Annotated in this window: 42 protein-coding genes and 2 pseudogenes; 30 read left to right on the forward strand and 14 right to left on the reverse strand. The window is 70.4% G+C overall.

Features of this window, described 5'->3' with window-relative positions; translation table 11 throughout:
* Positions 1–258: 258 nt before the first annotated feature.
* The 3 genes from Raf01_RS28225 to Raf01_RS28235 all read right to left on the reverse strand — a co-directional run bounded on the left by Raf01_RS28225 (position 259) and on the right by Raf01_RS28235 (position 6,834).
* Entirely contained in the window at positions 259–3,174 is a 2,916-nt protein-coding gene (locus Raf01_RS28225; RefSeq protein WP_203921057.1) for a fascin domain-containing protein, read from the reverse strand.
* A gap of 482 nt (positions 3,175–3,656) precedes the next feature.
* Positions 3,657–6,086, reverse strand: a complete 2,430-nt coding sequence (locus tag Raf01_RS28230; protein WP_203921058.1) for an ABC transporter permease — start codon at positions 6,084–6,086, stop codon at positions 3,657–3,659.
* Between the two features lie 301 nt (positions 6,087–6,387).
* Complete coding sequence (locus tag Raf01_RS28235) at positions 6,388–6,834, reverse strand: hypothetical protein (RefSeq protein WP_203921059.1); 447 nt, start codon at positions 6,832–6,834, stop codon at positions 6,388–6,390.
* Between the two features lie 416 nt (positions 6,835–7,250).
* On the opposite strand from Raf01_RS28235, the gene Raf01_RS28240 reads away from it, so the two are divergent.
* A complete protein-coding gene (locus tag Raf01_RS28240) occupies positions 7,251–8,303 on the forward strand; it encodes a LacI family DNA-binding transcriptional regulator (protein WP_203921060.1) in 1,053 nt (350 codons plus the stop codon).
* Positions 8,304–8,390: 87 nt separating this feature from the next.
* Here the strand turns inward: Raf01_RS28240 and Raf01_RS28245 are convergent, their stop codons facing one another.
* The 4 genes from Raf01_RS28245 to Raf01_RS28260 form a co-directional block, all read right to left on the reverse strand.
* Entirely contained in the window at positions 8,391–9,773 is a 1,383-nt protein-coding gene (locus Raf01_RS28245) for a pectate lyase family protein (RefSeq protein WP_203921061.1), read from the reverse strand.
* A gap of 56 nt (positions 9,774–9,829) precedes the next feature.
* On the reverse strand, positions 9,830–10,162 hold the full coding sequence (locus tag Raf01_RS28250) for a cupin domain-containing protein (protein WP_203921062.1): 333 nt from the start codon (positions 10,160–10,162) through the stop codon (positions 9,830–9,832).
* Entirely contained in the window at positions 10,143–11,354 is a 1,212-nt protein-coding gene (locus tag Raf01_RS28255; protein WP_203921063.1) for a Gfo/Idh/MocA family protein, read from the reverse strand. The genes Raf01_RS28250 and Raf01_RS28255 overlap by 20 nt, the downstream gene beginning before the upstream one ends.
* A gap of 164 nt (positions 11,355–11,518) precedes the next feature.
* Complete coding sequence (locus Raf01_RS28260) at positions 11,519–12,862, reverse strand: Gfo/Idh/MocA family protein (RefSeq protein WP_239133981.1); 1,344 nt, start codon at positions 12,860–12,862, stop codon at positions 11,519–11,521.
* 413 nt (positions 12,863–13,275) lie between these two features.
* On the opposite strand from Raf01_RS28260, the pseudogene Raf01_RS28265 reads away from it, so the two are divergent.
* The 7 genes and pseudogenes from Raf01_RS28265 to Raf01_RS28295 all read left to right on the forward strand — a co-directional run.
* Positions 13,276–14,256: pseudogene (locus Raf01_RS28265) on the forward strand (LacI family DNA-binding transcriptional regulator); the annotation flags it as partial.
* A gap of 309 nt (positions 14,257–14,565) precedes the next feature.
* Positions 14,566–15,681: pseudogene (locus tag Raf01_RS28270) on the forward strand (ABC transporter substrate-binding protein); the annotation flags it as partial.
* Positions 15,682–15,727: 46 nt separating this feature from the next.
* The gene (locus tag Raf01_RS28275; protein WP_203921065.1) at positions 15,728–16,702 is read left to right on the forward strand and encodes a carbohydrate ABC transporter permease; all 975 of its coding nucleotides are present in this window, start codon (positions 15,728–15,730) and stop codon (positions 16,700–16,702) included.
* Between the two features lie 2 nt (positions 16,703–16,704).
* Complete coding sequence (locus Raf01_RS28280) at positions 16,705–17,598, forward strand: carbohydrate ABC transporter permease (RefSeq protein WP_373319589.1); 894 nt, start codon at positions 16,705–16,707, stop codon at positions 17,596–17,598.
* Positions 17,599–17,600: 2 nt separating this feature from the next.
* Entirely contained in the window at positions 17,601–18,206 is a 606-nt protein-coding gene (locus Raf01_RS28285) for a hypothetical protein (protein ID WP_203921066.1), read from the forward strand.
* A gap of 78 nt (positions 18,207–18,284) precedes the next feature.
* Positions 18,285–18,986, forward strand: a complete 702-nt coding sequence (locus Raf01_RS28290) for a haloacid dehalogenase-like hydrolase (protein ID WP_203921067.1) — start codon at positions 18,285–18,287, stop codon at positions 18,984–18,986.
* Positions 18,983–19,339: an MgtC/SapB family protein gene (locus Raf01_RS28295; protein ID WP_239133982.1), complete on the forward strand. Its 357-nt coding sequence runs from the start codon at positions 18,983–18,985 to the stop codon at positions 19,337–19,339. Before Raf01_RS28290 ends, Raf01_RS28295 begins: the two co-directional genes overlap by 4 nt.
* A 78-nt stretch (positions 19,340–19,417) precedes the next feature.
* Here Raf01_RS28295 and Raf01_RS28300 read toward each other — a convergent pair whose 3' ends face one another.
* Together Raf01_RS28300 and Raf01_RS28305 are read right to left on the reverse strand one after the other, a co-directional pair.
* Positions 19,418–20,134: a YoaK family protein gene (locus Raf01_RS28300; RefSeq protein ID WP_203921068.1), complete on the reverse strand. Its 717-nt coding sequence runs from the start codon at positions 20,132–20,134 to the stop codon at positions 19,418–19,420.
* 22 nt (positions 20,135–20,156) lie between these two features.
* On the reverse strand, positions 20,157–20,588 hold the full coding sequence (locus Raf01_RS28305) for a PPC domain-containing DNA-binding protein (RefSeq protein WP_203921069.1): 432 nt from the start codon (positions 20,586–20,588) through the stop codon (positions 20,157–20,159).
* A 153-nt stretch (positions 20,589–20,741) separates the two neighbouring features.
* Here Raf01_RS28305 and Raf01_RS28310 point away from each other — a divergent pair, with 153 nt between their 5' ends.
* Positions 20,742–22,859: a xanthine dehydrogenase family protein molybdopterin-binding subunit gene (locus tag Raf01_RS28310; RefSeq protein WP_203921070.1), complete on the forward strand. Its 2,118-nt coding sequence runs from the start codon at positions 20,742–20,744 to the stop codon at positions 22,857–22,859.
* Positions 22,860–22,952: 93 nt separating this feature from the next.
* Here Raf01_RS28310 and Raf01_RS28315 read toward each other — a convergent pair whose 3' ends face one another.
* From Raf01_RS28315 to Raf01_RS28330, 4 genes are read right to left on the reverse strand one after another with little or no spacing between them, the layout of a single operon-like run.
* Positions 22,953–24,083 (reverse strand): ABC transporter ATP-binding protein, encoded by a 1,131-nt coding sequence (locus Raf01_RS28315; protein ID WP_239133983.1) that lies wholly within the window; start codon positions 24,081–24,083, stop codon positions 22,953–22,955.
* A complete protein-coding gene (locus Raf01_RS28320) occupies positions 24,080–24,910 on the reverse strand; it encodes an ABC transporter permease (protein WP_203921071.1) in 831 nt (276 codons plus the stop codon). The genes Raf01_RS28315 and Raf01_RS28320 overlap by 4 nt, the downstream gene beginning before the upstream one ends.
* Entirely contained in the window at positions 24,898–25,833 is a 936-nt protein-coding gene (locus Raf01_RS28325) for an ABC transporter permease (protein ID WP_203921072.1), read from the reverse strand. The genes Raf01_RS28320 and Raf01_RS28325 overlap by 13 nt, the downstream gene beginning before the upstream one ends.
* Before the next feature lie 7 nt (positions 25,834–25,840).
* The gene (locus Raf01_RS28330) at positions 25,841–26,974 is read right to left on the reverse strand and encodes an ABC transporter substrate-binding protein (protein WP_239133984.1); all 1,134 of its coding nucleotides are present in this window, start codon (positions 26,972–26,974) and stop codon (positions 25,841–25,843) included.
* A gap of 261 nt (positions 26,975–27,235) precedes the next feature.
* Here Raf01_RS28330 and Raf01_RS28335 point away from each other — a divergent pair, with 261 nt between their 5' ends.
* The 5 genes from Raf01_RS28335 to Raf01_RS28355 all read left to right on the forward strand — a co-directional run bounded on the left by Raf01_RS28335 (position 27,236) and on the right by Raf01_RS28355 (position 31,395).
* The gene (locus tag Raf01_RS28335) at positions 27,236–27,565 is read left to right on the forward strand and encodes a DMT family transporter (RefSeq protein ID WP_203921073.1); all 330 of its coding nucleotides are present in this window, start codon (positions 27,236–27,238) and stop codon (positions 27,563–27,565) included.
* Positions 27,562–28,233: a TetR/AcrR family transcriptional regulator gene (locus Raf01_RS28340; protein WP_203921074.1), complete on the forward strand. Its 672-nt coding sequence runs from the start codon at positions 27,562–27,564 to the stop codon at positions 28,231–28,233. The genes Raf01_RS28335 and Raf01_RS28340 overlap by 4 nt, the downstream gene beginning before the upstream one ends.
* An 86-nt stretch (positions 28,234–28,319) precedes the next feature.
* Positions 28,320–28,634: a bifunctional 3-phenylpropionate/cinnamic acid dioxygenase ferredoxin subunit gene (locus Raf01_RS28345; protein WP_203921075.1), complete on the forward strand. Its 315-nt coding sequence runs from the start codon at positions 28,320–28,322 to the stop codon at positions 28,632–28,634.
* Positions 28,631–30,094, forward strand: a complete 1,464-nt coding sequence (locus tag Raf01_RS28350) for an NAD(P)/FAD-dependent oxidoreductase (RefSeq protein ID WP_203921076.1) — start codon at positions 28,631–28,633, stop codon at positions 30,092–30,094. The genes Raf01_RS28345 and Raf01_RS28350 overlap by 4 nt, the downstream gene beginning before the upstream one ends.
* Positions 30,094–31,395: an aromatic ring-hydroxylating oxygenase subunit alpha gene (locus Raf01_RS28355; RefSeq protein ID WP_203921077.1), complete on the forward strand. Its 1,302-nt coding sequence runs from the start codon at positions 30,094–30,096 to the stop codon at positions 31,393–31,395. The genes Raf01_RS28350 and Raf01_RS28355 overlap by 1 nt, the downstream gene beginning before the upstream one ends.
* Here the strand turns inward: Raf01_RS28355 and Raf01_RS28360 are convergent.
* A complete protein-coding gene (locus tag Raf01_RS28360; RefSeq protein WP_203921078.1) occupies positions 31,367–32,344 on the reverse strand; it encodes an IclR family transcriptional regulator in 978 nt (325 codons plus the stop codon). The genes Raf01_RS28355 and Raf01_RS28360 overlap by 29 nt on opposite strands.
* 47 nt (positions 32,345–32,391) lie before the next feature.
* On the opposite strand from Raf01_RS28360, the gene betA reads away from it, so the two are divergent.
* From betA to Raf01_RS28440, 16 genes are all read left to right on the forward strand, one after another.
* Positions 32,392–34,059, forward strand: coding sequence for a choline dehydrogenase (gene betA, locus Raf01_RS28365; protein WP_239133985.1), 1,668 nt, complete (start codon positions 32,392–32,394; stop codon positions 34,057–34,059).
* A 341-nt stretch (positions 34,060–34,400) separates the two neighbouring features.
* Positions 34,401–36,833 carry a sensor histidine kinase gene (locus Raf01_RS28370; RefSeq protein ID WP_239133986.1) on the forward strand — a complete coding sequence of 811 codons (2,433 nt, stop codon included), beginning with the start codon at positions 34,401–34,403 and terminating at the stop codon, positions 36,831–36,833.
* Positions 36,830–37,255: a roadblock/LC7 domain-containing protein gene (locus tag Raf01_RS28375; protein ID WP_203921081.1), complete on the forward strand. Its 426-nt coding sequence runs from the start codon at positions 36,830–36,832 to the stop codon at positions 37,253–37,255. Before Raf01_RS28370 ends, Raf01_RS28375 begins: the two co-directional genes overlap by 4 nt.
* Positions 37,256–37,342: 87 nt before the next feature.
* Entirely contained in the window at positions 37,343–37,750 is a 408-nt protein-coding gene (locus Raf01_RS28380; protein ID WP_239133987.1) for a DUF742 domain-containing protein, read from the forward strand.
* Positions 37,734–38,324: a GTP-binding protein gene (locus Raf01_RS28385; RefSeq protein WP_203921083.1), complete on the forward strand. Its 591-nt coding sequence runs from the start codon at positions 37,734–37,736 to the stop codon at positions 38,322–38,324. The genes Raf01_RS28380 and Raf01_RS28385 overlap by 17 nt, the downstream gene beginning before the upstream one ends.
* Before the next feature lie 235 nt (positions 38,325–38,559).
* The gene (locus tag Raf01_RS28390) at positions 38,560–40,029 is read left to right on the forward strand and encodes an aldehyde dehydrogenase family protein (RefSeq protein WP_203921084.1); all 1,470 of its coding nucleotides are present in this window, start codon (positions 38,560–38,562) and stop codon (positions 40,027–40,029) included.
* 61 nt (positions 40,030–40,090) lie between these two features.
* Complete coding sequence (locus Raf01_RS28395) at positions 40,091–41,215, forward strand: quaternary amine ABC transporter ATP-binding protein (protein WP_203921085.1); 1,125 nt, start codon at positions 40,091–40,093, stop codon at positions 41,213–41,215.
* A gap of 9 nt (positions 41,216–41,224) precedes the next feature.
* Positions 41,225–43,285: an ABC transporter permease gene (locus tag Raf01_RS28400; RefSeq protein ID WP_203921086.1), complete on the forward strand. Its 2,061-nt coding sequence runs from the start codon at positions 41,225–41,227 to the stop codon at positions 43,283–43,285.
* Between the two features lie 27 nt (positions 43,286–43,312).
* On the forward strand, positions 43,313–44,278 hold the full coding sequence (locus Raf01_RS28405) for an ABC transporter substrate-binding protein (RefSeq protein WP_203921111.1): 966 nt from the start codon (positions 43,313–43,315) through the stop codon (positions 44,276–44,278).
* Positions 44,279–44,450: 172 nt separating this feature from the next.
* Positions 44,451–46,907 (forward strand): GcvT family protein, encoded by a 2,457-nt coding sequence (locus Raf01_RS28410; protein WP_239133988.1) that lies wholly within the window; start codon positions 44,451–44,453, stop codon positions 46,905–46,907.
* A 40-nt stretch (positions 46,908–46,947) separates the two neighbouring features.
* Positions 46,948–48,165 (forward strand): sarcosine oxidase subunit beta family protein, encoded by a 1,218-nt coding sequence (locus tag Raf01_RS28415; protein ID WP_203921087.1) that lies wholly within the window; start codon positions 46,948–46,950, stop codon positions 48,163–48,165.
* Between the two features lie 69 nt (positions 48,166–48,234).
* A complete protein-coding gene (locus Raf01_RS28420; RefSeq protein ID WP_203921088.1) occupies positions 48,235–48,501 on the forward strand; it encodes a sarcosine oxidase subunit delta in 267 nt (88 codons plus the stop codon).
* Positions 48,498–51,341: a 2Fe-2S iron-sulfur cluster-binding protein gene (locus Raf01_RS49835; protein ID WP_239133989.1), complete on the forward strand. Its 2,844-nt coding sequence runs from the start codon at positions 48,498–48,500 to the stop codon at positions 51,339–51,341. Before Raf01_RS28420 ends, Raf01_RS49835 begins: the two co-directional genes overlap by 4 nt.
* Complete coding sequence (locus Raf01_RS28430; protein ID WP_203921089.1) at positions 51,334–51,915, forward strand: sarcosine oxidase subunit gamma; 582 nt, start codon at positions 51,334–51,336, stop codon at positions 51,913–51,915. The genes Raf01_RS49835 and Raf01_RS28430 overlap by 8 nt, the downstream gene beginning before the upstream one ends.
* Positions 51,916–52,012: 97 nt before the next feature.
* Positions 52,013–52,687, forward strand: coding sequence for an aminoacyl-tRNA hydrolase (locus Raf01_RS28435; RefSeq protein ID WP_203921090.1), 675 nt, complete (start codon positions 52,013–52,015; stop codon positions 52,685–52,687).
* 133 nt (positions 52,688–52,820) lie between these two features.
* Positions 52,821–53,043: hypothetical protein (locus tag Raf01_RS28440; protein ID WP_203921091.1), on the forward strand; the 223-nt coding region annotated here is incomplete at its 3' end.

Below are 53,043 nucleotides of genomic sequence, written 5' to 3' on the forward strand. Positions count from 1 at the left end.
TCATCACCCCGATGGGCTGTAACTGATCTCGATCGTTCGCCGGACGGTCAGATCCGCTCGACGAGCGGCGTGTTCTCGGCCGAGTGTTCGCAGAGCGGTCGGGTGCAGCGTTGCGGGACGTCAACGCTGCACCCCGTCCGCTCAGGCAGTGCCGGTGTGGACTGTGCTCGCCTCCGCCACAGTTCGGCTCCGGCTGCGCTCAGTCGGCGCCGGTGTGGACTTGTGCTCGCCTCCGCCACAGTTCGGCTCCGGCTGCGCTCAGTCGGCTACGAGGTCGAACTCTTCCCAGGGCCCGATGGCGGTGCGGTTGGCGATCAGCGGTTGGGCGCCGGCATTCTCGGCGGTGACGTAGTCGTTGTTGACGAGTGCCTTGAGGCTGACGCTGCCGTCGGTGTTGTGGATGAGTTGGAACGTTTCCCAGCCGCCGATGGCGGTGCGGTTGGCGATCAGCGGTGAGGCTCCGGCGTTGTCGGCGGTGACGATGTCGCTGTTGGCGTGGGCGCGGAGGGCGATGTTGCCGTTGCCGGCGTCGAGGACGTCGAATTGCTCCCAGGGGCCGATGGCGGTGCGGTTGGCGATCAGCGGTGAGGCTCCGGCGTTGTCCGCGGTCACGTAGTTGTTGTTGGCGTGCGCCCGGAGGCTGATGACCGACGACGAGTGCGTTCTGGTGTCCAGCCCGATGCTGGCGCTGCTGCCGGTCAGGTGCCGGGCGGCGGTGGCCGGGCTGCCGCCGACCGCGGCGAAGGGCAGGGCGGTGGTGGGGGACGCTGTGCGTTCCACGAGGTACGTCTTGCCCGACTGAGCGGAAATCGTGAACGTCGGGTTGCTCTGCGCGCCGACAACCGTCGCACCGCTGCCGTCCACGACCGTGACGCTCTGGCCCGGCCACGGGCTGCGCACAGCGATCGGGGCGGTCGAGCCGGACGCGATCGCGACAGTGCTCACGGTGCCGCCGGACACCTGCACCGACACCTTGGAGTTGTGCTGGATGGAGACCGTGCCCTCACCGGTCCAGTCGCTCGGCCACGCCGGTGCGATGCGTACCAGGCCGTCGTAGTCCTGAACCAGCGCCTCGGACACCGTCGCCGCCAGCACGCCGGCCTGCTCGAGGTACGGCTCGCTGGCCGGGGTACCGGTGAAGCTCGCCAGTCCCGACGGGTACGCCTGGTACGACCTGATCGACGCGAGCAGGTCCGGCTTCACCTCGGCGCCCAGTCCCAGCCGTGCCGCCTGCAGAGAGTCGAAACTCCAGTCGTTGCCGTTGACGTAGCTGCGTGCGGTGTAGGTCCGCCTGGCCAGTGCGGTCAGCGAACCGTTGTCACCCACCACGTTGTACGGCCAGACCGCCTCCAGCCCAAGATTCTCGTCATTGTGCGTAGGCGCGGTCGGCTCGCTGGACATGCCGATCATGTCCGCCCCCGCGGCGTCGGCCGCCGCCGTCAGCAGTTGAGTCTTCGTCGCCGTGTCCGTGCGCGGCAGCGGCGGAATCTTCGGGATCGCCGCGTTGAGCTGGCTCACCAGGGCCGAGTCGACGCCGAGCGTCTGGGCCGCCTGTGCCGTCGCCGGGAACAGCGCCTGCATGGCCAGGATGTCGGTCACCGGGTCGGTGACATTCCACTGTGTCTCGTGCGCGTTGGCCCGGGTGTGCAGGAGGCCGTCCGAGCCCTGGGTGGCGTACGCCAGCAGGAATCTGGCCGCCCCGCTCATCAGCGGGTAGTTGGTCGAAAGGAATGACCGGTCATCCGTCATCAGGTACCGCTGCCAGACCCATAGTCCGATCTCGGCTCCGGTGGTGACCGTCAACGAGTTATAGCTGGGCGTGATGTTCTGGTCGCACGAGGCGTTGCTGGTACCGCCCTGGTAGGTGCCGTTGCCGTTGAAGCGCATGGTCTCCGGTACGCACAAGCCCGTGCGGCCGCCCATGTTGGCGCTCGTCCACGCCGTGATGTTCGAGATGTTGCTCTGGTACAGGCGGAAGACCGGATCGTCGAGACTCGGCTCACCCGCCGACAGGTTTGCCTGCACCAGCATGCGCAGGTTCCAGAACCAGTAACCCGCGGGGAACCAGTCCTGGTGGTCCTGGGAGAAGTTGAACAGGTCGGCGACACCGGCCTGGGATCCCGGGAGCGTGCCGCGGCTGGACGCTCCCGCGTCGTAGAGGTACAGCGTGCGCAGGTTTTCGACGTAGTCGCCGGTACCGTCGCTGGAGGAGATCTTGATCAAGCCGGCCGATCCCCAGTAGCCGTGCCACCAGGACAGGTGCGACGCCGAGAGGGAGGACGCCGATGCCGTGGCGTCGCTGCCGAGTACCGAGGTCGCGGCCGCCACCGCGTCGCCGCCGCTGTAGGCAGGCGAGGCGACGACCACCCGGTACGAGCCGTCGGTGTTGGGTTGGAAGCCGACCCGCGCGGTGGTCGAGTTCGGTGCCGAGGCGGCGACGTTGCGCCCGCCCGCGGTGATCGCGGCCAGCGTGCCGAACGTCTGCCCGGACGCGCCACTGCCGCTGTTGTCCGCAAAGGTCTCCGCGAGCGTCGCGACCGCGCCGGACGTCCGGGTCGCGGGCGACCGGCCGCTCCACAGCGCCACTTGCGCGGTCTGGGTGCTGTTCGGGTCCGCGCCGGTGACGTTGACGACCAACTCCGCCTTGTCCGCGCGCAGGTACGCGGTCAGCGTCATCCCGCCGCCCGACTCGTGCAGCGTGCCGTCGTACAGGTCGAGGTACCCGGAGAAGTCCGCGGCACCCGTCATCGCGGCGAGACCGGGAATCGTCACCTGGCCCGGCGACTTGCGGTCCGGGAACGTGTCGGTGCGGTTGAGCTGAGCGGTGAAGCCGCCCGCCGACCACACCGCGGCGCCCAACGTGCCGTTGCCCAGCGGGACGAACTGGGTCGGGCTGGCGTTGGGTTGGCCGAGCACGATGTCGGCACGCCGGACGACGTTGGGAGCGTCCACGACGAATGTGCCGTTCTGCCAGGCCGTGGTTCCGAGCGCCGCTGCTGCTCCGGGGGCTGCTGTGGTTCCGGGGGTCGCGGTTCCGGGGGTCGTTGCGGTTCCCGGCGCCGCCGCGGCGGGTGGGATCACGGCGAGGGTGAGTCCGGCCGTTGTCAGCGTTACGGCGGCGGCCATCGCGGTGGCCATGGCGAATGATCGGTGGAACCGGCGCTGTCGGTCCATGAGGTCTCCTCGGCGGTTCGTCTCGGAGGTGCCCGGTTCGTGCCGGAGTTGCCCGGCTCTTCTCGGAGTTCGCCGCCCGGCTCGTCTGGGGGTTCCCCTCGGCGAGCAGGCGCGGGGAGTGACAGGCGCGGGGAGCGACAGGCGCGTGGGACGGAAGTTCGCTACATAGTTCAACGACTGAACGAATCGACGAAGTTGAAACTAGGTCGTGCGCGGTCGCGGTGTCAAGACATCCGGCCGCCGATTTCCTCCGAGGTATGCCGTCCGGCGGTGATGTCGAAGCGCTTCGGTCCTCTCCTGTCCGGATCTGTTGACCCGAGTGCGGATTCTGGCGCCGGACCAGGTAAATTCCGTCGGTTTGAGTGCCGTCCGGCAGCGGGCGGCAGGCTCCCTGAAGTGACGCTTCGGTGATCGGATCGGGCCGGAACCTCGGATGTCTGCCGGCTCCGCTGTCTCTGCCGGTTTGCGGCTGCGGCCTCGCGCTATTCGGTACGCAGGCCCTCCGGGCGCAGCAGCCGCCACAGCAGGGGCAGGCTGATCGCGGTGACCGCGAGCACCACGACCGCTGCCGCGCCCGACATCGCGGCCACGGCCGGCCAGTTGAACCGCATCGGTTCACCGACCACCGCGAGCAGTGCCGAGCCCAGTCCGGTACCGGTGATGCCGGCCAGTATCAGGCCCAGGAACACGGGTACCGCCGTCTGCCACAGCACCGACCAGCTCAGCGTGCTGCGCCGGGTGCCGAACGCGACCAGTACCGCCAGCGTGCGGCGCTGCTCGCGCAACTGCTCCAGGATGCCCACCAGGAGGCTCGCCCCGATCAGCAACAGCGCCGCCACGACGCCGATCAGCAGTCCACGGCGTACCTCGGCGAGCCGGTCGTCCTGCTCCATTGCCCGCAGCGAGTCGACCGTCGCGAGCGGGCTCACCGCCGCGGCCGTGTTGCGAATGTACTCCAGCGTGTCGGGCTTGCCGTCGGTGCTCAGGTAGATCTCGATGGTTGGATCGCGGAGTTGCGCGGCCGCGATCGCCGCCGGAGTGGCCATGACCCCGCTGAACGACACGCCATTCGGGTCCTGGGTCGGTGTGACGGACCGAGCCGCGCGCGGTACCGTCCACTGTGGACCCGCGCCGCTCGACGGGGACACCAGCGTCACCCGTTGTCCCGGTGCGGGCAGTGGCCCTTCGCCCATCCGGACGTCCTGCTGGTGCGCGATGAACACGTCGCCGTCGGTGCACCGGTCGATGCCGGCGAGAGCGGTCAGCGACTGGCAGTTCCCGAGGATGAGTGTGCCGGCCGGTTCGTTGGCGTCGTCGGTCGTCTGGCCGCTGTTCTGGGTGCCGCTGTTCTGGGTGTTGTTGTCTTGGGTGCCGTTGTCTTGGGTCCCGCCGGACCGCGTCGAGGATCCGGCCCAGCCGATGCTGGCTTCCAGGAGGGAGTACACCCGATCGACGCCCCGCGTCGAACCGAACTTCGTCGCGGCCTGGCTCGCCGTCGCCGGATCTACGCCCTGAGTCAGTACGACAATCACCTGGGCGCGCGTCGGGTCCTGCCCGGTCGATTTGGTGTAGTCGCCCTGGACGCCGCCGAACATCATCTGCAACGCGATCCCGCCGGCCACGGCTACCGCGACGCCGCCGGCCGCGCGGGTGGACGTACCGCTGTTGAGTTGCAGCCGGCGCACGGCCAGCTGCCAGGAGACCGTGGCGGCGCCGGCATGGCGTAGCGCCGCTTCGATCAGCCACGGCAGCAGTGCGGCGACCCCGATGAGCAGCAGTGCCGTACCCACGACGAGTTGGTACTCGTTGGGCCTCGCTCCGGTGTGGTGCACCGAATTCAGCATCGGCAACAGCAGCGCCAGCCCGATCACCGGTAGCGCCAGCCGCCACCAGACCCGTCGCCGCGCGCTGCCCGAGCGGCGTACCACACCGAGAGGCTCGATGACCACGTGCCGCAGCGCGAAGATGCTGACCGCGACGGCCGACACCGGTACCGCCAGCAGAATGAGTGCCCCCAGCGCCAGGCCGGGCCGTACGTCCGGAGCGAACACACTGACGCCCCACAGCGTGAATCGCGGTATGACGAACTGGCGTGTGGCGAACAGCAACAGCACGCCGATGGCGACTCCGAACAGCGAGCCGAGCAGCGCCTCGCCCGCGGCGACCCGAACGGCCGTCTGCCGGTCCGCGCCGACCAGCCGCAGCGCGGCCAGGCGCCGGTCGCGGCGCTCTCCGCCGAACCGTACCGCCGCCGCGATGAACACCGCGACGGGCAGCAGCAGCACCACGAGGATGATGGCGACGAGCATCATGAGTACGGGGTCGAGCTTGTCGCTCGTCCACTTGTCTCCGAAGTGGTCGATGCGGTCGAGAGTGCCGGACTGGATCTGGTCGGCGCCGAGTCGGTCGCTGCCAAGATAGAACCTGTACTCGTTGGGTCCGGACAGGCCCGCGTCGCCGATGGTGCCGACGATCGGATAGTCGAGCCGGGGTCGCAGCAGTGCGCCACGGGGTGAGGCGAGCAGCCGGGCCAGGGCCGGTGAGGCGACCAGTTGGCCGGGGGCGGGAAGTGCGGTCAGGCCCGGCGGGACGGGGGCATGCGGGCCTTCGGGCTGGAGTATCAGGCCGGTGATCGACAGGTCCCGGAACCTGGTGTCGAACGGGCTGACCAGCTCAGTGTTGGCCGCGCGGGGAAGGGGCGCCTCGCCCGAGACGGCGTAGTCGCGGCCCGAGTCCCGATCGTGCCGGCTCTGAATCACGTGTGGCAGGGCGGCGGCCACGAGCAGCAGGGCCACTCCGAGCCCGACACCGAGGGCGGCCAGCAGGGCTCTCGTCCAGCCCTCTCGACCGCCGGTCAGGGTGAGGCGGGCGCCGAGGGCGAGGTCGGCTGTCCAGCGCCGTGGGCCGGTCATGCGACTGTCACGCGTCGGCGGTCGGCGACGCGGTGGTCGCGCCGCGGACAAGGCTCGACGAGCCCGGACGAGGTCTTCCCGTGTGGCATGCCGGCGACTCTACACCACGAGGTATACCAAGTGTGTATAGGCCCCGAAGTGCGGTTCTGTGGCCGGAGCTCCGGCGTCGGCTGTCCGACCGGATGCCGATGAGCGGATGTCGCTCATCTGAGAGACCTGGCAGAGCGAAGACTGCCGACGATGCGTGGGTTCGCCGGGGCGCCCCGAGGGGCGCCGCCCGAACTCCCGGGGGTGGCCCGTCCTACGAACTGCCGGGAGAACCGCACGGCACGCCGACACCAAGACGCACCTGGGTCTCCTGCCCCTGCGACCGGACGATCAACGGCAGGCACGCGGGCTGCGCGACCAAGGTGCCACCGGCAAAGACCAACCAGGCGGAGCTGGACGGTGCCGGACAGGCCGGTACCTGAACCGCCGTCGCGGACACGGCCGCGCCACCCCAGCTAAGGCGAGCCCGGTCCTCCCAGCCCGGTCCCACCCGAAGGTCGACCGCTGCGCCGGCCCGCACGAGAAGGCCCCACTTGGCGAACAGCCGTGCCGCGGGATCGGCCCCGCCCTGGTCGATCACCTGTAAGACCGACGCGATCGGCACCGCAACGTTTCGCGCGACCACCCGGTAGTCGTCGGGCGGATCCGGCAGCCCCGCGATCGACGATGCACAGGACACCAGCCCAACGTCCGGTGCCAAGGAGGGCTCCGCGCTTGCTCCCGCCGGAGTCGAGGCCGCGACGGCCACCGGATTCGACGCAGTGACACCCTGACCGGAGTGCGCGGGGGACGTGCACCCGGCCAGAAGCACCACGGCGGCACCGGTCGCCGCTCGCACCCGACTCGACCATGGTCGGCCTCGCACCCACTCATCTTCGCAAGATTCACGCTACGAGGGCGAGCCCCGTGTTCGTAACGAAACGGTGCGGGTGGGCGCGGTACCGAGTCGCGATTGAAGCGCTTCGACGGGTCCCCGTCCGTGCCGTCGCCACGGTACCTTAGGAAAGCGGATTCCTGACCGTCGTCGACCATGTCGCGGGGCAGGAGACCGCCGATACAAGAAGAGTCCCGGTACTCTGCGGACCATAGAATCCCGACGGATCAGGGTGGGCGAGCATGGCTGATGAGCCTTCCGGCGTCGTACGGCTCGCTGACGTCGCGCGCCGGGCGCGGGTCTCCCCGTCCACCGCCTCCCGCGTCATCAACGGCAACGCCAAACATGTGACGGAGGCGCTGCGTACTCGGGTGATGAAGGCGGTGGAGGAGCTGCGCTACGTACCCAACGCGCACGCCCAACTGCTCGCCCGCCCGCAGCGCACCGCGGTCGGCGTGATCGTGCACGACGTGTCCGACCCGTACTTCGCCGAACTCACCCGAGGGCTGCAACGGGTTGCGGCCGATCACGGCCGGCTGCTCGTCATCTGCAACAGCTACCGGGATCCGGTGCGGGAACTGGAGTATGTCGAGTTGCTCCGGGCCCAGCAGGTCGCGGCGATCGTTCCGGCTGGTTCGGGGTACCACGACAGCAAGTTCACCCGGGAGTTCAACGCGGAACTGCGTGCGTACCAACAGGCCGGCGGTCGCGTCGCGGTCATCGGCCGGCACGAGATCGTGGGCGATGCCGTGGTACCGGGGAACGAAAGCGGCGCGTACCTCCTCGGAAAGGAACTGTTCGAGCTGGGGCACCAGCGGGTCGGGGTCATCGCGGGCCCCCGGGTGCTCACCACGACCACGGACCGGTTGGCTGGCCTCAAGCGGGCCGCTCGCGAGTTCGGGCGCCAGTTGCCGGCGAAACGGATCCGGTACGACGACTTCAGCCGGGACGGCGGCGCGAGCGCGGCTGTGGACCTGCTGGACAGGGAACCGGGGCTGACGGCCATCATCGCGCTCAACGACACGATGGCGGTCGGGGCGCTGGCCGCCTTGCGTGAGCGTGGCGTGGCGGTACCGGATCAGATGTCGGTGGTGGGGTTCGACGACGTACCGATCGCACGGGACGTGACGCCGGCGCTGACGACGATCCGGCTACCGCTCGTGGAGATGGGGGTGCGGGCGATGAGCCTCGCGCTCGACACTCCGGATCCGGCGCGCGAACCGCGCGCCCCACGGGTACAGCATGTGGCTGGGGAGATCGTCCGCCGAGCCAGTGCCGCCCCTCCGCCGGAGTAGTCGTTTCGGGCCGGCCTCGCACCAGAGGCAGAGCGTCCGGGCCGTTCTGACGAACGACCCGGACGCTCTGAACGCCAGGCGGATGGCTCAGCCAACCGGAAGGCGGGTACCGGCGGTCAGCCGCACCACTACGGGCACCACCACGGTCGGTAGTACGAGCGTGCGCAGTGTCGGGGTCCAGCCGGCATCGGTGCCGATGGTGGCGGTGTTCACCGCGTTGAAGTCGGCCAGCACACTGGCCGGCGCGAATCTGCCGTTCTGCCCGATCCAGGTGCCCTTCTCGGTCATCGCGGTGCCGCCCCAGTTGTAGACGATGTCCGCCGGGTCCACAGTGGAGCCCAACACGATGGCGTTGTTCTCGGCGTAGATCGCGGACAGGTGCCCGACACCCCACGAGTAGGAGTACCCGTCGGCGGCGAACGGTCCGGTGGCCTGCGGGATGTCGTACAGGTTGTTGTAGATGTCCACCTGACCGAACCGTACCCGCGGGCCCCGCTGTCCCAGATTGGCGAACCGGTTGTCGTGCAGGGTGACCCGCAGCTTGCCCACGTCGTAGGTCGGGCTGTCGGTGGATCCGATGAGCATCGACTTGTCGTGGTCGTGCAGGTAGTTGCCGGAGACTGTGACCAGGTCGGCGGCCTTGGTGATGTCGAGCAGGCCGTCGTGCACCTGGTACGGCCGGCCGAGATACTGCGGCTGCTGGGAATCGGGGTTGTTGCCGTCGCTGAAGTCGCAGTGGTCGACCCAGACGTGGGTGGCGCCGATGACGGACAGGGTGTCGTAGGCGGAGTTCCAGTTGCCGGCGGAGCCGTCCGTCGGGTCCCACACCGGGAAGCAGTCGTGTGCGTCCTGCAGGGTGAGGTTGCGGACGATGACGTTGTCGACTTTCTGGATCATCAGGTTCGCGCCGACGAGACGGGCGCCGGACAGCCCGATGAGGGTGGTGTTGGAGCCGACGTTGAGGTTGATCCGAGCACCCTGGTTCTTGGCCGATCGGGCCCGCGCATCCTCCAGTGGACCGTTCGGCTTGGTGGTGCGGCCCCACACGGCCGGATCGTACGCGGCCAGGTAGGCGTCGAGCGTGTACGCCGGATCGGCATAGTCGGCGCAGGACAACGGGTGGTTCGCGTCGTCGGTGTTGCCGTCGACCTTGCCGGTGATGTAGATGATCTTCGGTGTCGCGTTGGCGGCGTTCGTCGCGTTGTCGCCACCGAGCGCGGTCACCAACTCGGCGCGGTTGTGTACGACGAACACGTGGTCGGCGTCGGCGGCGGAACCGCCGGTGGTGCCGGTGCCGTCGGAAGCCCATCCGTCGTTGGCCGGCAGAGCTTGCCGACCGAGCAGTTGAGCCGACCGGGACAGGTGGTCGCCGCCGGAATGGTTGACACTCGCCGCGCTGGCGGTCCCCGCCGATGTCAGGGTGAGGGACAGGGCCGCGAGCGCGGCCGGAACAATGACTCGTAGGCGCATGAACCTCTCCTCAATGCCAAGGGCCTTGCAGAAAAATGCCGAACGGCGTGGGGGGATCAGGAATCCCGCTCCGGCTGCAGGTGCAGCCACATCGACATGAGCGGCAGTGTCCCCGTACTGATCAGGTGATGGTCTTCTCCGGGGTCCACCACGAACACGTCGCCGGCCTGAAACGGGCTGGACGCGCCGTCTATCTCGATGACCCCACTGCCTTGCAGGATGGTGAAGACCTCGGGGACGTCGTGGACATGACGGCCCTCCGGGTGGGTGCGCTGCCCGGCGAGGTAGCGGCTGACGCCTCCCCGCTCAAGCACGTACCCCGGTACCGCACCGGACAGCACGGGGCCGTCCTCGCCGCGGGACAGGTCATCAAGGCTCAACCTTCGCATCGGTTCCCTCCATAGTGGACACTGTCGATCGCCATGCGTTGGTCGCCCATGGCACGCGGAGTTCGGTGAACATCGCGCGCTCGTCACCGGCGCGCCGCACGGTGGTGGCGATCCCGGCGATGGCGTTCTCACCGTTGTGGAGCGCGCAGTGGGCGGGCGCGATCGGATCGGGTGGCGGACCGCCGGCGAGCGCGTCGACGACGGCGGTGAAGGCGGCGGTCGCGGCGAGCGGCACGAGCAGCCGGACACCACCGCCAACAGAGCCGGCCGCGCGAGCGTCACCACAGGCGGCGTCACCACGGGCGGCGTCACCGCAGGCGGCGTCGTTACGCGCGGCCCGGTAGTCGAGCAGGTTCTCCAGCAGATCGATCCGCCCGGGCACGGGTACCGGCATGGACTGGCCGGGCATCCGCAGCCGGTCGGTCGGATACTCCAGGAAAGCTTCGCCACCTGTACCGGTGACGGTGATGTCTCCCGGGATGAACGTGTCGGACCGGAGGCTGACCGCGAGCGTCACGTCGAACCCGCGGGCGAGCCGGAGCCGGAGGCAGGCGGTGTCCTCGACCTCCTGGTCCAGCACGCGGTACCGCTCGACGGCGAACGCCTCGGGCCACCCGGCCCCGGCGGCGGACGCGAGTACCAGGCAGTCCATGAGCGCGTGGGCGAACGGATTGGCGATCGCGCCGTCGAGCACGCGCCTGCCGTCGAGCACGCGCCGGGCTGTCCATGACGCCCGGGTGAAGTACGCGTCGGGCCGCCACCACGCGCCGACACCGGCAACGGAGGTGACGGTACCGAGCCGGCCGGCCGCGATCGCGTCGACCAGCCGCGCCAGCGCGGGCGAACCGAGCGCCTGGAACCCCACCTGGCAGACGCGACCGGAGTCGGCCAGGGCACGGGCGAGTTCGGAGTGCTCGGCGAGCGAGAGCACCGGCGGCTTCTCCAGCAACAGGTCGCAACCCGCTGCCACGGCATCCAGCGCGATCGGCAGGTGGGTGTGCGGGGGAGTGCAGATGACGAGCACCTGCGGGGCGACGTCGGCGAGCAACTGGCGATGGTCGGTGAACGCGGGTACTCCGTCGGGCAGCGGCACGGGTCGGACGTCACAGACACCGGCCAGGCGGATCCGGCCGGCGGCGGCCAGTGCGACCAGGTGGTTCAGGTGCGTGGCGCCGTGTCCGGCAGCCCCCACGAGCGCGACGGCGGGCGGCTGTGTGGACGGGACAAGCGGCGTGGACGGGACGAGCCGCGCGGACGAAACTGAAGGCGTGGGCGGAACTGACGGCGTGGGCGGAACTGACGGCGCGGACGCAACTGGCCGCGGGGACGGGGCGGGCGCGGGTCGTGGCGTGCCGGTCACGGTATGTCCAGCACGTCAGCCACCCGCACCGGCCGGCCGGTGTCGAACGACTCGTTGGCCGCCAAGCCGGTCAACAGAGAAAGAGCGCCGTCGCGGGCGGTCGCTCCGCGGCCCAACGGATCGGGCTCGGTGGAGCCGCCGAAGATGGTGTCCGTCATCCGCGCGTCCGCGCCGCCGTGCCCTTCCCGTGTGTATCCGGGCACGTCGACGTCGTACGGCGGCGCCCAGAATGGGCGCACGGACAACTTGACCCAGCCGCGCTCGCTCGCCGCCTCGACACCATGCAGCGCGGCCGAGCCCGAAGACACCGAGGCTGAGCCCGAAGGATCCGACAGCAACGCGCGGTCACGCGTCGCCGCCCTGTCGCCCTTCACCTCTCCGGCGGCGGCCAGGTCGACGTGGTCGCTCTCCACCACCTCCAGTTCCAGGCGGCCCCGGCTGCCGTTGAACATCACCCGGTACCCCTCCCAGGGGGAGTACGCGCTGAGGTGGTACGTCATCGTGGCGCCGGTGTCGTAGCGCACCAGTACCGCCATGTCATCCTCGATCGTCACCCCCGGCGCGAACACGTTGCGGTCGCGCAGGTAGCCGTCTTCGCTCTCGGCATCGAGGTACAGCTCACGCAACCGGGGACGGCCGGCCAGGTGCAGCGCGAACGGATCATCGACGGCGGCCGGGTCGCCGTGGGCGCGCGAGTAACCGCGGTCGTACCCGTGCCTCGCCCCCTGCTCGCCGTAGAAGAACAGCCTGCCCATGCCGAACACCTCGACCGGCCGGGCACCCAGCCACCAGTTGACGAGATCGAAGTGGTGGCTGGACTTGTGCACCATGAGTCCGCCGGAGTTTGCCTTCTCCCGGTGCCAGCGCCGGAAGTAGTCGGCCCCATGGCGCAGGTCGAGCTGCCACTCGAAGTGCACGGACCCGATCTCGCCGATCTCGCCTGCGGCCAGCAGCCGGCGCACGGCCTCATGCACAGGGTTGTACCGGTAGTTGAACGTCACGGTGACGTGGCGGCCGGTACGGGCGACGGCGTTGAGGATCCGCCGGCAACGGCGTGCGTCAATGGTCATCGGCTTCTCGCTGATCACGTCGCGACCGGCTTCGAGCGCCCCGACGATGTAGTCGTCGTGGGTACGGTCGACCGACGTCACCAGTACGACGTCAACGGATTCCTTGTCGAGCATGGCGCCGAAGCTCTCGACCGGGTAGGTCGCCGCCGGCGCGGCGCCCAGACTGGCCAGCAAGCGGTTGTGGGCGTTAAGACGAACGGGATTGACGTCGCAGAGCGCGACGAGTTCGGCGGTCGCGGCGTGGTTGACGGCAAGGGCCTTGACGAACATCTCGGCGCGCGAACCGGTGCCGACAATGGCGTATCTCGTGCGGTGTTCCGTGGAGTGCCCCGTGGAACGCTCCGCGCGGTGTTCCGTCGTGCCTTCCGTCGTGCTTTCCGGAGCGCGTTGCGCGGGCTGTTCCGTGGGCTGTTCTGTGGGGTGTCCGCTAGCGCCTCTCGTGGCACTTCTGGTGTGGATCGCTGGCATCGGGGATCCTGCCTCCAGACCGGGGAAAGCGCCCGGGAAAGCGCTTGCACAAAGACTCTCGCCCAACGTGATGCCGTGCGTCAATGGGATCGGCGGCTGCAACAAATCTGCAACACCGAGGCATTGACATGCGTCGCAAACCTTTGCATTAATGAGCCATCACGCACGCAGTTAGCACTCGTCCCGTTTCTGCAAGCGCTTTCCAGGAGGCCGGCGTGCCGACGACGATCCGAGACGTGGCCAAAGCCTCGGGAGTTCACGCGTCGACGGTTTCCCGCACGTTCACCGCGCCGCGGATGGTCAATCCCGAGACACGCAGCCGAGTTCTGGCCGTCGCGGAGGCGATGGGTTACCGACCCAATCGTGCCGCGCGCGCCCTCATCACGGGCCGCACCCACAACCTCGGCCTGATCGTGGCCGACATCGCCAATCCGTTTTTCCCGCCATTGATCAAAGCGTCGGAAAGCTATGCGCGCCAGCGCGACTACCACCTTTTCGTGGCCGACACCGATGAAGATCCGGTGGTCGAGGAGGAGCTGGTTCAGGCGATCGCCCGCCAGGTCGACGGGGTGCTGCTGTGCAGCCCCCGCATGGGCAACGGGCTGATCGACCAACTGGGCCGCGACGTGCCGCTGGTTGTGATCAACCGGGTGGTGGCCGGCCTGCCGGCGGTGGTGATGGACGTCGGGCAGGGCGCCCGTACGGCGATCACCCACCTGGCTGGGCTCGGCCACGAACGCATCATCCTGCTGTCCGGGCCGCGCGGCTCCTGGACCAACCGGGAGATCCGCCGGGCCGCGACGGCCACCGCGCGCAGCTGTGGCCTCGCACTGACCGTCCACGGACCCAATCCACCGACCGAGCAAGCCGGCGCCGCCGCGGCCTGCCACGTGCAGCGCTCGGGCGCGAGCGCGGTGCTCGCATACAACGACCTGATGGCGATCGGGCTCATCGACGGACTGTTGCGCCTGGGCATGCGCGTACCACAGGACATCAGCGTCGTCGGCATCGACGACATCCCGCTGAGCCGGTTGGTTCGGCCCCGGCTGACGACGGTGGCCACGCCGACCGCCGCGGCCGGTCGCGCCGCGGTCGACATGCTTCTCCAGCACGGTGTCGACCGCCGCACCAACGCCAAGGTGACCCTCCAGACCACTCTGGTCGTCCGTGACTCGACCGGCCCCGCTCCACGGCCGCGTCGCGCCACCATCGACGCCGCTCCTCGCAAGCGGGGCGGCAACCTCAAATCTCAAGGAGTGATCGTCATGCCATCCTCGCCTTCCGCGTCGGCCGATCCGCCGTCGGTCTCCCGGCGCCGCAGCGGACCGACCCGACGCAATGTGCTGGCCGTACTCGGTGTCGGCGTACCGGCGGCTCTCGTCGGCTGTTCCAACGGCGGTTCGAGCGGGTCGACCAAACCCGCCGCTGAGGAGACCGGACCGGTCGAGCTGAGCGTGTTCTGGTGGGGTGCGCAGGCCCGCGCCGACATCACCGACAAGGTGCTCAAGCTCTACACGCAGAAGCACCCGAACGTCACCTTCAAGCAGCAGTGGCAGGGCAACGCCGGCTACTACGACAAGCTCGCCACGATGGCGGCCGGCGGCACAGCGCCGGACATCTTCCAGATCGACGACAACGGACTGACCGAGTACACCACCAAGGGCATCTGCCTGGACCTCAAGCCGTACCTGGGCGACCAGATCAAGGTCGACAAGTTCCCCACGAGCCTGCGGAACTCGGGCGAGGTCAGGGGCAGGGTCGGCGGCATCGCCGCGGCGGAGAACACGCCGGCGATGTTCTACGACAAGACCGCGGTGACCCAGCTCGGCCTGTCCGAGCCGACGGTCGGCATGACCTGGGCACAGCTGATCGACTGGGGTGCGCAGGTCTTCAGCAAGAGCGGCGGCAAGCTCTACGGCACGATGGATCCCAGCGGCGACTACAAGGCCCTGGAGGTCTGGCTGCGCCAGCAGGGCAAGGACCTGTATACGCCGGACGGCACGTTCGGGTTCGCCGCGGACGACCTGACCGGCTGGTTCAGCATGTGGATGGACGCCGCCGCGAAGAAAGCCACCCCGCCGGCCGACCTCATCCACACCGCGAACAGCGGCGACGTGGCCAAGCAACTGGTCGAGACGAAGAAGGGCGCCACCTCGTTCCTGTGGTCCAACCAGCTCTCCGCCCTGCAGAAGGGCACCGACCACCAGCTCGGTCTGGTCACCTACCCGGGTGACCCGAAGGGCGAGTGGGCACGGGCCTCGATGTACTGGTCGGGCTACAGCGGCACGAAGCACAAGGCGACCGTGGCCGCCGTGATCGACTTCCTGGTCAACGACCCGGACGCCGGGAAGATCCTCGGCGCCGAGCGCGGCCTGGCTCCCAATCTCGACGTGCGCGCTCAGGTCGCACCGACGCTCATGACCACCGACCAGACCTCGGTCACCTTCGAGACCGGCCTGGCCTCCAAGTTCGGGCCGACTCCGCCGGTACCGCCGAAGGGGCACAGCCAGGTCAAGACGCTGCTGGTTACCGCGGCCGAGAGCGTCCAGTACAAGAAGGCCACCCCATCGGCAGCGGCCAGTTCCTTCCTGAGCCAGGCGAAGGCCGCCATCGCGGCCTGACGCCGGGCACCCGCCAAATCCGGTCCCTATCGAACAGGAGCACACCGTGGCGCTCACCACGGCTTCGCCGCGGACGCCCGGCGACCAGACTCCCGACCGTGCCCCCGCCGCTCGCCGGCGGGGGCGCGCCTCGTGGCGGACGCGCGAGCGGTCGGCCGGCTACGTCTTCCTCACCCCGTGGCTTCTCGGCCTGCTCGGCGTGACCGCCGCGCCGACGCTCTACTCGCTGTACCTGAGTTTCACCAACTACGACCTGTTCACCACGCCTCAGTGGGTCGGGTTGCACAACTACCAACGGATGTTCACGAACGATCCGCAGTTCTGGCACGCGGTACGGGTCACCGTGCTGTACGCGGTCGTCGCCGTACCGCTGAAGCTCGCCGCCGCGCTCGGTGTGGCGCTGCTCCTGGTCCGGGAACGGCGCGGCATCGGCTGGATACGGGCACTGTTCTACCTGCCCTCGCTGTTGGGTGGCAGCGTGGCGCTGGCCATCGTGTGGCAGGCGATGTTCGGTGGCACCGGCGCGGTCAACCACGCGCTGAGCCTCTTCGGCATCCACGGCAAGGCGTGGGTCAACGATCCGGACACGGCACTGGGCACCCTGGTGCTGTTGGGCGCGTGGCAGTTCGGCGCACCGATGGTCATCTTCCTGGCCGGGCTCAAGCAGATCCCGAACGAGCTGTACGAGGCCGCGGCCGTCGACGGGGCCGGCGCCTGGCGCTCGTTCTGGCGGATCACCCTGCCGATGCTCTCTCCGGTGCTGTTCTTCAACCTGGTGCTGGAGGTCATCCACGCGTTCCAGACGTTCACACCGGCCTATGTGATCAGCAACGGCCTCGGTGGCCCGGTCGACTCCACCATGGTCTACACGCTGTACCTGTACCTGCGCGGCTGGAGCGACTTCGAGATGGGGTACGCCTCGGCGCTGGCCTGGGTGTTCCTCGCCGTGGTCGGGCTGCTCACCGCGGTCCTGTTCAGTACCGGCCGGCTGTGGGTGCACTACTCCGACGGTGAGGACTGACGATGGCCACACAACTCATGACACCACCCCGGCCGGTCGCGGTACGGCGCACGGCCCGGCGTGGCGGGCCGGCGGGTCGGGTGGTCCGGGTTCTGATCGTCCTCGTGTTGCTCTGCCTCGTGCTGTACCCGTTGGCGTGGATGGTGGGCAACTCGCTCAAGTCACCGACCGAGATCGCCAGCAACACCGGACTGCTGCCCAAGCACTGGACCTGGGGCAACTACCACGACGGCTGGTTCGGACTGCCGACCGTCACGTTCGGCCGGTTCTTCCTCAACAGCCTGATCGTCTCGCTCGGTGTGGTGGTGGCGAACGTGGCCTCGTGCCTGGTCACCGCGTACGCCTTCGCGAGGCTCCGGTTCCCGCTGCGCAAGCTCTGGTTCGCCGTCATGATCGGTACCCTGCTGATGCCGAACCACGTGCTGGTCATCCCGCAGTACATCCTGTTCCGGCATCTCAACTGGATCAACACGCCGCTGCCGCTGATCGTGCCGAAGCTGCTCGCGACGGAGGCGTTCTTCGTGTTCCTCATCGTCCAGTTCATGCGGGGGATCCCGCGAGACCTGGACGAGGCGGCGCGCCTGGACGGGTGCAGCCCGTACGGGGTGTTCCGGCACGTGATGTTCCCACTGGTACGGCCGGCCCTGGTCACCACGGCGATCTTCTCGTTCATCTGGACCTGGAACGACTTCTTCTCGCAGCTGATCTACCTCAACGACCTGCCGAAGAAGACGGTCCCGGTGGGCCTGCGGATGTTCATGGACGCCACCGGTCAGGTGTCACTCGGCCCGATGTTCGCGATGGCGGTGGTCTCGTTGCTGCCGGTGTTCTTCTTCTTCGCCGCGTTCCAGCGGATGCTCGTCGAGGGCATCAACACCTCCGGCCTGAAGGGGTGAGCATGGCGACCCGCAAGGTGACCCGCCCGGACTGGCGGGAAACGGTTGCCGGCGCGACGGATCTGGCGGTGCTCGGCGTGGCGCTGCTGGTGGCCGCGCTGCCGGTGGTCACCGCCGGTGGTGCGGTCGCGGCCGCGTCGGCCGCGGTCGATCACTGGTGTACGCATCGGACGCTGCCTCCGGTCGCCGTGATGGCCCGTACCTTCGTCCGGGGGATCGTGCCCGGGCTGGGTGCGCTGGCCGTCGCGGTGGCCGGAGCCGCGGTGCTGATGCTCAACGTGTCGGCGACGGCGCGCGGCGCGGTACCGGGTGGGCCGGTGGTGGTTGCCGGAACGGTACTGGTGCTGGTGGCCGCCGCCGGGCTCGCCGGGCTGGCCGTGGTACGGGTGGGGCAGCAGGGGGGTACGGGCTGGGTCAGCGCGACCGCCTGGGCCTGGCGCGCGGCGTTGCGCACACCGGCGGTACCGCTGGGCATCGCCGGCCTGATCGCGCTGACCACGCTGGTCGGCTGGATGATGCCGGTGGTGGTACCGGTGATCGGCGGAATCGGCCTGCTCGGCCTGCACGCGGTGACCCGCCGGGCGGGCTGGGCCCCGGAGCGAGCCTGACGGGGGCGCGCCTGACGGGGCGAACCCGACGGCGCGATCCCGCGGATGCGAGCACGTCGGCCGGGGAGAATGGGCCTGATGCCCGATCTTCCCGGAGTTCCCCGACTTGCCGTCAAAGGGGCCGATGACGGGCGGCCGGTTGCCGTCTTCGACCTCGACGGCACGCTGCTGCGCGGCGACTCGTTCTCCCGCTTCGGCCGGCAGCTCGTCTTCCGGGGCAGCTTCCGGACCGCGGCCACGCTGCTCTGCGCCCCGCTGCTCGGGCCACTGCTGCTCCTGCCGCCGACCCGGCGGCTCGCGGCGGCCGGCTTCCTCTGGCTGGCCACGGCCGGCGTGTCCACGGAGCACTTCACGACGCTGGCGGAGCGGTTCGCCGAAGGACACGCGGGCGAGGCGGCCGGCAACCGGATCGCGGTCACGCTGGAGCGGCTGCGGGCGCACCTGTCGGCGGGGGACCGGGTGGTCATCGCGACCGCGAGCGCGGAGGCGCTGGCCATCGCGATCTGTCAGGAACTGGGGCTGGGCGGGGTGGAGATCGTGGCGGCGGAACTGTGTCCGGGGCGGTCGGGCATGCGTCCGGTACGCGGGTGCCGGGGCGCGGAGAAGGTCCACCGGTTACGGGCGGTGGGGATCCGTACCCCGGTGGAGTACGCGTACACGGACAGCGCGGTCGACATCCCGCTGCTCATGGCGGCCCGCAACCGGTACCTGGTCGCACCCACGCCCGGGCACCGTCGCGTCATCGTGGATAAGGTCGGTGACTGTACCGTGCTCGAGTGAAAGCGGGAGCCGTGACGACGCTGGCATTCCTCAGCGAACCGACCGGTCAGGGCTGGACCCAGTTGGGTGAGCTGGCTCTGGCACTCGTGCTGTCGGCGGCCATCGGCCTGGAACGGGAGCTGCGGCAGAAGAGCGCCGGCCTGCGTACCCACACGCTCGTCGGGTTCAGCTCCGCCCTGATCATGTTGGTGTCCAAGTACGGGTTCACCGACGTACTGGGCGAGCACGTGACACTGGATCCGTCGCGGGTCGCGGCGCGGATCGTCTCCGGAATCGGGTTCATCGGCGGCGGCCTCATCTTCTCGAAACCAGCGCCGAAACCGACGGGGAACGGCTCGTGTCGGTGCGGCTGACCGTGCAGGGCCCGCACCCGGTCACCGAACTCGCCGGGGCGCTGTCCGAGGTCGGCGGCGTCCGGCGGGTGGCCGCGGTCAGTGACCTGAGCGAGTAGCTTCCGGTACCGGATCGGTTTCGCTGGACTTCGCGGCCAGCACCGCGAGTACCGCCGGAAGTGGCCACAGCACCGCGGCGCCGAACGCCTCAGTCCCGACCGCCCCGGCGGCGCCCCCGACCAGATAGACCACCCACGCCAGCGTGGGAGCGCCGCGCCGTTTCCCGGACGCCGCCCCGACCAACGCGGTGACCATCGAGGTGGTGACCACGGTGGTCGGCACTCCGCGCACTCCGACCCGGTGCGCCAGCGCGCTCTGCGCGCCCATCGCGGCGGACAGCACGATCAGCAGCCCCAGTTCGGGGTACAGGCCGGGCCGCTGGCCGGCAGCGGTTCGGCCGGCAGCGCTCCAGCCGGTGATGGTCCAGCCGGCGGCCACTGCGATGAGCAAACCGGCTTCCAGCAACAAACCCAGCCGGTACCCGATGCGCCAGGCGATCCGGCGCAGCAGCACGGCGGCGACCAGCGCGCCGACCGCGAACCCGGCCAGCGAGAGGATGGCCAGCAGCGGCGTGCTTGGCAGCAGCCGCCGGCCGGTCGCCCAGGCGATGACACCGATGCCGAGCAGTACGGTGTTGCCGGTCATGTTGGCGGCGAAGACGTGGCCGAGCCCCAGGTAGGCGGCGGCATCGGCGTAGCCGGCCACCAGCCCCAGCGCCTGGACCGCCCAACCACGTGGCACCGCTCTGCCCGGCATGCTCAGACCGATCGTGTCCGCGTCAGGGGGAGATGAGCGACAGGCCGGTCTCCGGGTCGTACCGCCGGGCCAGCTCCGGCGCGACCTCGGTGACCATCACCTCCAGCGTCGGCCACACCTCGCCGCGCAGCAGATGGCCGCCGAGGGTCGACCCGTCCCGGCGGCCCAGCACCGCGTGCAGGTGCAGCCGGGGCTTGCCGTCCTGTCCGGCCACGTCACCGACCAGGGAGAGCACCTCGACCTGCTCGGTGACCGGGATCGGCAGGTACTGCCGGCTCATCCGGTCGAAGTACCCGAGTTCGCCGGCGCTCAGCCCGCCGACCGCGGTGACCGTGGCGGCCTGGATCCCACGCTCCTGTACGGCGGCGGTCACCGTGGTCACCGGATCCTCGCCCTTGTCGCAGACGACGACCAGTACCCGTTGCCGACCGTCATCGATCTCGCTGGTGCGCACGGCGCCTCCCGAACTGCCCGGCCGGGTTGCCGTCGGATTCGGGGAAGTCAGAGGGCATCTCGGCTTTCTCAGTATAACTATCGCGTTTGCGGTTTAAGCGCACCGAATCGGGTAAAAGTCGGGCGCTGGAACGAGTGTGAAGGCGGGTTCGACGTGACGCGCGAAGACGTTCGCAGCGCAGCGGCCGCCGTGGGTGCCGACCCGGTGCGGCTGGAGGGCCGGGACAAGGTGACCGGCACGGCGCGCTACGCGTACGAGTATCCGGTCTCGGAGGCGCTCTACGCCTGGCCGGTCGCGTCGCCGTTCACGAAGGGCCGGCTGACGCTGGTGAACCCGGACGAGGCGCTGGCCGCACGCGGTGTGCTGGCAGTGCTGTGGCACTCCAACGCGTACCGGTTGCAGTCCCGCGAGAACGAGGAACTGTACCTGCTCCAGGAGCCGACGATCGCGTACCGGGGGCAGTTCGTCGCCCTGGTCGTCGCGGACACTCTGGAAGCGGCCCGGCACGGCGCCGACCTGGTGGTCCTCGAAGCGGACACGCAGCCGCACGACGCGGTGCTCACCGACCGGCATCCGGGACTGTACCGGCCGGTCCGGGTCAACGGCGGCTTCCAGTCCGACACGGCCGTGGGCGACTTCGACGCCGGCATGGCGGGCGCGGCGGTACGCGTCGACGAACGGTACGAGACGCCGGCGGAGCACAACAACCCGATGGAGCCGCACGCGAGCATCGCCTGGTGGGACGGCGACGAGCTGACCGTGTACGACTCGACGCAGTACCCGACCGCGGTCGCGGAGGGCCTGGCCGGCCTGTTCGGGATCGAGACGCAGTCGGTGCGGGTACTCGCCGAGCACATCGGGGGCGGCTTCGGTGTCAAGGGCGGGAATCCGCGCCCTGCCGTCGTGCTGGCCGCGATGGCCGCCCGGCACGTCGGCCACCCGGTGAAGGTGGCGCTGACCCGCCAGCACCAGTTCGCGAACGTCGGGTACCGCACGCCGACGATCCAGCGGGTACGGCTGGGCGCGGACGCCTCCGGCCAACTGACGGCGATCGGCCACGACGCGATCAGCCAGAGCTCCGAGGTTCAGGAGTTCGCCGAGCAGACCGCGGTGCTCACCCGGTGGATGTACGCCGGACCGCACCGGCGCACGACGCATCGGCTGGTCCGGCTCGACGTCCCGACGCCGGCCTGGATGCGCGCGCCCGGCGAGACACCGGGCTCGTTCGCGCTGGAGTCGGCGCTGGACGAGCTGGCCATGGCCGGCGGCTGGGACCCGGTGGAGTTGCGCATCCGCAACGACGCGGAGCTGGAGCCGGAGAACGGGCTGCGGTACAGCAGCCGCAACCTGGTGGCCTGCCTACGCGAGGGGGCGCGCCGGTTCGGTTGGGAGCGGCGGGATCCGAGGCCACGCGCACACCGCGACGGTGACTGGCTGATCGGCACCGGAATGGCCTCCTCCAGCCTGCAGGCACGCGCCCAACCCAGCACGGCGACCGTCCGGGCGCATCCGGACGGGCACTTCCACGTGCTGGTCAACGCGGTCGACATCGGGACCGGCGCGCGTACCGCGTTGTGGCAGATCGCGGTGGACGAACTGGGCGTCGCTCCGGAGCGGGTACGGATCAGCATCGGTGACTCGTCGATCGGGCGGGCGCAGGGTGCCGGTGGCTCACTGGGCACCGCGTCCTGGGGCTGGGCGGTCACGAAGGCGTGCCGCGAACTGTGCGAACAGCTCAAGCGGGACCACCGCGGGTCGGTACCGGCGGCCGGGCTTGAGGTGAGCGCGGACACCACCGCCGACCTCAAGACGCTGCAGCCGTACGCGCGGTACTCGTTCGGGGCGCAGTTCTGCCAGGTACGGGTGGACCTGGACACCGGCGAGGTGCGGGTGGACCGGATGCTCGGGGCGTTCGCGGCGGGGCGGATCGTGAACCCGCGCATGGCGCGCTCGCAGCTGATCGGCGCGATGACCATGGGGATGTCCATGGCGCTGCTGGAAGAGGGTGTGCTCGACACCCAGTACGGCGCCTATGTCAACCGCGACTTCGCCACGTACCACATCGCGGCCTGCGCGGACGTGCCCGCCATCGAGACGTACCTGATGGACGAGGAGGACACCCACCTGAATCCGATGGGTGTCAAGGGCGTCGGCGAACTCGGCATCGTCGGCGCGGCGGCCGCTGTCGCGAACGCGGTGTACCACGCGACCGGCGTGCGCGTGCGGGAGCTGCCGATCCGGCTGGACAAACTGCTCGACCAGCTGGGCTGAGCCGCGGAACGCCGAGTCGTGGGAGTCCAGCGCGGGCCTGCCTGCTGGGAACAGCGCGGGCCCGGCCGGACTGACCGGCCGAGCCCGCTCTGCTCAGGCGGCCTCGACCACGACCGGCACCGGTCGCAGCTCGATCCGTACCGCCGTGCCGGGCGCCAGCTCCGGCAGCAGCGCACTGGCGACCTGAGCGACGACCATGGTCTCGTCGGGCATGGCCACGGACACCCGGCTGGTCGGGCCGAGGAAGCTGGCCGCGAGTACCCGACCCCTGCCGTCCGGGTCGACGGCGAGGTCGACGGCCTCCGGCCGGACCAGCGCGTTGACGGCGCCGGAGCCGATGCCGCTCGCGGCGCCGGGCACCAGGGGCAGCGCCGTGCCCAGCACCTCGACGCGGTCGCCGGAGACCGTGCCGGGAAGCCGGTTGGACAACCCGACGAAGTCCGCGACGAACGCGGTCGACGGCCGCTGGTACACCTCATCGGGCGGGCCCAACTGCTCCAGCCGGCCGGCGCGCATGACGCCGACCCGGTCGGCGACGGCCAGGGCCTCCTCCTGGTCGTGCGTGACGAACAGGGTGGTGGTGCCGACCTCCAGCTGGATCCGGCGGATCTCGTCGCGCAACTGCACGCGGACCTTCGCGTCCAGCGCGGACAGCGGCTCGTCGAGCAGCAGCACCTGTGGCTGGATGGCCAGCGCGCGAGCCAGCGCGACGCGCTGCTGCTGGCCGCCGGACAACTGGTGCGGGTACCGGTCGGCGTGCGTCCCGATGCCGACCAGGTCGAGCATGGCGCCGGCCCGCTCCCGCCGCTGCGCCGACCGTACCCGCCGCAGCCCCAGCCCGAACTCCACGTTCTGCAACGCGGTCAGGTGCGGGAACAGGCTGTACGCCTGGAACACCATGCCCATGTCCCGGCGGTTGGCCGGTAGTTCGGTGATGTCCTTGCCACCGACCAGTACCCGACCGGAGTCGGCGTCCTCCAGCCCGGCGAGCACGCGCAGGGCCGTGGTCTTTCCGCAACCGGACGGGCCGAGCAGTGCGATCAGCTCGCCTGGTGCCATCTCGAGGTCGAGGTTGTCCAGCGCCTGGACGCCGCCGAACCTGCGGCGCAGCCCGTTCAGGTGCACCGCGACGCTGTTGCTGGTCGGGGTCGGGACGGTATCGCGGCCGCCAGCGGCGCCGACGGAGGAGGCATCGCGGTCAAGCGGCCGCTCCTGGAAAGTCACGAGGTCTCCCGGATGGATCGTCGGTTCTGCCCCCGCCGCCGGCCGGCGAACGAGAGCGCGAAGAGCAGGATGAACGCGAGGACCAGTGCGGCCAGCGAGACCGCGACGGACATGGTCGCGCTGCTCTTGCCGAGCAGTTCCACGGCGACCTGGAGGTTGGTCCGGTTGAGCAGCGAGGCGATGGTGAACTCGCCCAGTACCAGAGCGACGGTGAGGAACGACGCGGACAGCACCGCCGAGCGGATGTTCGGCAGCACGACTCGCCACATCACCGTGCCCCAGCTGGAGCCCAGGCTCCGGGCGGCCTCGGAGAGGGTCTTCACGTCGATGCCGGACAGCCCGGCGTCGATGGCCCGGTACGCGTAGGGCAGCACCAGGACGGTGTAGGCGAAGGTCAGCGTCATCGGCGAGCCGCCCAGGAAGTACGTCACCCAGGCGTATACCGGGGCGAGCCCGACGACCAGCACGATCGCCGGAATGGTCAGCGGCAGCAGGCAGATGAACTCGATGACCCGGCGCAGCCAGGGCAGCCGCAGCCGCACCCAGACCACGGTCGGTACCAGCAGCACCAGCATCAGCGCCACGGTGAGCAGGACCAGCTCGCCCGAGGACCGCATGCCGGTCCACAGGTCTGGGTAGGTCGAGGCGAGCTGCGGCCAGTCGAAGAACTGCCGCCACGTCTCGAAGGTGTAGTGGCCATCGGGTTCGCGGATGGTGAACATGAGCATCGCGAACAGCGGTACCAGGAAGAACAGGCCCAGCACGATGACGACGATCCAGCGGAACGCCCGCTGCTTGCGCGCCCTGCGCGCGGTCACCCCAGCCATCGTGACGTCCTCTTCTGCAGGTAGGCGTACAACCACATGACCACGGCGACCACGACGACCATGCCGAGCGCCATCGCCTTGCCGAGGTTCTGTTGGCCGAGGACGACCTCGCTGGTCAGCGCGCTGCGGATCTGCAGCGGCACGATCGGGCTGCCCTGGCTGACCAGTGCGGCGGCGGTGGCGTACGCGGAGAACGCGTTGGCGAACAGCAGCAGTGTCGAGCCGAGGAACGCCGGGGCGAGCAGCGGCATGGCGACCCGCCGCCAGTACTGCCAGGTCGACCCGCCGAGGCTCTCCGTCGCCTCCCTCCACTGTGGACGGATGCCGTCCAGGGCGGGCAGGAACACGATGACCATCAACGGGATCTGGAAGTAGGTGTAGACGAGCATGAGGCCCGGCAGGTCGAACAGCCACACCCCGCCCGAGTAGAGGTCGATGCCGAGCTGGTCCTTCAGGAACAGCGTGACGAAGCCGGAGAGGCCGATCGTCGCGATGAACGCGAAGGCGAGCATGACGCCGCCGAACTGGGCCAGCACGCCGCAGGCCGAGGTGACCAGCCGGCGCAGGATGCCGTCCGGCTTCGCGGTGACCAGCGCGTAGGCGAGCAGCGCGCCGAGGATCGCCCCGATGACCGCGGTGACCGCGGACAGCAGGATGCTGCGTACGAACGCGTCGACGATGTACCCGTCGCCCAGGGCGGACAGGTTGTCCAGCGTCGGGCGCCCGTCATTGCTGCCGAACGCGCCGACCGCCACCACCAGTGTGGGGATGACCAGAAACACCACGATGAACGCGAAGAACGGTACGACGCCGGTGAGCTGCCGGCCCCGGCGCCAGCCGGCCCGCCACTTGGCGGAGGCTGGCACCGGGTCCCGGTGCTGGTCGACCGGTGCCGCATCGGGCTGATGGGCAACCGTGGTCATCGTCGCGTCAGCCCACTGCCTTGGCCCAGTTGGACGTCAGGTACGTGGTGGCCTTGGCGGTCTGGTCCTGGGTCAGGAACACCGGGTCACCGGTGACCGGCGGCAGGGCCGAGAACGCGGCCTGGTCGATGCTGCCGGCCTTCTGCATGGCGTCCTCGCGCACCGGGCGGGCGCCGCCCGCGAGCCACAGGTTCTGGCCCTGGTCGCTGTAGAGGAACTCCTCCCACAGCCGGGCCGCGGCCGGGTGCGGGGCGCCCTTGCTGATGGCCTGGACGTAGTAGGAGCCGACCACGGCGTTCTGCGGTACGACGACCTTCCAGTTCACCTTGCCCTGCAGCGACTTGGACTGCGCCACGTTCAGGTAGTCCCAGTCGATGACGACCGGGGTCTGTCCGGACTCGATGGTCGCCGGGGTCGGGTCGACCGGCAGGAAGTTGCCCGCCTTCTTCAACTGGCTGAAGAAGTCCACGCCCTTGGAGATGTCGTCGGCGGAGCCGCCGTTGCCCAGCGCCGCCATGGCCACGCCGCTGAACGCCGCGCCGGCCTGGGTCGGGTCGCCGTTGAGCGCGACCTTGCCCTTGTAGCCGGAACCGAGCAGGTCGGTCACCTTGGTCGGGGCCGGCACCTTGGAGGCGTCGTACCCGATCGACATGTAGCCGCCGTAGTCGTTGATCCAGTCGCCGTTGGCGTCCTTGAGGTCGTCCGGGACGTCACCCCAGGTCGAGACCTGGTACGGCGCGAACAACGAGGTGTTCTTGAGCGCGACGGCGGTGCCGAGGTCGAAGACGTCCGGTGCGCCGCCCTGGCCCTTGAGCTGGTTCGCCGCGTTGATCTCGTCCTGGCTCGCGGCGTCCGGCTGCGCGGAGTTCACCTTGATGCCGTACTTGTCGGTGAACGCCTTGATGATGTTTCCGTAGTTGGCCCAGTCCGGCGGCAGCGCGATGACGTTGAGCTGCCCCTCCTTCTTGGCGGCGGCGACCAGCTTGTCCATGCCGCCGAGGTCGGCGGCGCTGGTCGCGCTCGCGGCGCTTCCGGAACCGCCGCTGTCACTGCTCTTGGTGGGCGGAGCGCAGGCCGCAATGGCCAGGGCCAGCCCGGCTACCGTGAGTAGCACGGGGCCACGGGCAATCCAGGTTCGCACGGGGGTCCTCCTAGAACGATTGCGTGCACAATTCTTGATCGAACGCCGCGCGTGTTGCGTATCGCGCGACACATGAGCGCATGGTGACGCGCCGTTCGACCACATCATGCCCGGGGAAATGCAGACGCTCCATGCCTCTGCGGTGAACGGACGGTGTAGGTCACCGTACGTGTTTCTCGATCTCGAACTTTCGGGACGTCCGTACCACAACTAGGGGTACTCTCTCGACGAGAGGAGCCCCCCCGGACCTGAGGATGCGCATTGCCATATCTGCTGCTCGCCCTGGCTATCGGCACCGAGATCGGCGCAACGACGTTACTGAAAGTAGCCAACGGGTTTACTCGTTTGTGGCCATCAGTGGGTGTCGTGATCGGCTACGTTCTGTCGTTCATCCTGCTCGGTCAGGTGCTCAAGTCCCTGCCGGTGAGCCTGGTTTACGCGATCTGGTCGGGGGCGGGTACGGCGGCGGTGGCGGCGATCGGTCTGGCACTCTTTCATGAGCCGGTGAGTTGGTTGAAGATCGGTGGGATCGCGCTGGTGATCGCTGGCGTGGTCGCACTCAATCTCGGCGGGGGGCACCAACATTCATGACAACTGTTTCCGCTGTCGGCGCTGATTCCGCGGGCGGCGACTCTGGCGGGGAGTCGGGCGTCGCGTTCGACGGCCGGCGGGCCCGGGGTGCCGCCCGGCGCGGACAGATCGTCGAGGCGACGCTGCGCCTGATCGAGACCGGCGGCGTGGCCGCGGTCCGGCACCGCGCGGTGGCGACGGCCGCGGGCGTACCGCTGGCCGCCACCACGTACTACTTCGCCACCCTGGACGACCTGCTCGTCGCCGCGTTGACCGAGGCCGCCGGGCGGTCGGCCGCCACGATCCGGGCCTGGGCCGGTTCGCTCGTCCCGGGGGCGGACATGGCCGTCGCGCTCTGCGAACTGGTTGCCCGGCTGGCCGGCCCGGAACGCCGGGCGACGATCGCGGAGTACGAGCTGTGCATGGCGGCGATGCGCCGTCCGGCACTGCTGCCGCTCGCCGAGGGGTGGGTGGAACTGCTGGTCGACGTGGTCCGCCCGCACATGGCCGACGACCTGTCCGCCCGGGTACTGGTCGCGGCGTTCGACGGACTGCTCATCGAGGCGCTGCTGGCGGTCGAGCCACCGACCGCGGAACGGATGCTGCCGGTGGCGACCCGGCTTCTCGCGCACGGTGAGAAGAACGCCCGGCGGACGCGGCAGCGGCGAGAGGCGGCACGCCAGGGCTGACGCGTCGGGGGTTGACATCGGCGCCGGTCGACCCTGATTCTGTTGCGTAACACGCTACTTGTTCTACATTTCGCAACGAGGTCCGCGTGATCGCTGCCTGCCCGCTCGAAGCCCTGCCGCCGGGAGCGTCGTTCCGGCTCGACGGCGAAAACCCGATCGCCCTGTTCCGGACCGAGGACGGCCAGATATTCGCGATCGACGATACGTGTACCCATCAGGACGCGTCGCTGTCCGACGGGTGGCTCGACGGCTGCGAAGTCGAGTGCCCGCTGCACAGCTCGCGGTTCGACCTGCGTACCGGTGAAGTCGACGCGCCACCGGCGAAGCGTGCGGTGCGCACGCACCGGGTGGTCGTCGACGGCGGCACGGTGTTCGTCGAGCCATCGGGGTGCGACGGTTGAGCGACGAACTGCGCGACGTGGTCGTGGTCGGCGCCGGCCTCGCCGGGCTGTCCGCCGCGCGCGCACTGCGGGCGGAGGGCTTCGCGGGGCGACTCACCGTGGTTGGCGACGAGGCACACCGACCGTACGATCGGCCGCCGCTGTCGAAGGAATACCTCGCCGGTACCTGCGACGAAACGGAGCTGGCGCTGGAACGGCCGGGGGAGGACCTGGACGCGCGCTGGCTGCTCGGCACCCGGGCGACGGGGCTGGACCGCAGTTCACGCGCGGTTCTGCTGGACGGCGACCGGTCGGTACGAGCCGACGGCGTGGTCATCGCGACCGGAGCGGCGGCGAGACCGCTTCCCGGCCCGACTCCGCCGGTCGCTGTCGGCGGTGTGGGTGGTGCCGGGCTGGGTGCTGGCGGTCTGGGCGGCGGCGGTCTGGGTGCCGGCGGGCTTAGCGGCAGCGGCGGGCTGGGTGGCGTTCATACGCTGCGGACCCTTGACGATGCCCGGGCGCTGCGCGCCGAGCTGGTGGACGGCGCCCGGCTGGTCGTGGTCGGCGCGGGCTTCATCGGCGCGGAGGTCGCGGCGACCGCCCGCTCGCTGGGCCTGTCGGTCACAGTGGTCGAGGCGATGCCGGTACCGCTGGCAGGGCCGCTCGGCGCGGCGATGGGCGCCACGGTCGCGGCGCTGCACGAACAGCACGGGGTACGGCTGGTCTGCGGCCGTGGTGTGCGGGAGTTGACCGGTACCGGTCGGGTCTCCGGGGTACGACTGGCCGACGGTACCCACCTGCCGGCCGACATCGTCGTGGTCGGGATCGGTGTCCGACCCGGGGTCGGCTGGCTCGCCGGATCGGGTGTACCGGTCGGGAGCGCCCCGGGAGCCGACGGCGTGCTCTGCGCGGCCGACGGGAGTACCGGCATCCCCGGCGTGGTCGCGGTCGGCGACTGCGCGGCGTGGTACGAGCCGCGGCTGGGCCGCCGGGTACGCGTCGAGCACTGGACGGCGGCGGCCGAGCGGCCCAGGATCGCGGCGCGCGCGTTGCTGTCCGGGCCGGCGACAGCGCCGCCCGTGCCTCGGCTGCCGTACTTCTGGTCGGATCAGTACGGCCGGCGCATCCAGTTCACCGGACACGTCGCGGGTGACGAGGACGTGAGCATCGAGGACGGATCGCTGGCGGAACAAGGGTTTCTCGCGGTATACCGGCGCTCCGGCCGGCCGGTCGCGGTGCTCGGCGTGGACCGGGTCGGCCCGTTCGCGCGCTGGCGCCGCCGGCTGGAGGGCGAGTTCCCATCGCGGGCGCAAGGCGAGTCGCGGGGGCCAGGCGAGTCGCGGCCGCAGGGCGAGCCGCACGCGCAGGGTGGACCGCGGGCGCAGGGCGAGTCGCAGCCGCAGGGCGAGTCGCAGCCGCAGGGCGAGTCGCAGCCTCAGGGCGAGTCGCCGTCCGGGGCGCGAGCAGTCAGGAGTGTGTGATGACAACGGGAACGCCAGCGACGACGGGAACGCCAGCCGCGACGGGAACTCCGGCCACGACGGGAACATCGGCGACGACCGGCGACCTGCCGCCCAGCCTGGTCGCGACGCTGCCCGGCGACTGGTACGTGGACCCGGCGGTGTTCGCGCTCGAACAGCGGCTCATCTTCGAGTCCATGTGGTTCTGCGTCACCCGATCCGCGGACCTGCCGGCGCCCGGCTCGTTCCGTACGGCCGTGGTGGGGCGGGAGAGCGTGCTGATCGGCCGGGGCCGGGACGGCACGGTACGGGCGTTCTTCAACGTGTGCCGGCACCGGGGCGCCCGGCTGTGCACGGAGGAGTCGGGTACGGTCGGCCGGGCGTTCCGCTGCACGTACCACGCCTGGACCTATGACCTGGACGGGCGCCTGATCGCCGCGCCGAACCTGACGAAGATGCCGGACGTCGACCGGATCGGGTACGGGCTGGTGCGCGTCCACGTCCGGGAGTGGCTCGGGTACGTGTGGGTCTGCCTCGCGGATGATCCGCCGCCGTTCGAGGACGACGTGCTCGGCGAGGTGGTGACCCGGCTGGGCGACGCACGGGCGATCGACCGGTACGGGGTGGCCGACCTGGAGCTGGGCCGGCGCATCCGGTACGACGTGGCGGCGAACTGGAAGCTCATCGTCGAGAACTTCATGGAGTGCTACCACTGCGCCACCATCCACCCGGAGCTCGTCGAGGTGTTGCCGGAGTTCGCGGCCGGGTATGCGGCGCAGTACTACGTCGGGCACGGCGCGGAGTTCGGTGAGCGGATCGAAGGCTTCACCGTGGACGGGTCGCCTGGGCTGGACCGGATCCCGACGCTGTCGCCTGAGCAGGACCGGCGGTACTTCGCCATCACCGTCAAGCCTCAGGTCTTCGTCAACCTGGTACCCGACCACGTCATCCTGCACCGGATGTTCCCGCTCGCACCGGACCGCACGATCGTCGAGTGCGACTGGTTGTACCTGCCCGACGTGGTCGCGTCCGGTCGGGACCTCGACCGCTCGGTCGAGCTGTTCCACCGGGTCAACCAGCAGGACTTCGACGCCTGCGAGCGGTGCCAGCCCTCGATGTCGTCGCGGGTGTACGCGCGGGGCGGCGTTCTGGTGCCGAGCGAACACCACATCGGCGGCTTCCACGACTGGGTGCGGGCGAAGCTGGCCGGAACGGGCTCACCGGGCGCCGGTTCACCGGGTGCCGGTCCACAAGACGCGGGTTCACCGGACGCCGGCCCACAGGGCGCCGGCGTCAGCCGAGATACCCCAGGCGATGGCTGATCTCCCGAGCCCCGTCGACCAGGGTCGGCGCGAACTCCTCCATGCTGGCCGGAGTGAGCCGGTATGCCGGCCCGGACACACTGACCGCCGCCACCACGTCGCCCCGGTGCGACCGTACCGGAGCGGCGATCGCGTTCAGCCCCTGCTCGTACTCCTCAATCGTGGTCGCATATCCGCGCTCGCACGCGGCGGCGAGTTGCTTCTCCAGCTTGGCGGCACTGCTGATGGTGTGCTTGGTGAACCGCTCCAACCCGGCCGCGTCGAGCAGCTCCGCGCGCCGGGCGGCATCCAGGTGCGCCAGCAGGATCTTTCCGCTGGACGTGGCGTGCAGCGGAGTGAGCCGGCCGACCCAGTTCTGGGCGGCGATCGCGAACGCGCCGGGTACCTGGTCGACATTGACGGCGTAGTGCGACTGCGCGACGGCGAGGTTCACGGTCTCGCCGCTGTCCTGGGCGAGCCGCTCGCAGACCGGCCGCGCCTCGCGGGTCAGGTCCATGCGCGCGGCGACCGCGCCGGCCAGCCGGACGATGCCGAAGCCCAGCCGGTATTTTCCGCGATCCGAGTCCTGCTCGACCAGGCCGCGGTCCTCCAGCGCGCCGAGCAGCCGGAACGCGGTGGACTTGTGTACCGAGATCTCCGCGGCCACCTCGGTCACCCGCGCCTCGCCGCGCCGCGCCAGAATTTCCAGCACGCTGATCGCCCGGTCGACGGACTGGACGCCGCCGGTCGCGCCAGCGTCCGCGCGGCTCTGCGCGGGTGCCGGATTCTGGGCGGGCGCAGCTTTCTGGGCGGGCGTTGCCTTCCGAGCGGGCGCAGCTTTCTGAGTCGGCACCGGCTGCGTGGGCGCCTGCTTTTGAGTGGGCGCCGGCTTCTGAGCGGGTGCCGGCTTCTGAACGGAAGCCGGCTTCGTGGCGGATCGTGCGCGACCGACCGGTCGCGTGTTGCTCATGACGAAACTATATGCGCTGGCGGCGACGACCATGGGAAGGGCCTCTCGTGCGCTATGACTTCGTGATCATTGGCGGTGGATCGGCGGGCAGCGTCCTGGCGAACCGGCTGTCGGCCGACCCGAGCGTCCGGGTGTTGGTGCTGGAGGCGGGGCGGCCGGACTACCCGTGGGACGTGTTCATCCACATGCCCGCGGCGCTCACCTTCCCGATCGGCAATCGGTTCTACGACTGGGGGTACTCGTCGGAGCCGGAGCCGCATCTCAACGGGCGGCGGGTCTACCACGCCCGGGGGCGGGTGCTGGGTGGTTCGAGCAGCATCAACGGCATGATCTTCCAGCGCGGGAACCCGCTGGACTACCGGCGCTGGGCGGCCGGGCCGGGCATGGAGACCTGGGACTACGCGCATTGCCTGCCGTACTTCAAGCGGATGGAGAACTGCCTCGCGGCGGCGCCGGACGACCCGTTCCGCGGGCACGCCGGGCCGCTGGTGCTGGAGCGGGGGCCGGCGACCGGTCCGCTGTTCGCCGCGTTCTTCGAGGCGGTACGCCAGGCGGGCTACCCGCTCACTGATGACGTCAACGGGTACCGGCAGGAGGGCTTCGCGGCCTTCGACCGCAACATCCACCGGGGCCGGCGGCTGTCGGCGGCCCGCGCCTACCTGCACCCGGTCGCTGGCCGGCCCAATCTCACCGTGGTGACCCGGGCTCTGGTCACCCGGATCCGCTGGCAAGGCAACCGGGCGGTGGGCGTGGAGTACACCCGGCGGGTTGGCTCGTCCCGGTCGGCGCGCGAGGTCGAGGCCGGCGAGGTGCTGCTGTGCGGTGGGGCGATCAACTCTCCGCAACTGCTGCAGTGCTCCGGCGTCGGCGACGCGGACCACCTGCGCGGCCTGGGCATCGAGCCGGTGCACCAACTGCCCGGGGTCGGCGAGAACCTCCAGGACCACCTCGAGGTCTACGTGCAGTACGCGTCCCGGCAGCCGGTGTCGATGCAGCCGTACCTGCGCAAGTGGCGCTGGCCCGAGGTCGGTGCCCGGTGGCTGTTCGGCCGTACCGGCCCGGGAGCCACGAACCACTTCGAGGCCGGTGGGTTCGTCCGGTCCAACGAGGACGTGGCGTACCCGAACCTGATGTTCCACTTCCTGCCGCTCGCGGTCCGGTACGACGGCTCGTCACCGGCCGGCGGGCACGGGTACCAGGTGCATGTCGGTCCGATGAACTCGGACGCCCGGGGTTCGGTGCGGATCACCAGCCCGGATGTCCGGGTGCACCCGCAACTGCGGTTCAACTACCTGTCCACCGCCCAGGACCGGCGCGAGTGGGTGGAGGCGATCCGGGTGTCCCGCGACATCCTGAACCAGCCGGCGATGGCGTCGTTGAACGGCGGGGAGCTCTCGCCGGGCCCTGCGGTGGAGACAGACGAGCAGATCCTGGACTGGGTCGCCCGCGAGGGGGAGACCGCGCTGCACCCGTCGTGCACGGCGCGGATGGGGACGGACGAAGGCTCGGTGGTCGACCCGGCCACGATGGCGGTGCACGGGGTACGTGGGCTGAGGGTGGTCGATGCCTCGGTGTTCCCGTACGTCACCAACGGAAACATCTACGCGCCGGTCATGATGGTGGCGGAGAAATCGGCCGACCTCATTCTCGGGAACACCCCGTTGCCCGCCGAACCGGTGGAGTATCACTGTCACGTACGGTCCACGAACCCCTGACCGTATGGCTGATGGAACTATCCGGAAGGCCATGGGTGGCGGGCAGCCGCCGCCCCGTACGATCAGCCCTCATGTGCCCCGAACCGGCGCATGTGCCGTAAGTCCGTAACGCCGTGCCTCCGTAATACTGTGACCCGGTAACACTGTGATCCGGTCACACTGTGACTCCGTAACGTCGTTAAGCCGTAACGCCGTGTGTAAGCCCTGAGCAACGTCGATCGCCCACGCCTGGCCGAGCCGTGCCATTCGAGCGCCGGACAGGCGTGGGTTGGTGGGAGGTGCTGGCAGAAACCATGGTCAGACGTCGACAGCCATCGACCGGAGAAACCGGAACGCGGGGTGTGGGTAACACACCTCCGGAGCGGGGGCCGGGTCAGAGGTCGGGCACGATTCGCGGCCGGCTGGCGCGCATCCTGGCGTTGCCCATGGTCGCGGTACTGGTGTTGCTCGGCGTCGTGGTCGCCGGCAACGTCTCGGACTACCGGGCGGCGACGCGCACGACCGGATCGGTGGCTGTGGAACTGCAGCTCCAGATCCTGGCCGGGGAGTTGCAGCAGGAGCGTGGCCTGACCAGCGGCCTGCTCGGCGGCGACATCGGCTTCGGGGCCGAGCTCGACCGGGAGCGCAAGCAGGTCGACGGGCAGCGCGACAGGGTGAACGGGCTCGCGACCGGCGACGGCCAGGGCCTGGCGGACGTACGGGCGGCACTCGCCGAGCTCGACGGGCTCTCCGGCATCCGGGCGCAGGTCGACGCGAGGCGGGCGACCCGGAGCGCGGCGTTTCAGTTCTACACGGCACGGATCGCCACGCTGAACAGCGTGGACCTCGGACTGGGCGACTCAGCCGACCGTACGCTGCGCCGGGGCATCGCCGCGCTGGCGGCACTCGGCCAGATCCAGGAGTACCTGACGCAGGAGCGCGCCTTCCTCAACGGCGTCTTCTCCGCCGGCGGCTTCCAGAGAGGCGAGTACGCCCAGTTCGTCGGGATGTACGCCGGCCTTCAGCAGGCCGAGCAGCAGTTCGGTCTGTCCGCGACGCCGGCGCAGATCGCCGTGGCCCAGGCGGTGCAGAGCAGCGGCCCGTATTCCGAGGCACAGACGTTCGAGACGCGTGCGCTCGCCTCCGCTGACGGCCGGCCGCTGCTGGTCGACCCGCAGTCCTGGTGGTCCGCGCTGACTCCGGTGCTGGACGAGCTGGTCGGCCTGGAGCACTCGGCCGGTGCGGACATCACGCACCGCGCGCAGGCGCTGCAGAGCGACGCCACCCGGCGGCTGGTCGCGCTCGGTGGCCTGGTCGTGCTGTGCCTGCTCGGCGCGGTGGCACTGGTGATCGCCGCGGCCCGCTCGATCACCGGCCCGCTGGCCGCGCTCGCGGCCGAGGCCGAGGCGCTCGCGTCGCGGCGGCTGCCCGACGCGGTCGCCAGGGTTCAGACCGGGACGGAGGAGGAGCAGCCGGTCGCACCGCCGCCCCTGCGGGTGGCGACCCGGGCCAGTTCCGAGATCCGCTCGGTGGCCGCCGCCCTGGAGCGGGTGCAGGCGACCGCGTTCACCCTGGCGACCGAGCAGGCTCTGCTGCGGCGCAACACGACCGAGTCGCTGGCCAACCTGGGCCGGCGCAACCAGAACCTGCTGCGCCGCCAGTTGGGCTTCATCACCCGGCTGGAGAGCGAGGAGACCGACCCGTCCGGCCTGGCGAACCTGTTCGAGCTGGACCATCTGGCCACTCGCATGCGGCGCAACGCGGAAAGCCTGCTGGTACTCGTCGGGGAGGCGACGCCGCGGACGTGGGCGGGTGCGATGCCGGTCGCCGACGTGGTCAGGGCGGCCATCTCGGAGGTCGAGGAGTACCGCCGGGTGACGCTGCGCCGGATCGACGACGCGTACATCGCGGGCGCGTACGTCACCGGGGTGGCGCACATGGTCGCCGAGCTGGTCGAGAACGGGCTGACGTTCTCCCCGCCCGACGTGGACGTGGAGATCCAGGGCCGGCAGATCGGCAACCAGTACCTCATCGCGATCACCGATCAGGGCGTCGGCATGGAGGCGGCGGACCTGGCGAGCGCGAACGCGCGGCTACGCGGCGAGGAGCACTTCCTGATGGCGCCGGCCCGGTTCCTCGGCCATTATGTGGTCGGTCAACTGGCCCGGCAGATGTCGGTCGACGTGCAGCTCAGCCCGTCCCCGGTGACCGGGGTGACGGCCCGGGTGGTGCTGCCCGCCCGGGTACTGGCGCCGGCTCCCGGGATAGCGTCGAGCCCCTCGGGTGGCAACGGCACCGGAGAGCGGCCGATTGTGACCGCCGGATCCACTGTGGACGGAGCACGGCCGCCGATTGGCTCGTCAGCGGCGGCCGCCCGGCCTGCGATCGGGCTGCGGCCGCGACCCAGGGTCGAGTACGGTACCGCGATGCGACCGGATTCGGGGCCCGTCGATGTTCCAACAGTCGGTTTTCCAGCCGTCGGCGCACCACCCGTCGATTTTCCGGACGTCGAGGTGCTGACCGCGACCGGATCGACCGCGGGACACGCGGAGGAGGACGACGTCGACCGCACCCGCAACGGACTGCTCAAGCGGCCACGGCGGGCGCGGGTCGAGCGGGCGGAGCCGACCGCGGTGCTGCCGCGCGTCGGCGGGGTCGCGGACGCCGTGGAGCCGCCGCGTCCGGCGGCTCTGGACGAGTCGCCGGCTCAGGTGCGGAATCGGCTGGTGTCGCTGCGGGCAGGCGTCCAGCGTGGAGAGAGCGAACGGCATGGGAATGGCGAGGAGCGTGTATGAGTGCTGAGGTGCAGACCGAGGCCAATCAGTTCAACTGGCTGCTGGTCAACTTCGTGCGGACCACGGACGGGGTACGGGATGCCGTCGCCGTGTCCTCCGACGGCCTGCTCATCGCCACGTCCGACGGGTTGGACCGGACCGGCGCCGACCACCTGGCGGCGATCGTGTCCAGCCTGGCGAGCCTGGGTCGGGGCGCGGCCAAGCGGTACGACTTCGACGCGCTCAAGCTCATCATGATCGAGATGCGGCGCGGGTTCCTGCTGGTGTCCGCGATCGAGGGAGGCAGCTGCCTCGGCGCGCTCGCCGACGCCAGCGCCGACCTGGGCGTGGTGGGTTACGAGCTGGCGATGCTGGCCGACCGGTTCGGTGGCCTTCTGACTCCGGCGCTGGTCACCGAGTCGAGGCGACACTTACCGCTGTGATGAGCGGGTCGAGGCGAACAGGCGAAGCGAGGTGGACGGATGAGCGAACCGGGCCCCCGGTTACCGGATCCACGCATGATTCCACCGATGCGGGAGGCCGTGGCCGTGCCGTCGGCGCAGCAGCCGACCGCCGGGAACGACGCCGAACAGGATCCGTCCGACGCGGCACTGGCCGACGCCACGCTGGTCCGCCCGTTCCTGGTCACCGGCGGCCGGACCCGACCCCTGCGGGACGGGCTGCGCATCGAGACGATGGTGTCCGCGCTGCCGGCGGCGCTGTCCGCACCGCTGCGGTTCGAACTGCGCCGCATCGTCGAGCTGTGCCAGAGCCCCCACTCCGTCGCCGAGGTCGCGGTACGCCTGGAGGTGCCGCTCGGGGTGGTCCGAGTACTGATCGCTGACCTGGTCAGCAGCGGCTATGTCACATGTACCGAGTCAGCGGAGATACCCATTGATGTGATCGAGAGGATCAGAGACCGTGTTCGGGCGCTCTAAGCGGGCGTCGACGCCCCTCGCCGTCAAGATAGTGATCAGCGGTGGTTTCGGCGTCGGCAAGACCACCTTCGTCGGTGCCATTTCCGAGATCGAGCCGCTGGTCACCGAGGCCGACCTGACCGAGGTGTCGGTCGGCATCGACGACCTGACCGGCGTCGACGGCAAGACCACCACGACGGTGGCCCTCGACTTCGGCCGGATCACGCTCGACGACTCGCTGTGGCTGTACCTGTTCGGCACGCCGGGGCAGGACCGGTTCGCGTTCCTCTGGGACGATCTGGTGGACGGGGCGCTCGGTGCCGTGGTGCTGGTGGACACCCGTCGCATCGAGGACTGTTTCGCCTCCCTCGACTACTTCGAGGAGCACGGAACCCCGCTGCTTCTCGCGGTCAACCGGTTCGAGCACACTCGCCGGTTCGAACTCGACGAGGTGCGCGAGGCGCTGGGCGTCGGGGTTGAGGTACCGATCGTCGAGTGCGACGCGAGGGACCGCGAGTCGGTGAAGCGGGTACTCGTGGAACTGGTGGAGCAGGTGCTGGCCAAGCGGTTGAGCCGGGTGGCACTGCCCCAGTGACTCCGTCGGCTCCGCTGGTCTCGCCGACACTGCTGATCTTGCTGACACAGCTGGTCGCGCCGACACCTCCCGTGAGTGCGGCGGCGTCACGGGCAGGTAAAAGCTGGGCGGGATCGGGTTGCGGTTCGGTCCGTGCTCTTGACGGCACCGTGGGTGAGCGGGATTCTGTTTCAGATCAAGCACCTATGTGCATATTGCGCAACGCGACTGCGTGCTGAGGACGGTGCACGGGCCGGTGGCAGAGCTCTATATCGACGGCGGGTGGCGGGAGGCGGTCGCCGGTGGGCGGCGGGAGATCCGCTGCCCGGCCGACGGGGCGCTCGTCGCGACGGTGTCCGAGGGGGCCCGGGCCGACACCGAGGCGGCCGTGCTGGCCGCGCGCCGGGCCTTCGACGAGGGGCCGTGGCCGCACAGCCCGGCGGGTGAGCGGGGAGCCGTCCTGTCGCGGATCGCCGACCTGCTGGCGCGCGACGCCAAGCGACTGGCCCGGGCCGAGGCGCTGGACACCGGCAAGCGTCTGGTCGAGGCGGAGTACGACGTGCAGGACGTGATCGCCTGTTTCCAGTACTTCGGCGGGATCGCCGGCACCGACGCGGGCCGGGTGGTCGACACCGGCCGCGAGGACGCGATCAGCCAGGTGGTATACGAGCCGGTCGGCGTCTGCGGGCTGATCACACCGTGGAACTACCCGTTGTTGCAGGCGTCGTGGAAGGTGGCGCCGGCCCTGGCGGCCGGGAACACGTTCGTGCTCAAGCCGAGCGAGCTGACCCCGTCGACCGCGGTCGCGCTGATCGGGCTGATCGAAGAGGCGGGGGTACCGTCCGGGGTCGCCAACCTCGTGCTGGGCGCGGGGCCCGCGGCCGGCGCGCCGCTGGCCGAGCATCCGGCGGTCGACCTGGTGTCGTTCACCGGCGGCCTGTCCACCGGGCGGCGCATCATGGCCGCGGCGTCGGCCACGGTGAAACGGGTCGCCCTGGAGTTGGGCGGCAAGAACCCGAACGTGGTCTTCGCCGACGCGGACTTCGACACGGCGGTGGACTTCGCGTTGACCGCCGTGTTCCTGCACTCCGGCCAGGTGTGCTCGGCGGGAGCGAGGCTGATCGTGCAGGACAGCATCCACGACCGGTTCGTCGACGAGGTGGTCCGGAGGGCTTCCCTGATCCGGCTCGGTGGGCCATTCGATCCGGACGCGGAGACCGGTCCGCTCATCTCCGCGGCGCACCTCGAGCGGGTCGAGCGCTACGTGGCCGACGGCATCGCCGAGGGCGCGGTGCTGCGCTGCGGCGGTAGCCGGCCGGAGGATCCGGCGCTGGCCGGTGGCTTCTACTACCCGCCGACCGTGCTGGACGGCTGCCGGCCAGGGATGCGGGTGGTCGCCGAGGAGTCGTTCGGGCCGGTGCTGACCGTCGAGCGGTTCACCGGCGAAGACGAGGCGGTACGCATCGCCAACGACACCAGTTACGGGCTGGCCGGGGCGGTGTGGACGCAGGACGCCGGCCGGGCGCAGCGGGTCGCCCGGCGGTTGCGGCACGGCACGGTCTGGATAAACGACTACCACCCGTACGTGCCGCAGGCGGAGTGGGGTGGATTCAAGCAGTCCGGCATCGGGCGGGAACTCGGCCCGACCGGACTGAACGAGTACCGCGAAATCAAGCACATCTGGCAGAACACCCGACCGCGCCCGCAGCGCTGGTTCCGGGGCTGACGCAACCACCGGCCCGGGAACGGGGACGGCCGGTCCGAACAGCGGCGACCGAGGGGGAGCCATGACAGGCGTGACCGGCGACGCGACGCTGGATGTGACGGGGCTGTGGAAAGTGTTCGGCCCGAAGCCGGACCGGGTGGTCGGCACGCCGCTGGCCGCGCTGTCGCGGGCCGAACTGCGCGAGCGTACGGGTTGTGTGGCGGCGGTACGCGACATCTCCTTCACGGTGGCCGCGAACGAGGTGTTCGTCGTGATGGGACTGTCCGGCTCGGGAAAGTCGACGCTGGTACGGTGCCTGACCCGGCTCATCGAGCCGACCGCGGGCAGTGTGCGCTACGACGGCGACGACATCCGGGAGGCTGATCCGCGACGGCTGCGCGAGCTTCGCCGGCACCGGTTCGCCATGGTGTTTCAGCACTTCGGGCTGTTGCCGCACCGGCGCGTGATCGACAACATCGGTTACGGGCTGGAGGTGCGCGGGGTCCGCAAGGACGAACGGTACCGGCGGGCCGGCGAGGTGCTCGACCTCGTGGGGCTGTCCGGGTACGCGGATTACTTCCCAGACCAGCTGTCCGGCGGCATGCAACAGCGGGTCGGACTGGGCCGGGCGCTGGCGGTCGACCCGGAGATCCTGTTCTTCGACGAGCCGTTCTCCGCGCTCGATCCGCTGATCCGCCGGGACATGCAGAACGAGGTCATCCGGCTCCACCACGAGGTCGGCAAGACGATGGTGTTCATCACCCACGACCTGCACGAGGCGCTGCGCCTGGGCGACCGCATCCTCATCATGAGGGACGGCGCGATGGTCCAGGTCGGCCGGCCGGACGAGGTGGTCGGCGCGCCGGCCGACGACTACGTGCGTGACTTCGTCGCCGACGTGCCGAAGTCGCACGTGCTGACGATCCGGTGGGTGATGCGCCCGGTGCGCGCGGACGACCCGCTGGACGGCCCGGAACTGGGGCCGGACGTGGTGGTCCGGGACGCGGCCCGGCTCGTGCTCGGGGCGAGCAGCCCGGTCCGGGTGGTCTCCGGCGGCCAGTTGCTCGGTCTCGTGGACGACGACGCGATCCTCCGGGTCATCGTCGTCGACGACGAGAGGCGGGGCGCATCCCGGGCGGTCGCGGCGGGCGTGGACACGGCCGAAGCCGGCGCGGGTACCGCCGAGACCGCCGCGGTCGAGGGGTAGGCGATCGGGATGGCGAGCGTCACCGCGACCGCGACCGCGATCCGCCGGGGAACCGGGCGGGTGCGCCGGAGCTGGCTGATCGTCGGCACGCTGGTGGCCTGGGTGCTGCTGTGGATCCCGCTGCGTGGCCACGACACACTGCCGCTGCCGGTCGCCCAGCTGCGGCCGCTGCACCAACGGCTCAATGATCTGAACGTCTACATCGGCAACCATCGGGCCAGTAGCCCGTTCTTCACCGGATTCGTGAACGTGATCCGGTCCGGGATCGCCGATCTCACCACGTTCCTCCAGTCGCTGATCAGCCAGCCGTCGTACGACCGGCCGGTACCGGTTGTCGGCTGGCTGGGCGTGGTCGCGCTGGCGGTGTTGGTCGGGTACGTGCTGGCGAATCTGCGGATGGCCGTCCTTGCCGGGGTCGGGTTCGCGTGCTTCGGGCTGCTCGGGGTGTGGCAGGAAAGCATGGACACGCTGGCGGCGACCCTGGCCGCGGTGCTCATCTGTCTGCTGATCGGCCTGCCGCTCGGCGTGTGGATGGGCCTGTCCCGGGCGGTGGAGCGGACTCTCACCCCGGTACTGGACTTCATGCAGGCGATGCCGACGTTCGTGTACCTGGCACCGCTGACCCTGTTCTTCCTGATCGGCCCGGCGTCGGCGGTCATCGCGACGTTCGTGTACGCGGTACCCCCGGTCATCCGGATCACCGCGCACGGCATCCGCGGCGTACCGGAGTCGGCGCTGGAGTCCAGCCGGTCGCTCGGCGCCACCGGGTGGCAGTCGCTGCGCACGGTACGGCTGCCGATGGCCCGGCGCACGATCGTGCTGGGCATCAACCAGACCACGATGTGCGCGCTGTCCATGGTGACGATCGCCGCGCTGATCGGTGCCCCCGGTCTCGGTCAGGTGGTGGTGCACGCGCTGGAGACGCTGGACGTGGGCACCGCGTTCAACGCCGGTCTGGGCATCGTCATCATGGCGATCGTGCTGGACCGGGTGACGACGGCCGCGAGCGTGCGGGTCGAGCAGGGGTACCGGCGTGGCGTGGGCGCCGCGGGGCTGGGCGGGTCGCTGGGCGGCCGGCTGAGTCGCCGCGCGGGGCGCAGGTTGCTGCTGGCCGGTCTCGGCGTGCTGGCGGTGGTCGCGGTGTACCTGTCGTACACGTTCGTCTGGGCGGCGGTCTTCCCCGCGTCGGATTCGGGCGGGCTGCTGGGATCCGGCGTGGTACGGGGAATCAACGCCGTGGACCACTGGGTGCAACTGCACCTGAACTCGGTCACCGACGGCATCAAGAACGTGGCCAGCTACGGGCTCATCAACCCGTTGCAGTCACTGATCGCGGACTCACCCTGGTACCTGACCTGCGCGGTCGTCGTGGCGATCTGCCTGGCCGTCGCCGGACCCCGCACGCTGCCGGTCACGGCGATCTGCCTGGCCCTGCTCATCGGCAGCGGAGTGTGGCAGGACGCGATGGTCACGTTGTCCGCCACGCTGCTCGCCACGGTGATGGTGATGGTGCTGGGCGTGGTGTTCGGCGTGTGGATGGGGCGTAGCGACCGGGTCGACCGGGTGCTGCGCCCGGTTCTCGACGCGGCACAGGTGATGCCGGCGTTCGTCTACCTCGTACCGTTCCTCGGCCTGTTCGGTACGAGCCGGTTCACCGCGATCGTCGCGGCGGTCGTGTTCGCCGCGCCGGTGGCGGTGAAGCTCATCGCCGACGGGGTGCGCGGGGTGCCGGCGGAGGTCGTCGAGTCGGCCGCCTCGTCGGGGTCGACCGCCTGGCAGACGATCGTCAAGGTGCAACTGCCGATGGCCCGCCGCGCGCTGACCCTGGCGGCGAACCAGGGGCTCATCTACGTGCTGTCCATGGTGGTGGTCGGCGGCCTGGTCGGCGGTGGCGCGCTCGGTTATCTGGTGGTCGCCGGCTTCTCGCAGATCTCGTTGTTCGGCAAGGGACTGGCCGCGGGCGTGGCGATCGTCATGCTCGGCATCCTGCTCGACCGGATCACCCAGGGCGCGGCCCGTCGCGGCGGTGCGCGATCGGGCCGGTCGTACTGGATGGGGCGTACGTACTGACCTTTGGGAATAGAGGGAGGGTTCGTGTTGCGCGGAACCAGATGGGTCCGAACCGTCGCGCTGCTGGCAGTCGGCGCGCTGGCGCTGTCCGGCTGCGGCTCGAAAATCAAGAGCGGCACGTCGGCCTCGGCCAGCCACAAGCCGTGCGGGACGGTCAATCTCGCGGACAACCCGTGGGTCGGGTACGAAGCCGACGTCGCGGTCATCAGCTACCTGGCGACGAACAAGCTGGGCTGCACGGTGAAGAAACAGAACATCAACGAGCAGGTGTCCTGGCAGGGCTTCGCCAGCGGCACGGTCGACGTGATCCTGGAGAACTGGGGTCACGACGACCTCAAGAAGCAGTACATCGACCAGCAGAAGGTGGCGGTCGAGGACGGCGAGACCGGGAACCAGGGCGTCATCGGCTGGTACATCCCGCCGTGGCTGGCCCAGGCGCACCCGGACATTCTCGACTGGCACAACCTCAACAAGTACGCGGACGAGTTCAAGACGTCGGAGTCCGGCGGCAAGGGTCAGTTCCTGGACGGCGACCCGTCGTACGTGACCAACGACGACGCGCTCGTGAAGAACCTGCACCTCAACTTCAAGGTGGTCTACGCGGGCAGCGAGGACGCGCTGATCCAGGCGTTCCGCACCGCCGAGGAGCAGAAGAAGTGGGTCATCGGGTACTTCTACGAGCCGCAGTGGTTCCTCAACGAGGTCAAGTTGGTGCACATCAAGCTGCCGGCGTACACGCCGGGGTGTGACGCGGACGCGCAGAAGGTGGCGTGCGACTACCAGCCGTTCGATCTCGACAAGATTGTGAGCAAGAAGTTCGCGGACTCGGGCAGCCCGGCGGCGACGCTGGTCAAGAACTTCCGCTGGACGAACACCGACCAGAACGACGTCGCGAGGGACATCGCGGAAAACAAGATGAGCGACGACGCGGCGGCGAAGAAGTGGGTGGACGCCCACCCGGACGTGTGGCAGTCCTGGCTGAAGGGGACCTGACCGTCCCGGCGGGAAGTGTGACGGTGGGCCGATCGCGTGAGCGGTCGGCCCACCGGCTTGTATCGCGGGCGTCTGTGGCGGGCGGTTCTCTTGACACGCGTCGCCGGGGCACGGGATTCTGTTGCGGTATGCGCGTGCCGTTGCTTATGGCGCATCGCCTGCGGGAGGGATCGTGACCGGACCGCGAGTGGTCATCATTGGTGCCGGCGTCGTCGGCGCGGCGGTCGCCGAGGAGTTGTCCGCGCGCGGCTGGGACGCCATCACGGTCGTCGACCAGGGACCGCTGCCCGCCGCCGGCGGATCGTCCTCGCACGCGCCGGGACTGGTGTTCCAGGCCAACTCCGCCAAGGTGATGACGCGACTGGCCCGGTACACCGTGGAGAAGTTCGGCCGGCTGGGCTGCTTTCTTCCGGTCGGTGGTCTGGAGGTGGCGACCGGGCCGGCGCGGCTGGCGGAGCTGCACCGGCGCCACGGCTGGCTCGACTCCTGGGGTGTGGCGGGCCGGGTGGTGCCGCCGGAGGAGTGCGTGCGGCTGCACCCGCTGCTCGACCCGGACGTGGTGGTCGGTGGGCTGCACGTGCCCACCGACGGGTTGGCCGACGCGGTAGGGGCGGTGGCGGCGCAGCTGGACCTCGCGCGCTCGCGGGGGGTACGGGTGCTCGACCGGCACCGGGTGTTCGACGTGCGTACCACCGGGGACCGGGTCAGCGCGGTGGTGACCGACCACGGAGACCTGCCGGCCGACATCGTGGTGTGCGCCGCGGGCATCTGGGGGCCGGCGGTGGCCCGGATGGTCGGCATGAACCTTCCGCTCACCCCGCTGGCCCACCAGTTCGCCTGGACCGGCCCGGTGCCGGCGCTGGCCGGGCAGGGTGCCGAGGCGGTCCACCCGATCCTCCGCCACCAGGACGCCGACCTGTACCTGAGGGAGCGCCGCGACCGGCTGGGCATCGGATACTACGGGCACCGGCCGATGCCGGTCGACGCCGGCGACATCCGCCACTGGGACGAGGGCTCCGGCGACGGCACCGGCTCGCGGATGCCGTCGGTGCTGCCGTTCACCGCCGACGACTTCGCGCCGGCTTGGGCGCACGCCCGCGACCTGTTGCCGGCGACCGCGGCGACGGAGCTGGAGGACGGCTTCAACGGCCTGTTCTCGTTCACCACGGACAACCTCCCGTTGCTCGGCGAGTGCGCCGGGGTGCGGGGATTCTGGGTCGCCGAGGCGGTCTGGGTGACCCACTCGGCCGGAGTCGGCCGGGCCGTGGCGGAGTGGCTGACCGACGGCTACTGCTCGACGTTCGACCTGCACGAGTGCGACGTCAACCGGTTCGAGGCGCACCAGCTCGCCCCGGACTACGTGCTCGCCCGGGACTGCCAGAACTACGTCGAGGTGTACGACATCCTGCACCCGCTCCAGCCGATGGAGGCGCCCCGGCCGCTGCGTACCACGCCGTTCTATCCTCGGCAGCGGGAACTCGGCGGGTACTTCCTGGAGGCCGCCGGCTGGGAGCGTCCACACTGGTACGGCGCCAACGAACGGCTGCTCGCCGGCCGGGACATCCCGGCGCCGAACGACTGGGCCGCCCGGTACTGGTCGCCGATCGTCGGCGCCGAGGCCCAGGCGACCCGGGAGGGCGTCGCGCTCTACGACATGACCCCGCTGAAGCGGGTCGAGGTGGCCGGCCCGGGCGCGGCCGGATTCCTCCAGCGACTGACCACCGGCGACATCGACAAGCCAGACGTCGACAAGTCGGTCGGCTCGGTGACGTACTGCCTGTTGCTCGACCGGGACGGCGGCATCCGCAGCGACATCACGGTCGCCCGACTCGGGCCGGGCCTGTTCCAGGTTGGCGTCAACGGCAACCTCGACCTGGACTGGTTCACCCGACACCTGCCCGGCGACGGATCGGTGACTGTCCGGGACCTCACCGCGGGCACCTGCTGTGTCGGTGTGTGGGGTCCGCGAGCCCGCGAACTGGTCGCGCCGCTGTCCGACCTCGACCTGTCCAACGACGGGTTGCGCTACTTCCGCTGTGCCCGGGGCTACGTCGGCACCGTCCCGGTCACCGCGCTGCGGCTGTCCTACGTGGGAGAGCTGGGCTGGGAGCTGTACACCACCGCCGACCTGGGGCTGAAACTCTGGGACACGCTGTGGGAGGCCGGAGCGCCGCTGGGCGTCATCGCCGCCGGCCGGGGCGCGTTCACCAGCCTGCGCCTGGAGAAGGGGTACCGCTCGTTCGGCGCGGACATGACGTACGAGCACGACCCCTACGAGGCGGGGCTGGGCTTCGCGGTGAAGCTGGACAAGGGCGACTTCCTCGGCCGGGACGCGCTGCTGCGCCGCAGGGAGGCGGTCACCCGGAAACTGTCCTGCCTGACCATCGCCGACCCGGCCGACGTGGTGCTCGGCAAGGAGCCGGTGTACCACGGCGACGAGTGCGTCGGGTACGTCACGAGCGCGGCGTACGGGTACACGATCGGCGCCGGCATCGCGTACGCGTGGCTCCCCTCGGAGCTGTCCGAGCCGGGTACCACCGTCCACATCGGATACTTCGACCGGCGAGTGCCGGCGACGGTGGCCACCGAGCCGCTCGTCGACCCGAAGATGCTCCGGTTGAGGGCCTGACCGGACACCGATGGAGAGGTCGCCGGATGGAGAGAGCGAGATGACCGAAGACCTGCCGGAGCATCCGGACTTCCTGTGGCGCAACCCCGAGCCGAAGCGCCACTACGACGTGGTCATCGTGGGCGGTGGCGGGCACGGGTTGGCCACCGCGTATTACCTCGCCCGCAACCACGGCATCACGAATGTCGCGGTACTGGAACGGGGCTGGCTGGCCGGGGGCAACATGGCCCGCAACACCACCATCATCCGCTCCAACTATCTCTGGGAGGCCAGCGCCGGCATCTACGAGCACGCGCTCAAGCTGTGGGAGGGATTGGCCGAAGACCTCGACTACCCGATCCTGTTCAGCCAGCGTGGCGTGCTCAATCTGGCGCACAGCCAGCAGGACGTGCGCGAGGGTGCCCGCCGGGTGCATGCCAACCGGCTGTCCGGAGTGGACGCTCACTGGCTGGATCCGGGGCAGGTCAAGGAGGTCTGCCCGATCGTGAACATCTCGCCGGACGTCCGGTACCCGGTGCTCGGCGCCACGTACCAGCCGCGGGCGGGCATCGCGAAGCACGACTATGTCGCCTGGGGGTTCGCCCGGGCGGCGGACGCGCTGGGCGTGGACCTGATCCAGCACTGCGAGGTGACCGGCATCGACGTCCACGATGGACGGGTCACCGGGCTGCGCACCACGCGGGGACCGATCGGGGCGGGCAAGGTGGCGCTGTCCGCGGCGGGGCACTCGTCGGTACTGGCCCGGATGGTGGGGCTGGACCTGCCGGTACAGAGCCATCCGCTCCAGGCGCTGGTCTCGGAGTTGCTGGAGCCGGTGCACCCGACGGTGGTCATGTCCAACGCCGTGCACGTGTACGTCAGCCAGGCACACAAGGGCGAACTGGTGATGGGCGCGGGGATCGACGCGTACAACTCGTACAGCCAGCGGGGCGCGCTGCGGGTCATCGAGCGACAGATGTCCGCAGCGCTGGAGCTGTTCCCGGTGTTCGCCCGGGCGCACGTGTTGCGCACCTGGGGCGGGATCGTGGACGTGACGCCGGACGCCTCGGCCATCGTCGGGCTGACGCCGATCGACGGGCTGTACGTCAACTGCGGCTGGGGGACGGGCGGATTCAAGGCGACTCCGGGTGTCGGCTGGTGCTACGCGCACACGGTGGCGCACGACGAGCCGCATCCGCTCAACGCGCCGTTCCGGCTCGACCGGTTCAGCACCGGTGCGCTCATCGACGAGCACGGCGCCGCGGCCGTGGCTCACTGAAATGTCGCGGCGGTTCACTGAGATGCGGTGCGGGACAGAGATGCGGTGCGGGACAGGAAGCGAGGAGCGATGCTGCTGATCCGCTGCCCGTGGTGCGGGCCGCGCGACGAGACCGAGTTCCACTACGGCGGTGCGGCTCACGTCGCGTACCCGTCCGATCCGGCCGCGCTGTCGGACGAGGAGTGGGGCCGGTACCTGTTCGTGCGGGAGAACCTGAAGGGGCCGTTCGCGGAGCGGTGGTGCCACACCGCCGGCTGCCGCCGGTGGTTCAACGCGGTCCGTGACACGCTCACCAACGAGATCCTGCGGGTGTACCGGATCGGTGAGCCGGCATGAGTGGCGACGGGTTGAGGCACGCGACGGAGGGACGGATCGACCGCGGTACCGTGCTGCGGTTCCGGTTCGACGGCACCGCATATTCCGGGCACCCCGGCGACACCCTGGCCTCGGCGCTGCTGGCCAACGGTGTGCGCCGGATCGGCACCAGCGTCCGGCTGGGCCGCCCGCGCGGCGTCATGTCGGCGGGCAGCGAGGAGCCGACCGGCGTGGTGCAGCTCGAGGCGCCGTTCCCGGACCCGATGCGCCCGGCGACCATGGTCGAGCTGCACGACGGCCTGGTGGCCAGCAGCCTGTCCGGCCGGGGACGGCTGGCCGACCGGCCCGATCCGGCCCGGTACGACGCCGTACACGCACACTGCGACATGCTCGTGGTCGGCGCCGGCCCGGCCGGTCTTGCCGCCGCCAGCCTCGCCGTCCGCTCCGGCGCCCGGGTCATCCTCGCCGACGAGCGGCCGGAGGTGGGCGGTGCGTCGCCCGACACCGAAGGCGATGACTGGTTCGACCGGGCCGGTGCGCGGGTGCTGACCCGTACGACGGTGTTCGGGTACTACGACGACAACTACCTGGTGGCTGTGGAACGCCGGACGGATCACCTGGGCGCGGCGGCTCCCGGGAACCTGGCCCGGGAGCGGATCTGGCGGATCCGGGCCGGGCAGGTGGTACTCGCGACCGGGGCGCACGAGCGCCCGATCGCCTTCGCCGGCAACGACCTGCCCGGCGTGATGCTGGCCGACTCGGCCCGGACGTACCTGCACCGGTACGGCGTGCTCGTCGGCCGCCGCGCGGTTGTGTTCACCATCAACGACTCCGGGTACCGGGTGGTGGCCGACCTCGCCGCGGCCGGCGTCGAGATCGCCGCGCTGGTCGACCCCCGCGAGGCGACCGGCGGCACGGTGGGTGGACAGGTCGGCGGGCGCTACGGCGGGCACGTTGTGGTCGCCGCGCACGGTGACGACGCGCACGGTCACGATGTGCTGTCCACTGTGGACATCGAACCGGTCGGCGGCGGACCGACGGTCCGGGTGGACGCGGACGCGCTGCTGGTGTCCGGCGGCTGGAGCCCGGTGCTGCACCTCTACAGCCAGTCCGGCGGACGGCTGCGGTACGACGAGGTGGTCGGCGCCTTCCTGCCCGACGGCTGCCGGCAGGCGGTCACCGTGGCCGGGGCCGCGCGGGGACTCACCTCCACGACGGCCTGTCTCGTGGACGGGGTGGACGCCGCCCGGCAGGCGTTGACGGCTCTGGGCATCACACCGGTGGACTGGTCACCGCCCTCGGTCGGGGCGGGCGCGGAAGGTCCTCCGCCGGCGACCGCGGCCCCGGGAGGCGTCCCGGATCTCCGGTTCGTGCCCGCGGAGGACTACTCGACCCACTTCGTCGACTTCCAGCGCGACGTGACCGTGGCCGACGTGCTGCGGGCCACCGGCGCCGGGCTGCGCTCGGTCGAGCACGTGAAGCGGTACACCACCGCCGGCACGGCACACGATCAGGGCAAGACGTCCGGCCTGCTGACCAGCGCGGTGGTCGGTCAGGCGCTGGACGCCGGCATCGCGGAGCTGGGACACACGACGTTCCGGCCGCCGTACACGCCGGTCAGCTTCGCCGCCCTCGCCGGCCGGGACCGGGGCCAGCTCTACGATCCGGTACGGGTGACCGCGATCCACGACTGGCATGTGCGGCACGGCGCCCGGTTCGAGGACGTCGGCCAGTGGAGGCGATCCTGGTACTACCCGGCCGAGGGCGAGGGCCTGGCCGAGGCGGTGCGTCGGGAGTGCGTGGCCGCCCGTACCGGCGTGGCGTTCATGGACGCGTCGACGCTCGGCAAGATCGAGGTACAGGGGCCGGACGCGGGGCGGTTCCTGGATCGGTTGTACACCAACGTGATGAGCACGCTGGCGGTGGGCGCGATCCGGTACGGCGTGATGTGCGGCCTGGACGGCATGGTGTTCGACGACGGTACGGTCGCCCGGCTGGCACCGGACCGGTTCCTGCTCACCACCACGACCGGCAACGCCGGCCCGGTGCTGGACTGGATGGAGGAGTGGCTCCAGACCGAGTGGCCCGACCTCGCGGCCTGGTGCACCTCGGTCACCGATCAGTGGGCCACCGTCGCCGTGGTCGGCCCGCGTTCCCGGGACGTGCTGGCACGGCTGGCTCCCGGTCTCGCTGTCGACGCGGCCACCTTCCCGTTCATGACCTGGCGCGACACCGTGGTGGCCGGGCTGCCCGCCCGGGTGTGCCGGATCAGCTTCTCCGGCGAGTTGGCGTACGAGGTCAACGTCGCCTGGTGGCACGGGCTCGCGCTGTGGGAGGCGGTGTACGAGGCCGGCGCGCCGTACGGCATCACCCCGTACGGCACCGAAACGATGCACGTGCTGCGGGCGGAGAAGGGGTACCCGATCGTCGGCCAGGACACCGATGGCACCGTGACGCCGCAGGACCTGGGCATGGCCTGGGTGGTGTCGAAGAAGAAGGCCGACTTCATCGGCAAGCGGTCGTTCGCCCGAAGCGACACCGCCCGGCCGGACCGCAAGCACCTGGTCGGCCTGTTGCCCGAGGATCCCACCCTGCTGCTGCCGGAGGGGGTGCACGTGGTCGATCCGGCGTGTCTCGCCGGTGGGCGGCTGCCCGAGCCGCCGGTCCCGATGCTCGGCCACGTCACGTCCAGCTACCGCAGCGCGGCGCTCGACCGCACGTTCGCGCTGGCTCTGGTGGCCGGCGGCCGGGACCGGATCGGCGACCGGCTCTACGCGCCGCTGGATGACGGGCGGCTGGTCCCGGTGACGGTCGCTGGCCCGGTCCTCTACGACCCGGAGGGAGCGCGCCGCGATGGCTGAGCCGCTGGAGACGACGATCCGCAGCCCGCTCGCCGGCTGGACGCCTCACCCGCTGACCGGGATACGGCTGGCCGAGTTGCCGTTCCGGACCCAGGTGAACCTGCGGCTGCCCGCCAAGGGGCCGGCGGCCGACGCGGTCGGGCTGGAACTGGGCGTACCGCTGCCGGTCGAGCCGGGTACCACGGCCGGGTCCGGTGAGCTGTCGGTGCTGTGGCTCGGACCGGATGAGTGGTTGGTGGTGGGGTCACCCGGCGCGGATCTGGCGGCACGGCTGGCCGCCCGGAGGGGTGCCGGCGTGTCGGTCGTGGACACCTCGGCGTTGCGTACCACGGTGTTGGTGGCCGGGCCCCGCGCTCGCGACCTACTGGCCCACGGTTGCGCCCTGGACCTGCATCCCACCCGGTTCCCGACCGGCCGGTGCGCGCAGACGTTGCTCGCGCACGCACAGATCGTGCTGGTCGCGGTCGATGACGGGACGTCCGGTGCCGAGCCGGCGTACCACCTGCTGGTGCGCTCGTCGTTCGCCAACTACCTCGCGGACTGGCTGGAGGACGCGGCTGTCGAGTACCGGTGAGGGCCGGCTGCCGCTGACCGATGACCCCGACCGATAACAGCGACCGATAACCCTGACCCTGGCCCGCGCGGCCGGTCCGGGCTGCGATCATGGGCTCGTGGACGACGAGACCCCATCCGAGATGGTGCTTCCCCTGGTGGTACGCCTGGAAAAGGCCGAACCACCGCAGCGCACCGACGCGCTGGAGACGGCCGCCCGGGCGGTGCTCGCGCTGCTCGCCGACCCGCGCACGACCGAGGGTGAGTGGTCGGCGGCGGTGCGCCGGTGGGAGGCCGGCCGCATCCGCAAGGTGGTCCGCCGGGCCCGGGGCGCGGGCTGGTCGCGGGCCCTCGCGCTGCCCGGCCTGACGGTGACGGTCCGCAGCGCCGAGGTCCGGGTGTTCCCGCCTGTGCCGCTGGACGGGTGGCCGCCGGACCTGGCCCGGCTCCAGGTCGGCGGCACGGAGTTGGAGGACGCGACGCCACCACCGCCGCCCGACCCGGCCAACCCGACGCTGTGGGTCAACCCGGGGCTCACGATGACGGCGGGCAAGGCGATGGCTCAGGTCGGGCACGGCGCGCAACTGCTCTGGTGGGCCACCGGCGATGCGGACCGGGACCGGTGGCTGGCCGACGGGCTCGAGGTGTCGGTGCGTACCGCGTCGGGGCCGCAATGGGGCCGGCTGCTCGGCGCGGGGTTGCCGACCGTGCGAGACGGCGGCCTGACCGAGCTGGAACCGGGCTCGCTGACCGTGGTGGGCCAACCGGGCACGAACCGGTCACCGCGGCCGTGACACGGCGGGCGCGATTGCATCAGAGCCCTCCGGGTATGGGTGGGTCCGGACGCGCTGTCGGTGCTGCCTGCGTCGGGCCGGTCGAGCGGCCGGGCACCACGGTGGCGCGCGGCCGCGGGGCGAGGGGGTACCGGTGGACACGGTCGAGGCCGGCGGTGGCCGGTACCGGCGGGTACGCCGGCCGCGCCGGGTCCGCCGCCGGCGCACCCGCCTCGGCAAGGCCCTGATGGTGGTCGCGCTGGTGTTGTCCGTTGTCGTGCTCGCCCTGTTCGCCGGTGGGCTGTTCGCCATCAACCGGCTCAACCACGCGGTGGTGCCGGGCAACCTGCTCGGCACGGCGAGGGCGCCTCGGGGGG

The sequence above is a fragment of the Rugosimonospora africana genome (assembly GCF_016862975.1).
GTDB lineage: Bacteria > Actinomycetota > Actinomycetes > Mycobacteriales > Micromonosporaceae > Rugosimonospora > Rugosimonospora africana.

Bases quoted from the DNA above. Each gene is read 5' to 3' on its own strand.
- Raf01_RS28260 (WP_239133981.1), bottom strand. From the start codon at position 12,862: ATGTTCGTCAAGGCCCTTGCCGTCAACCACGCCGCGACCGCCGAACTC.
- Raf01_RS28395 (WP_203921085.1), top strand. From the start codon at position 40,091: ATGACAGGCGTGACCGGCGACGCGACGCTGGATGTGACGGGGCTGTGG.
- Raf01_RS28290 (WP_203921067.1), top strand. From the start codon at position 18,285: ATGCCCGATCTTCCCGGAGTTCCCCGACTTGCCGTCAAAGGGGCCGAT.
- Raf01_RS28380 (WP_239133987.1), top strand. From the start codon at position 37,343: ATGCGGGAGGCCGTGGCCGTGCCGTCGGCGCAGCAGCCGACCGCCGGG.
- Raf01_RS28230 (WP_203921058.1), bottom strand. From the start codon at position 6,086: ATGACCGGCCCACGGCGCTGGACAGCCGACCTCGCCCTCGGCGCCCGC.
- Raf01_RS28420 (WP_203921088.1), top strand. From the start codon at position 48,235: ATGCTGCTGATCCGCTGCCCGTGGTGCGGGCCGCGCGACGAGACCGAG.
- Raf01_RS28240 (WP_203921060.1), top strand. From the start codon at position 7,251: ATGGCTGATGAGCCTTCCGGCGTCGTACGGCTCGCTGACGTCGCGCGC.
- Raf01_RS28400 (WP_203921086.1), top strand. From the start codon at position 41,225: ATGGCGAGCGTCACCGCGACCGCGACCGCGATCCGCCGGGGAACCGGG.
- Raf01_RS28245 (WP_203921061.1), bottom strand. From the start codon at position 9,773: ATGCGCCTACGAGTCATTGTTCCGGCCGCGCTCGCGGCCCTGTCCCTC.
- Raf01_RS28285 (WP_203921066.1), top strand. From the start codon at position 17,601: ATGGCGACCCGCAAGGTGACCCGCCCGGACTGGCGGGAAACGGTTGCC.
- Raf01_RS28325 (WP_203921072.1), bottom strand. From the start codon at position 25,833: ATGACCACGGTTGCCCATCAGCCCGATGCGGCACCGGTCGACCAGCAC.
- Raf01_RS28360 (WP_203921078.1), bottom strand. From the start codon at position 32,344: ATGAGCAACACGCGACCGGTCGGTCGCGCACGATCCGCCACGAAGCCG.
- Raf01_RS28280 (WP_373319589.1), top strand. From the start codon at position 16,705: ATGGCCACACAACTCATGACACCACCCCGGCCGGTCGCGGTACGGCGC.
- Raf01_RS28340 (WP_203921074.1), top strand. From the start codon at position 27,562: ATGACAACTGTTTCCGCTGTCGGCGCTGATTCCGCGGGCGGCGACTCT.
- Raf01_RS28250 (WP_203921062.1), bottom strand. From the start codon at position 10,162: ATGCGAAGGTTGAGCCTTGATGACCTGTCCCGCGGCGAGGACGGCCCC.
- Raf01_RS28375 (WP_203921081.1), top strand. From the start codon at position 36,830: ATGAGTGCTGAGGTGCAGACCGAGGCCAATCAGTTCAACTGGCTGCTG.
- Raf01_RS49835 (WP_239133989.1), top strand. From the start codon at position 48,498: ATGAGTGGCGACGGGTTGAGGCACGCGACGGAGGGACGGATCGACCGC.
- Raf01_RS28430 (WP_203921089.1), top strand. From the start codon at position 51,334: ATGGCTGAGCCGCTGGAGACGACGATCCGCAGCCCGCTCGCCGGCTGG.
- Raf01_RS28225 (WP_203921057.1), bottom strand. From the start codon at position 3,174: ATGGACCGACAGCGCCGGTTCCACCGATCATTCGCCATGGCCACCGCG.
- Raf01_RS28415 (WP_203921087.1), top strand. From the start codon at position 46,948: ATGACCGAAGACCTGCCGGAGCATCCGGACTTCCTGTGGCGCAACCCC.
- Raf01_RS28320 (WP_203921071.1), bottom strand. From the start codon at position 24,910: ATGGCTGGGGTGACCGCGCGCAGGGCGCGCAAGCAGCGGGCGTTCCGC.
- Raf01_RS28300 (WP_203921068.1), bottom strand. From the start codon at position 20,134: ATGCCGGGCAGAGCGGTGCCACGTGGTTGGGCGGTCCAGGCGCTGGGG.
- Raf01_RS28355 (WP_203921077.1), top strand. From the start codon at position 30,094: ATGACAACGGGAACGCCAGCGACGACGGGAACGCCAGCCGCGACGGGA.